General features: G+C 68.6%; 50 protein-coding genes, 1 pseudogene and 1 riboswitch (1 of these 52 running past the window's edge). Of the genes and pseudogenes, 25 read left to right on the top strand and 26 right to left on the bottom strand.

Annotation, left to right across the window (positions count from 1 at the left end; translation table 11 throughout):
* Positions 1 to 518 carry the 3' portion of a sigma-70 family RNA polymerase sigma factor gene (locus tag A4R44_RS05325; RefSeq protein ID WP_067576889.1) on the top strand. The gene continues 337 nt to the left of window position 1, outside the view, so 518 of the gene's 855 nt are visible here — the last part of the coding sequence; the start codon falls outside the window, past its left edge; the stop codon is at positions 516 to 518.
* Between the two features lie 3 nt (positions 519 to 521).
* On the opposite strand, the gene A4R44_RS05320 is transcribed toward A4R44_RS05325, so the two are convergent.
* Positions 522 to 836 (bottom strand): multidrug efflux SMR transporter, encoded by a 315-nt coding sequence (locus tag A4R44_RS05320; RefSeq protein ID WP_067576886.1) that lies wholly within the window; start codon positions 834 to 836, stop codon positions 522 to 524.
* Positions 837 to 869: 33 nt separating this feature from the next.
* Positions 870 to 932, bottom strand: a riboswitch (guanidine-III (ykkC-III) riboswitch).
* Positions 933 to 981: 49 nt separating this feature from the next.
* Positions 982 to 1,746 (bottom strand): class I SAM-dependent methyltransferase, encoded by a 765-nt coding sequence (locus A4R44_RS05315; protein WP_067576885.1) that lies wholly within the window; start codon positions 1,744 to 1,746, stop codon positions 982 to 984.
* Between the two features lie 82 nt (positions 1,747 to 1,828).
* Between A4R44_RS05315 and lysS the strand changes: the two genes are divergently transcribed.
* Positions 1,829 to 3,337, top strand: coding sequence for a lysine--tRNA ligase (gene lysS / locus A4R44_RS05310; RefSeq protein WP_067578031.1), 1,509 nt, complete (start codon positions 1,829 to 1,831; stop codon positions 3,335 to 3,337).
* Between the two features lie 162 nt (positions 3,338 to 3,499).
* A complete protein-coding gene (locus A4R44_RS05305; protein WP_009084272.1) occupies positions 3,500 to 3,853 on the top strand; it encodes an Lsr2 family protein in 354 nt (117 codons plus the stop codon).
* Positions 3,854 to 3,992: 139 nt separating this feature from the next.
* Here A4R44_RS05305 and A4R44_RS05300 read toward each other — a convergent pair whose 3' ends face one another.
* Complete coding sequence (locus A4R44_RS05300; protein ID WP_067576883.1) at positions 3,993 to 4,820, bottom strand: helix-turn-helix domain-containing protein; 828 nt, start codon at positions 4,818 to 4,820, stop codon at positions 3,993 to 3,995.
* Positions 4,821 to 4,887: 67 nt separating this feature from the next.
* Between A4R44_RS05300 and A4R44_RS05295 the strand changes: the two genes are divergently transcribed.
* Positions 4,888 to 5,457, top strand: a complete 570-nt coding sequence (locus A4R44_RS05295; protein WP_067578029.1) for a TIGR03086 family metal-binding protein — start codon at positions 4,888 to 4,890, stop codon at positions 5,455 to 5,457.
* An 18-nt stretch (positions 5,458 to 5,475) separates the two neighbouring features.
* Here A4R44_RS05295 and A4R44_RS05290 read toward each other — a convergent pair whose 3' ends face one another.
* Positions 5,476 to 6,291, bottom strand: coding sequence for a (2Fe-2S)-binding protein (locus tag A4R44_RS05290; RefSeq protein WP_067576881.1), 816 nt, complete (start codon positions 6,289 to 6,291; stop codon positions 5,476 to 5,478).
* A gap of 365 nt (positions 6,292 to 6,656) precedes the next feature.
* On the opposite strand from A4R44_RS05290, the gene A4R44_RS05285 reads away from it, so the two are divergent.
* The 3 genes from A4R44_RS05285 to A4R44_RS05270 all read left to right on the top strand — a co-directional run bounded on the left by A4R44_RS05285 (position 6,657) and on the right by A4R44_RS05270 (position 12,324).
* Positions 6,657 to 9,206, top strand: coding sequence for an ATP-dependent Clp protease ATP-binding subunit (locus A4R44_RS05285; protein ID WP_067576878.1), 2,550 nt, complete (start codon positions 6,657 to 6,659; stop codon positions 9,204 to 9,206).
* 159 nt (positions 9,207 to 9,365) lie between these two features.
* The gene (locus tag A4R44_RS05280) at positions 9,366 to 10,256 is read left to right on the top strand and encodes a hypothetical protein (RefSeq protein ID WP_232791506.1); all 891 of its coding nucleotides are present in this window, start codon (positions 9,366 to 9,368) and stop codon (positions 10,254 to 10,256) included.
* A gap of 721 nt (positions 10,257 to 10,977) precedes the next feature.
* Complete coding sequence (locus tag A4R44_RS05270) at positions 10,978 to 12,324, top strand: Hsp70 family protein (RefSeq protein ID WP_369805824.1); 1,347 nt, start codon at positions 10,978 to 10,980, stop codon at positions 12,322 to 12,324.
* 3 nt (positions 12,325 to 12,327) lie between these two features.
* Here A4R44_RS05270 and pcp read toward each other — a convergent pair whose 3' ends face one another.
* Positions 12,328 to 12,933: a pyroglutamyl-peptidase I gene (gene pcp / locus A4R44_RS05265; protein ID WP_067576872.1), complete on the bottom strand. Its 606-nt coding sequence runs from the start codon at positions 12,931 to 12,933 to the stop codon at positions 12,328 to 12,330.
* Entirely contained in the window at positions 12,930 to 14,378 is a 1,449-nt protein-coding gene (locus tag A4R44_RS05260; RefSeq protein WP_067576870.1) for a M1 family metallopeptidase, read from the bottom strand. Before A4R44_RS05260 ends, pcp begins: the two co-directional genes overlap by 4 nt.
* Positions 14,379 to 14,524: 146 nt before the next feature.
* Between A4R44_RS05260 and A4R44_RS05255 the strand changes: the two genes are divergently transcribed.
* Both A4R44_RS05255 and A4R44_RS05250 read left to right on the top strand, forming a co-directional pair.
* Positions 14,525 to 17,695 carry a BTAD domain-containing putative transcriptional regulator gene (locus A4R44_RS05255; protein ID WP_067576868.1) on the top strand — a complete coding sequence of 1,057 codons (3,171 nt, stop codon included), beginning with the start codon at positions 14,525 to 14,527 and terminating at the stop codon, positions 17,693 to 17,695.
* Positions 17,696 to 17,859: 164 nt separating this feature from the next.
* The gene (locus tag A4R44_RS05250; protein ID WP_067576866.1) at positions 17,860 to 18,879 is read left to right on the top strand and encodes an amidohydrolase family protein; all 1,020 of its coding nucleotides are present in this window, start codon (positions 17,860 to 17,862) and stop codon (positions 18,877 to 18,879) included.
* Here A4R44_RS05250 and A4R44_RS50015 read toward each other — a convergent pair.
* Positions 18,868 to 19,089 carry a hypothetical protein gene (locus A4R44_RS50015; RefSeq protein WP_232791505.1) on the bottom strand — a complete coding sequence of 74 codons (222 nt, stop codon included), beginning with the start codon at positions 19,087 to 19,089 and terminating at the stop codon, positions 18,868 to 18,870. The two genes, A4R44_RS05250 and A4R44_RS50015, sit on opposite strands and share 12 nt — an antisense overlap.
* Positions 19,090 to 19,349: 260 nt before the next feature.
* Between A4R44_RS50015 and A4R44_RS05240 the strand changes: the two genes are divergently transcribed.
* Positions 19,350 to 19,997: an AraC family transcriptional regulator gene (locus A4R44_RS05240; protein ID WP_067576864.1), complete on the top strand. Its 648-nt coding sequence runs from the start codon at positions 19,350 to 19,352 to the stop codon at positions 19,995 to 19,997.
* Positions 19,998 to 20,233: 236 nt separating this feature from the next.
* Here A4R44_RS05240 and A4R44_RS05235 read toward each other — a convergent pair whose 3' ends face one another.
* Both A4R44_RS05235 and A4R44_RS05230 read right to left on the bottom strand, forming a co-directional pair.
* The gene (locus tag A4R44_RS05235; protein WP_067576862.1) at positions 20,234 to 21,040 is read right to left on the bottom strand and encodes an ABC transporter permease; all 807 of its coding nucleotides are present in this window, start codon (positions 21,038 to 21,040) and stop codon (positions 20,234 to 20,236) included.
* Complete coding sequence (locus A4R44_RS05230; RefSeq protein WP_067576860.1) at positions 21,037 to 22,014, bottom strand: ATP-binding cassette domain-containing protein; 978 nt, start codon at positions 22,012 to 22,014, stop codon at positions 21,037 to 21,039. Before A4R44_RS05230 ends, A4R44_RS05235 begins: the two co-directional genes overlap by 4 nt.
* A 108-nt stretch (positions 22,015 to 22,122) precedes the next feature.
* Between A4R44_RS05230 and A4R44_RS05225 the strand changes: the two genes are divergently transcribed.
* Together A4R44_RS05225 and A4R44_RS05220 are read left to right on the top strand one after the other, a co-directional pair.
* Entirely contained in the window at positions 22,123 to 23,076 is a 954-nt protein-coding gene (locus A4R44_RS05225) for an endonuclease/exonuclease/phosphatase family protein (protein WP_067576858.1), read from the top strand.
* On the top strand, positions 23,073 to 23,507 hold the full coding sequence (locus A4R44_RS05220) for a GNAT family N-acetyltransferase (RefSeq protein WP_067576856.1): 435 nt from the start codon (positions 23,073 to 23,075) through the stop codon (positions 23,505 to 23,507). The genes A4R44_RS05225 and A4R44_RS05220 overlap by 4 nt, the downstream gene beginning before the upstream one ends.
* Here the strand turns inward: A4R44_RS05220 and A4R44_RS05215 are convergent.
* On the bottom strand, positions 23,494 to 24,297 hold the full coding sequence (locus A4R44_RS05215; RefSeq protein ID WP_067576854.1) for a Sir2 family NAD-dependent protein deacetylase: 804 nt from the start codon (positions 24,295 to 24,297) through the stop codon (positions 23,494 to 23,496). The genes A4R44_RS05220 and A4R44_RS05215 overlap by 14 nt on opposite strands.
* Positions 24,290 to 24,598 carry an antibiotic biosynthesis monooxygenase gene (locus tag A4R44_RS05210; RefSeq protein ID WP_067576852.1) on the bottom strand — a complete coding sequence of 103 codons (309 nt, stop codon included), beginning with the start codon at positions 24,596 to 24,598 and terminating at the stop codon, positions 24,290 to 24,292. Before A4R44_RS05210 ends, A4R44_RS05215 begins: the two co-directional genes overlap by 8 nt.
* Positions 24,599 to 24,813: 215 nt before the next feature.
* Between A4R44_RS05210 and A4R44_RS48805 the strand changes: the two genes are divergently transcribed.
* Positions 24,814 to 25,092, top strand: a complete 279-nt coding sequence (locus tag A4R44_RS48805) for a hypothetical protein (RefSeq protein ID WP_067576850.1) — start codon at positions 24,814 to 24,816, stop codon at positions 25,090 to 25,092.
* Positions 25,093 to 25,486: 394 nt separating this feature from the next.
* Here A4R44_RS48805 and A4R44_RS05200 read toward each other — a convergent pair whose 3' ends face one another.
* A complete protein-coding gene (locus A4R44_RS05200) occupies positions 25,487 to 26,908 on the bottom strand; it encodes a M1 family metallopeptidase (RefSeq protein WP_067576848.1) in 1,422 nt (473 codons plus the stop codon).
* 57 nt (positions 26,909 to 26,965) lie between these two features.
* Between A4R44_RS05200 and A4R44_RS05195 the strand changes: the two genes are divergently transcribed.
* Positions 26,966 to 27,715, top strand: a complete 750-nt coding sequence (locus A4R44_RS05195) for an alpha/beta fold hydrolase (RefSeq protein WP_198545176.1) — start codon at positions 26,966 to 26,968, stop codon at positions 27,713 to 27,715.
* A gap of 83 nt (positions 27,716 to 27,798) precedes the next feature.
* Here A4R44_RS05195 and A4R44_RS05190 read toward each other — a convergent pair whose 3' ends face one another.
* From A4R44_RS05190 to A4R44_RS05175, 4 genes are all read right to left on the bottom strand, one after another.
* On the bottom strand, positions 27,799 to 28,755 hold the full coding sequence (locus A4R44_RS05190) for a peptidoglycan recognition family protein (RefSeq protein WP_067576846.1): 957 nt from the start codon (positions 28,753 to 28,755) through the stop codon (positions 27,799 to 27,801).
* 90 nt (positions 28,756 to 28,845) lie between these two features.
* Positions 28,846 to 29,721: an A/G-specific adenine glycosylase gene (locus A4R44_RS05185; RefSeq protein WP_067576844.1), complete on the bottom strand. Its 876-nt coding sequence runs from the start codon at positions 29,719 to 29,721 to the stop codon at positions 28,846 to 28,848.
* A 23-nt stretch (positions 29,722 to 29,744) separates the two neighbouring features.
* Complete coding sequence (locus A4R44_RS05180) at positions 29,745 to 30,236, bottom strand: carbonic anhydrase (RefSeq protein WP_067576842.1); 492 nt, start codon at positions 30,234 to 30,236, stop codon at positions 29,745 to 29,747.
* Between the two features lie 119 nt (positions 30,237 to 30,355).
* A complete protein-coding gene (locus tag A4R44_RS05175) occupies positions 30,356 to 31,456 on the bottom strand; it encodes a LacI family DNA-binding transcriptional regulator (protein WP_067578025.1) in 1,101 nt (366 codons plus the stop codon).
* Positions 31,457 to 31,634: 178 nt separating this feature from the next.
* Between A4R44_RS05175 and A4R44_RS05170 the strand changes: the two genes are divergently transcribed.
* From A4R44_RS05170 to A4R44_RS52210, 4 genes are all read left to right on the top strand, one after another.
* The gene (locus A4R44_RS05170) at positions 31,635 to 32,549 is read left to right on the top strand and encodes a metal ABC transporter solute-binding protein, Zn/Mn family (protein WP_067576840.1); all 915 of its coding nucleotides are present in this window, start codon (positions 31,635 to 31,637) and stop codon (positions 32,547 to 32,549) included.
* Complete coding sequence (locus A4R44_RS05165; RefSeq protein WP_067576838.1) at positions 32,549 to 33,385, top strand: metal ABC transporter ATP-binding protein; 837 nt, start codon at positions 32,549 to 32,551, stop codon at positions 33,383 to 33,385. Before A4R44_RS05170 ends, A4R44_RS05165 begins: the two co-directional genes overlap by 1 nt.
* A 3-nt stretch (positions 33,386 to 33,388) precedes the next feature.
* A complete protein-coding gene (locus tag A4R44_RS05160; RefSeq protein WP_067576836.1) occupies positions 33,389 to 34,273 on the top strand; it encodes a metal ABC transporter permease in 885 nt (294 codons plus the stop codon).
* Between the two features lie 756 nt (positions 34,274 to 35,029).
* Positions 35,030 to 35,248: a winged helix-turn-helix transcriptional regulator gene (locus tag A4R44_RS52210; protein WP_198545175.1), complete on the top strand. Its 219-nt coding sequence runs from the start codon at positions 35,030 to 35,032 to the stop codon at positions 35,246 to 35,248.
* On the opposite strand, the gene A4R44_RS05155 is transcribed toward A4R44_RS52210, so the two are convergent.
* The 8 genes from A4R44_RS05155 to A4R44_RS05115 form a co-directional block, all read right to left on the bottom strand.
* Positions 35,202 to 36,518, bottom strand: coding sequence for a hypothetical protein (locus tag A4R44_RS05155; RefSeq protein ID WP_067576834.1), 1,317 nt, complete (start codon positions 36,516 to 36,518; stop codon positions 35,202 to 35,204). The two genes, A4R44_RS52210 and A4R44_RS05155, sit on opposite strands and share 47 nt — an antisense overlap.
* Before the next feature lie 53 nt (positions 36,519 to 36,571).
* Positions 36,572 to 37,795 (bottom strand): DUF445 domain-containing protein, encoded by a 1,224-nt coding sequence (locus A4R44_RS05150; protein ID WP_067576830.1) that lies wholly within the window; start codon positions 37,793 to 37,795, stop codon positions 36,572 to 36,574.
* A 47-nt stretch (positions 37,796 to 37,842) separates the two neighbouring features.
* On the bottom strand, positions 37,843 to 39,012 hold the full coding sequence (locus tag A4R44_RS05145) for a DUF445 family protein (protein WP_067578023.1): 1,170 nt from the start codon (positions 39,010 to 39,012) through the stop codon (positions 37,843 to 37,845).
* Between the two features lie 134 nt (positions 39,013 to 39,146).
* On the bottom strand, positions 39,147 to 40,376 hold the full coding sequence (locus A4R44_RS05140; protein WP_067576828.1) for a DUF445 family protein: 1,230 nt from the start codon (positions 40,374 to 40,376) through the stop codon (positions 39,147 to 39,149).
* Between the two features lie 2,370 nt (positions 40,377 to 42,746).
* Entirely contained in the window at positions 42,747 to 44,186 is a 1,440-nt protein-coding gene (locus A4R44_RS05130) for an FGGY-family carbohydrate kinase (RefSeq protein ID WP_067576824.1), read from the bottom strand.
* Complete coding sequence (locus A4R44_RS05125; protein ID WP_067576822.1) at positions 44,183 to 45,514, bottom strand: MFS transporter; 1,332 nt, start codon at positions 45,512 to 45,514, stop codon at positions 44,183 to 44,185. Before A4R44_RS05125 ends, A4R44_RS05130 begins: the two co-directional genes overlap by 4 nt.
* 76 nt (positions 45,515 to 45,590) lie before the next feature.
* Positions 45,591 to 46,385 (bottom strand): DeoR/GlpR family DNA-binding transcription regulator, encoded by a 795-nt coding sequence (locus tag A4R44_RS05120; RefSeq protein WP_067576820.1) that lies wholly within the window; start codon positions 46,383 to 46,385, stop codon positions 45,591 to 45,593.
* Positions 46,386 to 46,392: 7 nt separating this feature from the next.
* Positions 46,393 to 47,004, bottom strand: a complete 612-nt coding sequence (locus A4R44_RS05115; RefSeq protein ID WP_067576819.1) for a histidine phosphatase family protein — start codon at positions 47,002 to 47,004, stop codon at positions 46,393 to 46,395.
* Between the two features lie 101 nt (positions 47,005 to 47,105).
* Between A4R44_RS05115 and A4R44_RS05110 the strand changes: the two genes are divergently transcribed.
* The 7 genes and pseudogenes from A4R44_RS05110 to A4R44_RS05085 all read left to right on the top strand — a co-directional run bounded on the left by A4R44_RS05110 (position 47,106) and on the right by A4R44_RS05085 (position 53,130).
* Entirely contained in the window at positions 47,106 to 47,789 is a 684-nt protein-coding gene (locus A4R44_RS05110) for an HAD family phosphatase (RefSeq protein WP_067576817.1), read from the top strand.
* A 3-nt stretch (positions 47,790 to 47,792) separates the two neighbouring features.
* A pseudogene (locus A4R44_RS52205) lies at positions 47,793 to 48,714 on the top strand (dihydroxyacetone kinase subunit DhaK); the annotation flags it as partial.
* Positions 48,697 to 49,485, top strand: coding sequence for a DAK2 domain-containing protein (locus A4R44_RS52200; protein WP_369805852.1), 789 nt, complete (start codon positions 48,697 to 48,699; stop codon positions 49,483 to 49,485). The pseudogene A4R44_RS52205 and the gene A4R44_RS52200, both read left to right, overlap by 18 nt.
* Positions 49,485 to 49,940, top strand: coding sequence for a ribose-5-phosphate isomerase (locus A4R44_RS05100; protein WP_067576815.1), 456 nt, complete (start codon positions 49,485 to 49,487; stop codon positions 49,938 to 49,940). Before A4R44_RS52200 ends, A4R44_RS05100 begins: the two co-directional genes overlap by 1 nt.
* 53 nt (positions 49,941 to 49,993) lie before the next feature.
* Entirely contained in the window at positions 49,994 to 51,034 is a 1,041-nt protein-coding gene (locus tag A4R44_RS05095) for a 2-hydroxyacid dehydrogenase (protein ID WP_067576813.1), read from the top strand.
* Complete coding sequence (locus tag A4R44_RS05090; protein ID WP_067576811.1) at positions 51,031 to 52,479, top strand: FGGY-family carbohydrate kinase; 1,449 nt, start codon at positions 51,031 to 51,033, stop codon at positions 52,477 to 52,479. Before A4R44_RS05095 ends, A4R44_RS05090 begins: the two co-directional genes overlap by 4 nt.
* Positions 52,480 to 53,130 (top strand): class II aldolase/adducin family protein, encoded by a 651-nt coding sequence (locus A4R44_RS05085; RefSeq protein ID WP_067576810.1) that lies wholly within the window; start codon positions 52,480 to 52,482, stop codon positions 53,128 to 53,130.
* Between the two features lie 855 nt (positions 53,131 to 53,985).
* Here A4R44_RS05085 and A4R44_RS05080 read toward each other — a convergent pair.
* Both A4R44_RS05080 and A4R44_RS05075 read right to left on the bottom strand, forming a co-directional pair.
* Positions 53,986 to 54,351: a hypothetical protein gene (locus tag A4R44_RS05080; protein ID WP_067576808.1), complete on the bottom strand. Its 366-nt coding sequence runs from the start codon at positions 54,349 to 54,351 to the stop codon at positions 53,986 to 53,988.
* Between the two features lie 628 nt (positions 54,352 to 54,979).
* Complete coding sequence (locus tag A4R44_RS05075) at positions 54,980 to 56,413, bottom strand: MBOAT family protein (protein WP_067576806.1); 1,434 nt, start codon at positions 56,411 to 56,413, stop codon at positions 54,980 to 54,982.
* Between the last annotated feature and the right edge of the window lie 507 nt (positions 56,414 to 56,920).

Below are 56,920 nucleotides of genomic sequence, written 5' to 3'. Positions count from 1 at the left end.
TCGACGTCCTCGGCCCGGCCGAGCGGATCGCGTTCGTGCTGCACGACATGTTCGCCGTGCCCTTCGAGGACATCGCGCAGATCCTGGACCGCGGTCCGGCGGCGGTCCGGCAGCTGGCCAGCCGGGCCCGCCGCCGGGTGCGTGGCGGAGAAGCCGGGCCGGCGGACGCGAGCAAGCGGCGCGGGGTCGTCGAGGCGTATCTGGCCGCTGCTCGCGAGGGAGACTTCGCGGGACTGTTGAAGGTGCTCGACCCAGACGTCGTGCTGCACTCGGACACCGGCGCGGCACCAGTGGTGCTACGCGGTGTCCGAGCGGTCAGCAAGGGCGCGCTGCTCGCTTCGGAAGCCGCGCGCAGCACGCAGGTCGCGGTGGTCGACGGCGTTCCCGGCCTGGTGCTCGCCCCGCGCGGCCGGCTTGCCGTGGTCCTCAAGTTCGCTTTCGACGGCGACCGGATTACCGGGATCGACGTGATTTCCGCGCCGGAGCGGCTGCGCGGGCTGGAGATCGCGCTCGGATGAAGATCAGTGGAACAGTTTCAGCCCGACGACCCCGGCGACAATCAGCACGAGACAGGTGATCCGGCCGACGGTGAGCGGATCGTTCATCGCGACGATCCCGTACACCGCGGTCCCCACCGCGCCGATGCCGACCCACACCGCGTATCCGGTGCCGAGCGGAATTTCGCGCAATGAATACGCGAGACCGGACATGCTGAGCAGCAGCGCGCCGCCGAACAGCACGCTCGGCCAGAGTTTGCTGAAGCCTTTCGAGGCACCGAGCGCCGCGGCCCACACGGTTTCGAGAAATCCGGAAACAACGAGAACGAGCCAAGCCATGATCAAGAACCTTTCGCAGTGACGGATGCGTTCACTGCGCCGTCTTGTCGTCACCGGGTACGACGCGCTCGTCCGGGGCGGGAGCACCGCCACTTCCGAAATTAGCACTCCGGTGCCGCGGCGAGGTGGTGATTTCGGTCGCCACTCAGCCCCGCCGAGCCCGCAGAACCGTCGTGACCAGTGGATAGTCGAATTCGCCTGTTCCGGTCTCCGGAACAGATTCCAGGTACGCCCTGGCTTGCGCGAGCGTTCGCTCGCGGTCCTGCTCGGAAGCGACGAGCAGATGCGAATGCGTGGCCACGGTCGCCAGCAGCGAATCGATCGAGCGGCGGTGCGTGTGGGCGAACCGGTCCTGTTCGAACGGACCGAAGCCGTCCGCGCGCAGCGGTTGCTCCGAATCGGCGAACCCGCGGCTGATGCCGGTGCGGACCAGCCGGGCGAATTCGAGCACCCAGGGCACGGATTCGTCGTCGTGATTCCACAGTGCCACCACGGCCCCTCCCGGCCGCAGGACCCGGCGGATCTGCGCGAACGCCGGTGCCAAATCGAACCAGTGCAGGGCCTGTCCGACGAACACCGCGTCCACCGATTCGTCCGGCAGCGGGATGTCCTCGGCCTTGCCGGGCAGCGCGGGGACGTCCGGCAGCAGCCGGGACAGTTCGGCGAGCATGCCCGGATCGGGTTCCACCGCGGTCACCGAGCGGCCGAGGCTGGCCAGTCCCTCGGTGAGTTTTCCGGTGCCCGCCGCGAGGTCCAGCACGTCGCGTACCGGTCGGTTTGCTCCGGACATACCCCATTCGAGTGCTGCCAGCGGATAGTCCGGCCGGTGCCGGGCGTAGGCGCTCGCCTCGTCGCCGAACGAAGAAGCCCGCCGGGCGCGCAGTTCCGCATCAGTGCTGGGATCGCTCACGAGTAACCACCCTAATACCGTGCGTGCCCCGGTAGGGGAATCCGGTTGACGCGGTTCACCAGCGGCTTCGTACTCTATGGCCATGACCGAATTCCCCGCGTCCGACGCACTGCCCGATGACGACCTGCCCGAACAGATGCGGGTGCGCCGGGACAAGCGCGACCGGATAATCGCGGAGGGCGCCGATCCTTACCCGGTAGAGGTTCCGCGTACGCACACGCTCGCGCGGATCCGTGCCGAACATTCCGGTCTCGAAGCCGACACCAGCACCGGTCAGTCGGTCGGCGTCACCGGTCGCGTCATGTTTCTCCGCAATACGGGCAAACTGTGTTTCGCCACTCTTCGTGAGGGCGACGGCACAGAACTGCAGGCGATGCTGAGTCTCGCGCAGGTCGGGCCCGAGTCGCTCGCCGCGTGGAAGTCCGATGTCGATCTCGGCGACCACGTATTCGTGCACGGCGAGGTGATCACCTCGAAGCGAGGCGAGCTTTCCGTGCTGGCCGACAGCTGGCAGATCGCGGCGAAGTCGCTGCGTCCGCTGCCGGTGGCGTTCAAGGAGCTGGCCGAGGAAACGCGAATCCGGCAGCGTTATGTCGATCTGATTATGCGGCCGAAGGCGCGCGACGTGGTGCGCACCCGCTCCGGCGTGATGCGCTCGCTGCGCGAGTCGTTCCACCGGCGGGGATTCACCGAGGTCGAGACGCCGATGCTGCAGACGCTGCACGGCGGCGCCGCGGCCCGGCCGTTCGTCACGCATTCCAATGCCTTCGACCTCGATCTGTTCCTGCGCATCGCGCCGGAGCTGTACCTCAAGCGCTGCGTGGTCGGCGGGATCGAGAAGGTTTTCGAGATCAACCGGAACTTCCGCAACGAGGGCAGCGACTCCTCGCACTCGCCGGAGTTCGCGATGCTGGAGTACTACGAGGCGTACGCCACTTACGACACGAATGCCGTGATGACCCGCGAACTCATCCAGGAGGCCGCGGAGAACGTGCTCGGCACCCAGGTCGTCGCTCTTGCCGACGGAACCGAGTACGACCTTTCCGGCGAATGGACGACACTCGGCATGTACGAGTCGCTCTCGGACGCACTCGGCGAGGAAGTGACGCCGGATACTCCGGCCGAAGCACTGCACAAGATCGCCGCGGCGCGCGAGATCGAGGTGGATCCCAAGCTAGCGCACGGCAAACTCGTCGAGGAACTGTGGGAACATCTCGTCGGCGACGGACTGCACGCCCCCACATTTGTCCGGGATTTCCCGCTTGAGACGTCTCCGCTCACCCGGCAGCACCGCAGCCGTGCGGGCGTGGCCGAGAAGTGGGACCTGTACGTGCGCGGATTCGAACTCGCCACCGGATACTCCGAGCTGGTGGATCCGGTCGTGGAACGGCAGCGGCTCACCGAACAGGCGCGGCTCGCCGCTGCCGGGGATAGCGAGGCGATGCGTCTCGACGAGGATTTCCTCCGTGCGCTCGAGTACGGAATGCCGCCGAGCGGCGGGGTCGGAATGGGGATCGACCGGCTGCTCATGGCTCTGACCGGCCTCGGTATCCGGGAGACGATCCTCTTCCCGCTCGTCCGGCCTGAATAGCTCGCCGCCCCGCCGCACGGTCGGATTTTCTCAATGCGGATTTGCCTACGGCGGGGCAAGCGGGTATTAATATGGGTGTCAAAGACTTCTGTAGCTCGGGGCTTGCCCCGAAACCAGATCATGTAGCCAGATCATTCGGGTAAGCCCCGCAGGAGGAATCAGATGGCACAGAAGGTGCTGGTCTCTCTGGTCGACGACCTCGACGGCAGTGAGGCGGAAGAGACCGTTGAGTTCGGTTTGGACGGTGTGAGCTACCAGATCGACCTGTCGGGCGAAAACGCCGAGGAGCTGCGCGACGCGCTCGCGCAGTATGTCGAGCACGCTCGCCGTGCGGGCGGCCGCAAGCGCGCGCCGCTGCGTCCGGTCGCCGGCGGCAAGTCCCCGGCCCGCCCGGCCGCGGTCGACCGCGAGCAGAACCAGGCGATTCGCGCGTGGGCCCGCAAGAACGGTTTCCAGGTTTCCGACCGCGGGCGCATCCCGTCGGAGGTCGTCGAGGCTTACCACAAGAAGAACTGACCGGGCATTTCCGGAACTCGCGGTTGCGGTCCTCCGGTTAGCGAACCGGGAGAACGCACCGTCGCGGAGACCGAGTCTTCGCAGACCGCACGCCAAACGGCCGCCGGGAACATTCCCGGCGGCCGTTTGGCGTTCCGCATTAGTTTTCCGGCTTTGCGCCGTCCGGCGTGCCCGACATCAGCCGGCGAGCGGAACGGGCGTACTCCGCGGGAGGGGCTCCGGTCACTGCGGCGAAATCGCGGATGAAGTGAGGTTGGTCGCTATAGCCCAGCCGAGTCGCCAGATCTGCGTAATCCGGCGGGGTCGGTGCGGCGAGCAACCGCGCGGCTTCGTTGAGGCGGTAAATCCGGATCGCCCACTTCGGCGTTGTTCCGACGTGCTCGGCGAACAACCGCTGCACTGCCCGGATGGTCAGGCCGAGTGCCGCCGCCAGTTCCGCGACCCTGGTGATCCCTGGATCCGCGGCGATTGTTTCCACCGCGTCGGCGGCTGCCCGGGTCGCGCGCGGAATGGGACGGCGGCGTGCGATCAGCAAGTTGTCGATTGCAGTGATCATTTCCGCGTCGGTCCGCGCATTCCGGATGGATTCGTCCGCGATCGCGGCGGCCGGTCCGAAGACCTCGGTCACCTCAGCCGAGCGATCGGCGAGCGTGCGCACCGGGGCGTCGAGGAACGGGCGAAAGCATCCGGGCCGGATCCTGGCCCCGATCCCGTGCACGCGTCCGCTGAGCCGGTGCGTGAAAAGCCGGTGCGCCGGACCGTAAACCCCGCGCGCGCCGGGGAAGAACGTCACGTGCACCGACAGATTCGGCAGCACGTGCTGTTCGTGGGTTTCGGTCAGGTCCCAGCGCAGGACCCAGTGGTGTTCCACGAAATCGCGCAGTTCCGGGGCGGGCGGGTACCGGGTCAGCGTGAACTTGGTGCGAGCCGTCCGCTCGTTCAGGATGCCGCTCGGGATCCGCCGCATGACTGAGAACAGTAGTGTGTCGCGTATTTTCAAGACGGCCGCCGCGCTCCGTGGTTGGCTCGGGCGCATGTCGAACCACTCCGGGCTGCTCGCGCCGGCCGCCGCCGAACTGCGGCGCGTCGCGGCGGCCGCCCCGTCGCTGACCGCGCCCACCGCATGCGCCGAATACGACGTTCGCGGCCTTCTCAACCACCTTCTCTACTGGGGCCCGTGGCTTGCCGCCGCGATCCGGCACGAGCCTTACGAACCGCCCGCGCCGAGTGAGGCCGAAGCGTCCCTCGTCGGGGATGACTGGCCGAAGGCATTGGAAGCGATGACCGACGACGTGCTCGCCGCGCTCGCTCCGCCGGAGGCGTGGACCGGCACCATTACCTTCGGCAGCTCCCAGCTGCCCGCCGCGGTCGTCGGGGACCTGGTGCTCGGCGAACTCGTCGTGCACGCCTGGGATCTCGCGCGAGCCAGCGGCACTGAGCTGAACTGCGCCGACGAAGCCGCCGAGGCGGTACTCGCGTTCGTGGCCGGGATGGGCGAGGGAGCCCGCGCTCGCGGTGTTTTCGGCCCGGCGGTCGCGGTGCCGGAAACCGCGCCGGTGCTGCATCGGGCGCTGGGCGCGACGGGTAGGGATCCGTACGCCTGAAATTTCACTCGATGGTGATCATCGCGGGCAGGTGCGCGGACAGCTTTCGCATTCCGCTTCACCGGGTAGGAGATAGGAGAAGCAACAGCTCTCCCGGCGTCGCTCCCAAACCCGGTGGCCCTCGTCGTTGACCGCCATCCGCAAGGTGGATGCCGAGGTCAGCGGACGGTACTGCGCGTCGAGCACCAGTGCGGCATCCGCGACGCCAGCGCCCTCGGCCTCGGCTGTCCCGCCTTGTCGGCCAACCCGCCACAGAGCGCCGTCCAGCGCGTCTGTGGCGGCCGCCCAGAGCATGCGGCGGCCGAGTCGGGTGCCGGGGGCGTAAGCGCGGACGAAGCGGGCAGCGTGGCCGACGAACTGCGCGCGCAGCACTGCGGCCAGCGCGCGCTCGTCGCGTACCACGGTGGCCTCCGGGCGGACGCTGCCTGGGTCGGTGGGCAGGCAGTAGAAGGTGTCGCTGAGCACGGCCATGCCCTCGGGATGTGGTCGGTCGGGGCCGAGGCCGAACGCGAGCTGCTCGGGCTTCAGCGACGGCACCCGGCGCTCGTGATGCAGCAGCAGCGCGCCCACGTACGCGGGGACGTACAGGTACCAAGACATCACGTAGCTGGCCGCCGTGCGCGAGGGTGCCGCGCCGTGCTGGTCAAGGAGCCAGTCGGTCAGCCGGGACCGCCACTCGACGAACAGCTCGGGCCGTTCGAGGAGGTCAGCGCAGCGAAACCAGTCCTCGGGGGCGTCGCGGCGCAGCTCGTACCGGGCGCTGATGCGCAGCAGGGAGGACTTGAGACCGTCGTCGATCTCGCGGGCGTCGTCGCGCGAGCGCTGCGGGTTCATCGGTCCACCCCCGTTCTTCGTACATTAGGTGTGCCTAACCTTACATACGGTGCCGGATTGCGCCAATCGGGTGGCCAAGGGGTGGGACCACCCGGACGCGCGGGGTGTTCGCGCTGAGCGGACAGGGGTGCCGGGGCGGAATCCTGATCCGGTCCCGTACGTTCGAGAGGGAGTAAAGGTGCAGCGCAACCGGATGAAGAGCGGTGACCGACCGGGTCGCCGTCCGGGTGCGAACGGGCCGCCGGAAGCCGTAGTGGTACGCAAGCGCGATCGCTTGGCTACTAGAGTGGTCTCACGGTGCTGTCCGCCGCGGACGCGATCCGCGGAGGTTACGGGCCGCCGACGCAGCAGTCGAGGGAGTGCGCATGTTTGAGAGGTTCACCGACCGCGCGAGGCGGGTGGTCGTCCTGGCCCAAGAAGAGGCCCGGATGCTCAACCACAACTACATCGGCACCGAGCACATCCTCCTGGGTCTGATCCACGAGGGTGAGGGTGTCGCCGCCAAGGCGCTGGAGTCGCTGGGCATCGCCCTCGAGGGCGTGCGCCAGCAGGTCGAGGAGATCATCGGCCAGGGCCAGCAGGCGCCGAGCGGGCACATCCCGTTCACGCCGCGGGCGAAGAAGGTGCTGGAGCTGTCGCTGCGCGAGGCGCTGCAGCTCGGCCACAACTACATCGGCACGGAGCACATCCTGCTCGGCCTGATCCGCGAGGGCGAGGGCGTGGCCGCCCAGGTGCTCGTGAAGCTGGGCGCGGACCTCAACCGGGTCCGTCAGCAGGTGCTGCAGCTCCTGTCGGGCTACCAGACCGGCGAGAAGTCCGCCGAGAGCGGCTCCGGCCGCGGCGAGGGCACGCCGTCCTCCTCGCTGGTGCTCGACCAGTTCGGCCGCAACATGACCGTGCTCGCCCGCGAGGGCAAGCTCGACCCGGTCATCGGGCGCGGCAAGGAGATCGAGCGGGTCATGCAGGTGCTGTCCCGCCGGACCAAGAACAACCCGGTGCTCATCGGCGAGCCGGGCGTCGGCAAGACCGCCGTCGTCGAGGGGCTGGCGCAGAGCATCGTCAAGGGCGAGGTGCCCGAGACGCTCAAGGACAAGCAGCTCTACACCCTCGACCTCGGCTCGCTGGTCGCCGGTTCGCGCTACCGCGGCGACTTCGAAGAGCGCCTGAAGAAGGTGCTCAAGGAGATCAAGACCCGCGGCGACATCATCCTGTTCATCGACGAGCTGCACACGCTCGTCGGGGCGGGCGCGGCCGAGGGCGCGATCGACGCGGCGTCGATCCTGAAGCCGATGCTGGCCCGCGGCGAGCTGCAGACGATCGGCGCGACCACGCTCGAGGAGTACCGCAAGTACATCGAGAAGGACGCCGCGCTGGAACGTCGTTTCCAGCCGATCCAGGTGGGCGAGCCGTCGCTTGAGCACACGATCGAGATCCTGAAGGGCCTGCGCGACCGGTACGAGGCGCACCACCGCGTGTCGATCACCGATTCGGCGCTGGTCGCGGCCGCGACGCTGGCCGACCGCTACATCAACGACCGGTTCCTGCCGGACAAGGCGATCGACCTGATCGACGAGGCCGGGGCCCGGATGCGCATCCGCCGGATGACCGCGCCGCCGGACCTGCGCGAGTTCGACGAGAAGATCGCCGACGTGCGCCGGGACAAGGAGTCCGCGATCGACGCGCAGGACTTCGAGCGGGCCGCGCGCCTTCGCGACGAGGAGAAGCAGCTCCTCGGCCAGAAGGGCGAGCGGGAGAAGCAGTGGAAGGACGGCGACCTCGACGTCGTCGCCGAGGTGGACGACGAGCAGATCGCGGAGGTGCTGGCCAACTGGACCGGCATCCCGGTGTTCAAGCTCACCGAGGAGGAGACCACCCGGCTGCTGCGCATGGAGGACGAGCTCCACAAGCGCATCATCGGCCAGGAGGACGCGGTCAAGGCCGTGTCCCAGGCGATCCGCCGTACGCGTGCGGGTCTGAAGGACCCGAAGCGCCCGTCCGGTTCGTTCATCTTCGCCGGCCCGTCCGGTGTCGGTAAGACCGAGCTGTCGAAGGCGCTGGCGGCGTTCCTGTTCGGCGAGGACGACGCGCTCATCCAGATCGACATGGGCGAGTTCCACGACCGCTACACCGCTTCGCGGCTCTTCGGCGCCCCTCCGGGCTACGTCGGCTACGAAGAGGGCGGGCAGCTGACCGAGAAGGTGCGGCGCAAGCCGTTCTCGGTGGTGCTTTTCGACGAGATCGAGAAGGCGCACCAGGAGATCTACAACACGCTCCTGCAGGTGCTCGAAGACGGCCGGCTCACCGACGGCCAGGGCCGCACGGTCGACTTCAAGAACACCGTGCTGATCTTCACCTCGAACCTGGGCACCTCGGACATTTCGAAGTCCGTGAGCCTCGGCTTCTCCTCCGGAGCGGATTCGACGAACCGCTACGAGAAGATGAAGCAGAAGGTCAACGAGGAAATGAAGAAGCATTTCCGCCCGGAGTTCCTGAACCGGATCGACGACATCATCGTCTTCCACCAGCTCAACCAGGAACAGATCATCCAGATGGTGGATCTGATGATCGGCCGGGTCGAGACGCAGCTCAAGGCCAAGGACATGGAGATCGAGCTCACCGAAAAGGCGAAGGCGCTGCTGGCCAAGCGCGGCTTCGACCCGGTGCTCGGCGCCCGGCCGCTGCGTCGCACGATCCAGCGCGAGATCGAGGACCAGCTGTCGGAGAAGATCCTCTTCGGCGAGGTCGAAGCGGGTCAGATCATCGTGGTCGACGTCGACGGCTGGAGCGGCAACACCGAGGACCGCGACGACGAGGCGCACTTCACCTTCCGCGGGGAGAAGCGTCCGTCTTCGGTTCCGGACGCTCCGCCGGTGAGCATCGGCGCCGCCGAGAACGGCGAAGCCGAGAACGAGTGAGCTAAGAAAAGAAAAAGGGCGGCTCCCAGGTTTGGGGGCCGCCCTTTTCTCTATTGTCGGGTTATGGGGTCTTCGAGAATCTCGCGCCACGCCACGGCGAGCATCGCGCTTCCGCTGCTGAGCGACCGTCAGCTCATTGAGCGGCTGGAATCCGCCGACGTGGTGTCCGAGGGCATCGGCGGCACCGGTGCCCGACTGGACGTCGACGGGGTTCTGGTCTTCGCGAAGCGGGTGCCGCTCACCGCGCTGGAGCGGCAGCACCCGCATTCCACGGCCAATCTCTATGGCCTGCCTGCCTTTTGCCATTACGGCCTGGGTTCGCCGGAGGGCTCGGCGTGGCGGGAACTGGCGCTGCACATCATGGCGAACGGCTGGGTTCTCAGCGGTGCGTGCGAGAACTTCCCTCTGCTGCACCACTGGCGGATCCTGCCAGTCCCCTCGGGCCGGGTGCCAGACCGCCCGTTGGAAGAGGACGTCGAGTACTGGGGAGGTTCCGCTGCGGTCCGCAGGCGGCTCACGGAATTGCGGGACGCGTCGTCGAGCGTCGTTTTGTTCTGCGAGTATTTTCCGGCCAATGTGCACCGGTGGCTGCCTGGCAATCTGGATCAGGTTGAGCGCCTTGCGTCGCAGGTTGCCGACACGCTTTCGTTTCTTCGTGCGCAGGAAGTTCTGCACTTCGACAGCCACTTCGAGAACTTCCTGACCGACGGCGACCGGTTCGTGCTGACTGATTTCGGCCTGTCGTTCGCACGCCGGTTCGATCTGACTGCGGAGGAGCAAGCGTTCGCGGAGCTGAATGCGGGGCATGACCGGGCCTATGGGTCGATGTATCTGGTGAACTGGCTGGTGACCGAGGTGTGCGGGACCTGGGACCGCGAAAGCCGCCTGGCTGCGGTTCGTCGCGTGGCTGCCGGGGAGCTTGAGCTGCCCTCGCCGATCGCTGAGGTGGTGGCTCGCCATGCTGCGGTGGCGGTGGAGATGAACGATTTTTACGGGCGGCTTTTGGCGGACCGGGAGGCTCCTTTTCCGGCGGAGGTTTTCACCGGGTAGCGCGCGACCAGCTCAGGCCGCCCCAGTTCGCGGATCTCGCCGCCGAGTTCGGCGCCGCCGAGCGTGACCTGGCCGCCCGCTTCGGCGATCAGTTCCGCAGCGGCGTGTGCCTCTTGCTGCGCGGGGGGGGGCGCGAACAACGAGTCTCGCGCACCGGTGGTCGGCGTCATGGTCTCTTGACGTGCTCAAGTGCGCCTCAGCGGCACTTCTGTTGGCAACCAGGTTTCAGTTGTATCTGTCACCTGCGCCCGTGAGACGATGCGGCGGGGTTTTGGGGAGGGGAACTGCGTGGACGTCCTGTCGATCGACTTCGGTACTTCCAGCACGGTCGGCGTCTTGGCGGCCTTCGGGCGCGGGCCGCGGGCTATCGAGGTCGACGGGTCGGTCACCATGTCTTCCGCGGTGTACGCGGAGGAGGACGGGCGGCTCGTCGTCGGGCAGGACGCGGAGCGGCGGGCTCGGCTGGATCCCAGCCGGTTCGAGCCTAATCCCAAGCGGCGGATCGACGAGGGCGAGCTGTTGCTCGGCGATCGGGCGGTACCGGTCGTCGACGCCTTCGCTGCTGTGTTGCGGCGGATGGGCGAGGAGGCCGAGCGGCAGCTTTCCGGGGTTCCGGACGAGGTGCGGTTGTCGCATCCGGCCGGATGGGGTGCACAGCGGCAGCAGACGCTCCGGGCGGCGGCGGGCAAGGCCGGGTTCAGCCNTCAGCCAGGCGCGGTTGGTGCCGGAGCCGGTCGCGGCGGCGGCGCATTACGCGACCCTGCGCGAAACGGGCGCGCCCAGCGGGCCGATCGCGGTGTACGACCTCGGTGCGGGCACGGTTGACTGTGCGGTCGTCGGCGCGGGTACCGCGGTTCTGGCGGAGGACGGGTTGCCCGATCTCGGCAGCCTGGACATCGACCAAGCCCTGCTGGTCCATATTGGACGGTCGGTGTCGCACGCGGATCCGGCACAGTGGCAACGGCTTCTCCGCCCGCAGACGACCAGTGACCGGCGGTTGCGGCGGGTACTGCTCCAAGACGTCCGTGACGCCAAGGAAAGTCTTTCCCGGCACGCGCGCACTGAGGTGCCGATGCCGGATCCGTTCGGCGACGTTCTGCTCACCCGCGCCGAGCTGGAGGCGTTGGTCCGGCCGAATCTGTTGCGCAGTGCGGAAATGCTCGCCGCGACGATCTCGCGGGCCGGGCTTGCGCCGGATCGGCTCGGCGGCGTGTATCTGGTCGGCGGGCCCAGCCGGATGCCGTTGCTGGCCGCACTGGTCGGGTCGACGCTCGGCGTGGTCCCGACTACCGAGGACCAGCCGGAGACGGCGGTCGCGTTCGGCTTGCATCATGTGGACGTGCGTCCGGCAGCAGCAACGCCAATGCCAGCACCGGCATCCTGGCCACTTGTCCAGCAACAGCCCAGCCCAGCCCAGCAGCAACCTGGTCTGAACCAGCGACCGCCAGCACCAATGCCTCCGCCGGGCTGGCCGCAGCAGCCAGCGAAGAAGTCCCGCAAACCGTTCGTCATCGGCGCGATCGCCCTGACCGCGCTCGTCATTGCCGGAATCGTGACCGCCGTTCTCGCCACTCGCGGCGACGACAAACCCGCGGCGAATCAACCAGCCACCCCGCCGAACACTTGCGCCGGTTCACCCCCAGCGCTCCCCGGCGAAAACGGCCTCACGAAGTGCATCCGTCGCCTGGCCGGTCCGACCATCCAAACGCGTGCCACCTGCTCCGACGACCCGGAGTTGGCGAAGGCCCTGGGCGCGGTACGCAGCGCGCTGTGCCGCTTCCCGGACAAGACCACCGTCGCGTTCCACGAAGGACTCACCCTCGCCCAGGTCGAGCCCGGTGCGCGCAAGGACATGGCCGGCCGCGTCGAGACCGACACTTGGCGCACCCGCATCGGGCTGGCCGGCCGTTATGTCGCCGGGGCCGGGCCGAAGCTCGGGCTGCTGATCTACCAGGCCGACGGCATCCCCGTGGTCGGCACGGTGATGGACACCAGTCCGTCGCACACGAGCCGGCGGCCGCGGGATCTGGTGCAGTTCTTCGAGCAGACTGTCCAGCCTGGCGAATAGGGCTCAGTGCAGGGTGCCTGCCGAAGTGGCCACGTCCTCGTGCACGGTCAGCGCGGTGTCCGCCACGATGTCGAGCGCTCGCGCGATCGAGTCCAGCGGCATCCGCGCTTCCTCCGGCACATGCACGAAACCGCCGCGCAGTCCGGGGAACTCTGTCGCGATCAGGTGCATCAGGCCGTAGAAGACCTGATTGCACACGTACGTCCCGGCGGTGTACGACACGGCCGCGGGCAGACCCGCCGACTCGATCGCCGCGACCGCCGCTTTCACCGGCAGCGTGGTGAAGTACGCGGACGGCCCGCCCTCGACCACCGGCACGTCGACCGGCTGTGCACCGGCGTTGTCCGGGATCCGGGCGTCGATCAGGTTGATCGCCACTCGCTCCGGTGTGACGTGCTCGCGTCCGCCGGCCAGCCCGGCGCACACGACCACCGCCGGCCGGTGCGCCAGGATCGCGGCCCGCAGCGCCGGCAGCGACGCGTCGAACTCGCACGGCAGCTCTACCGCCACCGTGTCCGTCCGCCGCACCGCTGCCAGCGAAGCTGCCTGCCAAGAGGGGTTCGCCGCCGCTCCGTCGAAGGGCGCGAACCCCGTCAGCAGAACCGTCATCCGGCGGCCGGCTTCAGCTCGCCCGGGTAGAGGTACTCGTCGGACGGCTTGCCGTTGCCGTAGATCCACGCGTCGAAGAAGCCCTGCAAGTCCATGCCGGACACCTTCTCACAGTACTTCTGGAACTCCTGCATGTTCGCGTTTCCGTCGTGGTGCAGGGTGTTCCAGGTCTTGAGCACCTTGTCGAAGGCGCTCTGTCCCATGTACTTGCTGAGCGCGTGCAGCATGACCGGGCCCTTGGAGTACACGTAGGTGAACTCGTGGCCGGGGCCCATGTCGTACAGCTTGCCCGCCCAGAACGAATCGCTGGCCGACGCGACCTGGTTGAGATAGGTGGCGTCGAGGTCTTCGCCGTCCTTCGCCTGCGCCCACAGCCAGGTCGCGTAGGAGGCGAAGCATTCGTTGAGGCAGACGTCCTTCCAGTGGTCGACGGCCACGGTGTCGCCGTACCACTGGTGCGCGTTCTCGTGCACGATCGTGTCGATGTTGCCCGCGCGGCCGGAGTAGATCGGCCTGCTCATCGTCTCAAGCGAGAACCCGATCGGCTCGGTCAGGTAGATGCCGCCCGCGGCGTCCACCGGATACTTGCCGAACTTCGATTCGAGGAAGTCGAGGACCTCCGGCAGTCGCGCGTCGGCCTGCTTCGTGGCGTCGGTGGTGCCCGGCGCGTACGCGCTGACGATCGGGGTGCCGTCTGTGCGCTTGCGCTTGTTGAAGGTCCACTTGTCGATCGCGACCGTGGTCATGTACGACGCGGTCGGGGTGTCCTCGGCCCAGACGTGCGTGGTGCCCGTACGCGTCCGGTACTTGCCGACCTCGCGGCCGTTGGCGATCACGCCCCACTCGCTCGGGACGGTGATCGACAGCCGGAACTTCGCCTTGTTGCGCGGGGTGTCGTTGACCGGGTACCAGGTGGTGGCCGACTTCGGCTCGCCCGCCGCGAACGCGCCGCCGGACTTGGTGAACTGCCAGCCGTTCTTGCCGAGGTTCGGGTCGTCGATCGCGACCGGGACGCCGTGGTAGGTGACCTCCGTGGTGAACGGAAGGCCCTTCCACAGCGGTGACCTCGGCGTGATCACGAGTTCGTGGTCGCCGGTGCGGGTGAACTTCGCGGGCACGCCGTTGACCCGGACCGCGTCGACGGTGAGGCCCCGGAGGTCGAGATCGAACGAGCTGAGCGACTGGGTCGCCTTCGCGTGGACCGTCTGGACGCCGGCGAGCTGGTGGGTGCCGGGAGCGTAGTTGATCCTGAGGTCGTAGTCGGAGACTTCGTACCCGCCGTTGCCGTCTTGCGGGTAGTAGCTGTCTCCGGCACCGTCCGAACCGGGCGTTGGCTTGTCCCAGCCGCCCGGTCCGGCCGACGCGATCCCAGTGCCGAGCGTCAATGCGGTGAGGGTGGCTGCGACGGTCACTGCCGGACGACGCCAGCGGTGCAGTGCTCTCATGGGCGCTCCTGTGTCTGCGGGTGAATCCTCCGCAACGTAGCGCCGGGAAGGCGGGCAGTAACCGCTTTGGCGGCAGTTTGTCCCGAAAGTCCACACTTACGTCGGGCCCCGACACGAGCTGGACCTTGTCTGGAAAGCTGGACCTCATGCGCGTCGCGCTGCTTGGCCCGCTGCGAGCGGAGGGGGAGGACGGCACGCCGATCGATATCGGCGGAGCCCGCCTCCGCATGCTCCTTTCCCGGCTCGCGCTCGACGCCGGTCGTGCGGTCCCCGCCGAGGCGCTGATCGACGGTCTGTGGGGCGCTGAGCCCCCGGCTGACGCGGCCAACGCACTCCAGTCGCTCGTCTCGCGGCTGCGTCGCGTGCTGCGGCCCGCGGGAGCCGAGCTGGAGTCGGTCAACGGCGGTTACCGGCTCGCGGTGCCGCCGGAAGCGGTGGATCTGCACCGGTTCGAGCAGCTGTCCGCCGAGGGGCGTCGCGAACTTGCCGCTGGCCGGGACGGCACTGCCGCCGAATCGCTTGCTGCCGCGCTGGCGTTGTGGCGCGGATCGGCGCTCGCGGACGTGCTGGACGCGCCGTTCGCCGCCGCGCCCGCGACGCTGCTGGAGGAGCGGCGCACGGAGACCGCTGAGGACTGGTTCGAAGCCGAGCTGCGGCTGGGGCGGCATGCGGACGTGCTCGCGGAACTCACCGCGACCGCGCAGGCGCATCCGCTGCGGGAACGGTTGGCTGGCTTGCGAATCCGTGCGCTTTCCGCTGCCGGGAGGCAGGCCGACGCGCTCGCCGCGTACTCCGCGATCCGAACGACGCTGGCCGACGAATTGGGCGTTGACCCGTCGGCGGAGCTGCAGGAAGTGCATCTGCGTGCCCTGCGCGGCGAGTACACGCCGGTCGCGGCGGTGGTCGACCGGTTGCCGCAGCGGCTGACCAGCTTCATCGGCCGTACCGACGAGCTGAAGCTGCTAGCCGAGCTGCTCGAAGGATCCCGGCTGGTCACGCTCGTCGGCCCAGGCGGGGCTGGCAAGACGCGGCTCGCGACGGAAGCGGCTGCACGGCATCCGGCGCACTCGCGCGGCCTGGTGTGGTTCGTGCCGCTGGCCGGTGTGCGGGATGCCGAGGACGTGTTGGCCGCGCTGCTGAACGCGTTGGAGGTTCGCGACCTCCGGACGACGGAGACCGACGCGCGGCGTCGGCAGGTCGATCCGTTCGAGCACGCGGTGGAGGCACTCGGGGGCACGGAAGCGTTGCTGGTGCTGGACAACTGCGAACACCTCGTGGACACCGCCGCGGAGCTGGCCGAGAATTTGCTGCGCCGGCTGCCGGAGTTGCGCGTGCTCGCCACGAGCCGTGAGCCGTTGGCGATCACCGGGGAGGCGTTGTGCCCGCTCGGCCCGCTTCCGGTGCCGGACGAAGCCGCGCCGCCCTCGGACATCGGCACCCTCGATTCCGTCCGCTTGTTCCTGGACCGCGCGACGGCGGTACGGCCGGGGTTCCGGCTCGACGAGTCCACAGTGGACGCGGTACGGCAGATCTGCCAACGGCTCGACGGAATGCCGCTGGCGCTCGAACTGGCCGCCGCGCGGCTGCGGTCGATGACCGCCGAACAGATCGCCGAACGCCTCGACGACCGGTTCCGCTTGCTCACCTCCGGCAGCCGGACGGCGTTGCCGCGCCAGCGCACCCTGCGCGCGGTGGTGGAGTGGAGCTGGGATCTGCTCAGCGACGCGGAGGTCCGGCTCGCCCGCAGGCTCGCGGTGTTCGCGGCGAGTTTTTCCGAGGAGGCGGTGGAAAACGTCTGCGCGGACGAGGAACTGCCCGCGGAAGAGATCGTGTACGTCCTGGGTTCGCTGGTGGAGAAGTCCATTGTGGACGTAGTGGGTCTGCGCTACCGCCTGCTGGAGACCTTGCGCGCCTACGCGACCGAGCGGCTCGTCGAATCCGGCGAGCGGGAGCGGATGCGGACCGCGATGGTCGCCTATTACGCGGAACTGGCGTACCGCAACGAACCCTTGCTGCGCGGGCGGGGCCAGCTCCAGGCGATCGACGTCTACGAGCACGACAGCGACAACTTCACCTCCGCGCTGCGGGCGGCGATCGAGTCGGGATCCGCGGAATCGGCGGCCCGGCTGCTGTTCGGATTGTTCTGGTATCTCAACATCGTCGGCCAGAACGAGCGGGCCGCGCTGTTCGTCGACGAGGTGCTGGAACTGGGCGTCCAGCTGCCGCCGGACGTGGCGGCGAGCCTGCGGTTGAGCCAGGTGCTGATGCTGGCCATGTCCGGTCCGCACGAGGAGTCGGACGTCCCCGAACTGGTCGAAGAATGCATAAGGACCGGTGCGGCGGAACGGAATCCGTGGTTGTGGGTGGGGCTGCCGATAGTGGCTTATCTCAACGGCGAACGCGAACTGGCGAAGCGCGAGATCCGCCGGGCCGTCGAACGGGACGACGTCTGGAGCCGCGCCGCCGGGCGCTGGGCGGAGAGCTTCGTCCTCGGCGACATGGGCGACCTCGAGGGTGCGGACCGGGCGCGAGAGCTCGCGCACCAAGGCTTTGCCGAGGTCGGCGACCGCTGGGGCCTCGGCATGACGCATGGTTTCCGAGCCGCGGCGCTGTCGCAGTCCGGTGACCACGAGGCGGCGATCGCCGGATACACCGAGGGCCTGCGGCTGGTGATGGAGCTGCGCTCAAGGGACGACATCGTGCAGCAGTGGTGGCGGCTGGCGGTGGAGCGCTCGCGGGCTGGTGACCAAGAGGGTGCCTGGCGGGACATGGAAGCCGCGGAACGCTACGCGGCTTCCGGCGGCAACAACGGGTTGCGCCTCATCGTGTTGCTCGGCCGCGCTGAGTTGCTGATCCGCGAGCACAACGTCGCCGAGGCGCGCGAGGTGTTCCGGGAAATGAAGTCCGCGCGCGCGGACTGGCCGACGCCGGAAGGTTTCGAGGCGGAATGGCTCGGTGCCGTCGAAGCCGGGTTGCTGCTGGCCGAAGGCCGTCCAGACGATGCGGAACCCGCGGTGTTCGCGGTGATCGAACAGGCGGCCGGGCGGTTCGACATGCCGGATCTGGCGGGCGTGGTCGAGCTGCTGGCGCGGATCCGGTACCAGCAGGGACGGCTGGAGCCGTCCGCGCGGCTGCTGGCGCTGAGCGCGGTGGTGCGCGGCCGGTTCGATCTGGGGAGCCCGGAGGTCCGGGAGCTCATCGAGAACCTGACCGGGGAGCTGGGCGCGGAACGGTACGAGGCGCTCGTGGCCGAAACCTCGCAGCTGGACCGGGCGGAGGCGATCGAGGCCGTCCGGGCGGAACGTTCGGTTGAGTGAGGTTTTCTCAGCAGCGGTGGTGCGCGGCCTCGCTGCCGGACCGCGAATCCGCCGCACACCGCGCAACCTAGCTGGCTGTTATCGACGATAACTAAATCCTGCTTCCGCTGATGTTTCCGGTGATACGCTCCATTGGGTATCACCGGAAACACGGAGGAGCTGTCATGCGTATCGTCGCCCTGGAAGAACACGTGGTCCTGCCCGTCCTGCGCGCGGCGTGGGCGAAGGCGGGGCTCCAGCCGCACGGCTATCCCGACGACCACCCGGTCACCCGGCGCCTGCGCGATGTCGGCGACGGACGTCTCGCCGACATGGACGAACAGGGCATCGACGTCGCGGTGCTGTCCCTGCCGACCCCTGGCGTGCAGAACCTTCCGGCCGCTGACGCCGTGCCCGTCGCGCGCGAGGCCAATGACGCCCTCGCCGAGACAGTCGCCGCCAATCCGACGCGATTCCAGGCCTTCGCCACGCTCCCGACGTCCTCGCCCGAAGCCGCCGTCGAGGAACTGGAACGCGCGATCAGCCTGGGTTTCCGCGGCGCGATGCTGTACGGCCGCACCGGCGGCAAACTGGCCGACGCCCCGGAGTTCGACGACCTCTACGAAACCGCCGCACGACTTCGCGCCCCGCTGCACTTCCATCCCCAAGCCCCGGTGCGGGCGGTGCAGGACGCGTACTACTCGGGCTTGCCCAACGGCGTCGGCGCGGCACTGGCGACCGCCGGGCTCGGCTGGTACTACGACCTGGGCGTGCAATACCTGCGGATGATCTTCTCCGGCGTTTTCGACCGGCACCCCGGACTGCAGGTGATCGCCGGACACTGGGGCGAGGTGGTCTTGTTCTACCTGGACCACGTCGGCATCCTGCGAGAAATGGCCGGGCTTCGGCAGCCGCTGGCCGACTACTTCCGGCAGAACTTCTGGATCGCGGGCAGCGGGACGGTCAGCGAACGATATCTGCGCTGGACGGCGGAGGTCGTCGGGACCGAGCGGATGCTGTACTCGACCGACTATCCCTACACCTTCGGCACCCGGCCGGGCGGTTTTCCCTACCTGGACACAAGCGGTGGTGCCGCGCGGTCGTTTCTGGAGAACGCGCCCTTTACCGACGAAGAGAAGACCGCCATCGGATCGGGCAACTGGGAGCGGTTGACCGGCCATCTCACGGGAACCTCACCCGCGTGACCCCGGCTGCGGATCGCGGAGGTGATCGAGGGCCCGCTTGATCACCGCCATGCCGGCCGGCATCGTTTTGCTCATCGGCGCGGCCAGGTCGTCGGGGAGCACGTCGCGGGTCCACAACAGCCGGCACCGCTGTTCGCTGTCGGCCAGGACCTGCATGGAGGCGTTGTCGTGTTCGGGCCGGACGTCGCCGCCGACGACCGCGTAGACCACCCGGCGGGTGTCGTGGTCAACATCGACCCGCCGTTCCCGGCACCATCCGCCGGGGACCCGCGGCGAAGTCGCCGATCACCTCCCACACGTCGTCGGCGCTGGACTCGATCACTGTTTCTTCGCGGATGGACGCCATGTCTCCTGCTTCGTTTTTCGTGCGGTGCCGATGGGTGTACCGGCGCAGCAGTCTGTCCGGCACCGACCTGCGGGTCTTGAAGATTCTTGCCGGAACTGTCGGACCCGCCGCGTAGCCTCCGGGGGTGCTTTCCTCCGTCGACCTCGCCACTCGCCCGGAGCTCGCAGTCGGGGCGGTGGACTGCCGAGACGATCACCGCGGCTGGTCGGCTGAGCCGCCGCGCGAGGACGTGCGGCTCGTGCTCGTGCGCTGCGGCGGGTTCCGTCGCCGGGCCCGCGGTGTTTGCGCGGACCTCGACCACGTCGGTTACCTCGGGATGTCCGGCGAAGAGGAGCACTTCGCCCATCCCGCTGGCGGCGACCGGTGCACCTCGATCACCCTGACCCCCGCGCTCTGGCGCACCGTGGCCGGCGACGCACCGCTGTTGGACCGCTCATCGCGGCACGCTCGACCTCGCCCATCGCCGGCTGCTCGCGCCGCGGACCCCGAGTACGCGGCGACCGAAGCGCTGCTCGGCCTGGTAGCCGTGGTGGTCCGGCAGGTCGTGGCCACAGTCGCCCCGGACGGCGGACGGGCAGGCGACCGGGCATTGACAGCTCAAGCCCGCGCCGCGATCGGCGACGATCATCCAGCCGCGGCCGGCCTGATTCCGCTCGCTGCCCTGCTGGGCTTCTCTCCTTACCGGCTCAGCCGCGCCTTCACCCGCGAGCTGGGAGTGTCGCTGACCCGGTACCGCAACCGTGCGCGTGCTGGACCGACTGGAGGCAGGTGAACCCAGCTTGGCCATCCTTGCCGCCGACCTCCGGTTCGCCGATCAGGCCCACCTCTGCCGAACTGTGCGCGCACACCTCGGACACACCCCCGACCGCACTGCTCGCCCGCTCATCGGCATCGAATCCGGCAACAAGGCGGGAAACTCAAGCGACAACAAGGTGAGTGTCTGTGCCCAGCTGTGGAACCCGGACACAGACACTCACCACAGCGCCCACACCCCCGTGCCGGACGCCCTCAGACCCGCTTGCGGTAGGCCCACGTCGCGAGCGGGAAGAACACCACGACCGCACCGGCCATCCACGCCAGTGCGCCCAGCAGGGAGCCGCCGTACGCGACGCCACCGTTGAGCAGGCCGCGCATCACGTCGGACATCAGGCTCACCGGGCTGATGTCCGCCCATGCCTTGAGCCAGCCCGGCATCGTGGCAGTCGGGAGGAACACGTTGCTGCCGAACGTCAGCGGCATGATGAAGACGAACATCAGGCCCTGCGCCGCGCCAGGGGATTTCATCAGCATCCCGACGAACACCGAACCCCAGCAGAAGCACAGGCCGAACGCGATCGCCAGCAGGACCGCGAGGACGAACTCCCCGGGACCGGTCTGCACCCGGAAGCCCATCACGGTCGCCACGATCAGCAGCACCGTCAGGCACACCACGTACCGCACGAGGTCCGCCAGCACCGCGCCCACCAAGGGCGCGGAACGGGCGATCGGCATGGCTCGGAAGCGGTCGAAGACGCCCTTCGTGATGTCGGTGTTGAGCGCCGTGCCGACGGTCAGCGAGGCCTGCAGGATGTTCATCACGATCAGGCCCGGCACGAGCGCCTGCAGATAGTTCTCGATCGAACCGCTCAGCGCGTTGCCGAACAGGTAGGTGAACATCAGCAGGAAGATGATCGGCATCAGCGTGACGTCGGCCAGCTGTTCCGGATTCTTGCGGATCTTCAGGATTCCCCGCCAGGCAAGCGAAAACGCGTGCTTCGCGCCCTGGACCGGGCTGATGTGCCGGGGCGGGGCCGCCACGGCGGTTGCGGTGGTCACGACCGGCTCCCTTCGAGTTCGCGCTCCGGCTTCGGCTCTTCGGCGCCATGCCCGGTCAGCGCGAGGAACACCTCGTCGAGGCTGGGCAGCCGCAGCGCCAGTTCGTCGGAGGTGATGCCCGCCGTGTCGAGCCGGCGCACCAGCGTGGACAGCAGCACCGGGTCGGACACCGGTGCGGTCAGCAGTCCGGTCGCGTCGTCGCGGACCGGGCGGACGCCGGTGAGTTCGGCCAGGATGCGGTCGACCTCGTCGAGGTCGCGCAGCGACGTCGGCCGCACCTGCAGCGTCTGCCCGCCGACCCGTCGCTTCAGCTCGTCGGCACGGCCGTCGGCGACCACGTGGCCGTGGTCGAACACGGTGATCCGGTCGGCCAGCTGGTCGGCCTCCTCCAGGTACTGCGTGGTGAGCAGCACGGTCGCGCCTTCGGCGACGAGGCTGCGGACCACCGTCCACACCTCGTTGCGCGCGTGCGGGTCGAGTCCGGTGGTCGGCTCGTCCAGGTACAGCACGGCGGGGCGGCCGACGAGGCTCGCCGCCAGGTCGAGCCTGCGCCGCATGCCGCCGGAATACGTCCGGATCGGCCGCTTGGCCGCGTCGGTCAGCTCGAACCGCTCCAGCAGTTCCGCCGCCCGCGCCCGCGCGTCGGCCCGGGACAGGTTCAGCAGCTTCCCGATCAGCACCAGGTTCTCGGTGCCGCTCAGGTCCTCGTCCACCGACGCGTACTGCCCGGTGAGCCCGATCAGCCCGCGTACCCGGACCGGGTCGCGGACCACGTCGTAACCCCCGACCGTGGCGTGTCCCGCGTCCGGTCTCAGCAGGGTCGCCAGGATGCGGACCGCGGTTGTCTTGCCCGCGCCGTTCGGCCCGAGCACCCCGACCACCTTCCCGAACGGGACCTCAAGGTCCACCCCGTCCAGCGCCTTCGTCTCCCCGAAATGCTTGACCAGGCCCTCGGCCTGGATCGCGTGCGACATGATGCCTCCTCCTGTGTCGCTCCAGCACACAGTGGACGGAGGCGCTGGCAAGCCGCGCACACGGCGCTGACACGGACCTGTCAGTGCCTGCCCGGCATACTCGGGATCATGGTGATGGCGGCGCGGACGCGGACCCGGCTGGTCACGGGCCTGCTCGTGCTGGTCGGACTGCCGCTGCTGGCGGTGGCTGTGCTGCGCACGATCGGCTGGGACGGCAGCAGCTGGTACCTGACCGCGCTGCTGGCGCTGACCCCGTACGTCGTCATCTACGGCGTGCTGCTCGCCGGGCTCGCGCTGGTGCTGCGGCGCTGGTGGGTCGGCGGTGTCGCGCTCGCGCTGTCCGCGCTGCTGGCAGTCTACGTCGCGCCGCGGGTGACGTCCGACGACCAGCCCGTGGCGCACGGCAAGACGGTGCGCGTGCTGGCAGCGAACCTTTACCTGGGCCAGGCCGATCCGGCGGCACTCGTGCGGCTGGTCCGGGAGCAGCGGATCGACGTGCTGAACCTGGTGGAGATGACGCCCGCCGCGATGTCCGGGCTGGAGAAAGCCGGGCTGTTCCAGACGCTGCCGTACCGGGTCATGCACCCGGCGTCCGGGGTGGACGGTTCCGGCATCGTGTCGCGCTATCCGCTCACCGAAGAGGACTACACCGGCGATTCGGCCCAGAAACAGCCCGGTGCGGCGGCCGATCTCGGCGGTGGGACGACGGTGGAGATCGTGGCCGCGCATCCGCGTTCGCCGGACTCCGGGTACTACCAGTGGGAGCGGGAGACGCGGGACCTGTCGCGCGCGATCGGCGAGCACGGCCTGCGTGTCGTGGCAGGCGATTTCAACGCGACTCTCGACCATGCCGCACTGCGGACGGTGCTGTCCCGCGGATACGTCGACGCGGCGGAGGCGCGCGGCGACGGTCTCGTCCCGACCTGGTCGACGTCGGCGGTTCCGCTCGTGCCGCTGGACCACGTGCTGGTGGACCGCCGGGTCGCGATCCGGGACTATCAAGTGTTCGATGTGCCCGGAAGCGATCACCGGGCGGTTTACGCGGAGGTGCAACTGCCATGACGACCTTGCGGCCGAGCCGCGGGGAAGCCGAGTACCCGCGGCTGCTGGAGATCTGGCGCAGTGCCGTCGAGGCGACGCACCATTTCCTGGCACCGGCGGACGTCGAGTACTACGCCACGCGCGTCCCGGTCTACTTCCCGCAAGTGGACGTGACCGTGGCGGAGGTCGACGGAATCCTGGCGGGTTTCTCCGGGATCGCCGAGGGAAAGCTGGAAATGCTGTTCGTGCACGACGATTTCCGCGGTCGCGGGGTCGGGTCGGCGTTGCTGCGTGCGGCGCTGGACCGGTTCCCGGGGCTCACTCTGGACGTGAACGAGCAGAACCCGAGGGCGGTCGGTTTCTATCTGCACCACGGGTTCGAGGTGGTCGGCAGGCAGGAAACCGATTCGGACGGTCGTCCGTTCCCGTTGCTGGAACTCACCCGAGCTTGACCAGCGTCTCCAGTGCGCCAGCGGGGATCGAAACCCCGCGACCGTGGCGGATCTGCGGTTCGCGCGGGTTGATCCGGACCAGCGCACCCGTCGCCGCGCTGGCGAGTTCGGAATACCGCCGGACGGTCGGAACCGCTTGTCCGGCACCGATTTCGACCACCACCGCGGCGCGGTGCGCGCGCCGCCAAGTCGCCAGCTCGTCCAGCTGTTGCTGACTGCGGTCGGAAACCCAGTCGAAATCCCCGAACATCAGGATGTTGGGCCGGGCCAGGCTGCCGCACCGCGGACACGACGGCAGCGGCGGCCGGGCGCGCATGGTCGCCTCGTCCAGCTCGACCGCGATGTCCTCGGCCGACCAGATCTCCCGCGAGCACCCGGCCAGGCACTGCAGATGGTGGATCGACCCGTGTGCCTCGGCGACGTGCGGGAATCCCGCCGCCTGGAACTGTCCGTCCACATTGGACGTGAAGACCCGCACGCCGCCAGGTTTCGCGAGCCCGCATTCGAGCAGCAGCCCGAACCCGCGGTGCGGCACCGTCTTCCGGTACAGCTCGAGCCGGTGCCCGTAGAACCCCCAGGCCAGTTCCGGGTCCGAGGCGAAATGCTGCGGGTCGGCCAGCTCCTCGAACCTGAGCCCGAGCCCGGCGTACGGCGGATATGCCCGCCAAAACCCTTCCCCGCCACGGAAATCGGGCAGGCCAGAGTCGACGCCCATCCCGGCGCCGGCGCACACGAGCAGTGCGCCGGCGCCGCGGATCAGCTCGGCGGCGCGGGCGAGTTCGTCACTCACCCGGCTTCGATGCCTGCACGACCTCGAATTCCAGCAGGTTCGCACCGGTCGACACCGGGTTCTTGCGCTCGCCCGCGTGCGCCTCGCGCGCCGGACCGCCCGCCCAGGCCTGGTAGTGCTCCTCGGTTTCCCACTTCGTGTACACGAAGTAGCGCGTCTCGCCCGCGATCGGGCGGAGCAGCTCGAAGCCGAGGAACCCCTCCTGGTTGTCGACGGAGTGCAGCCGCGCGGCGAAGCGCTTCTCCAGCTCCGGGCCGGCGCCTTCGGGGACCTCGATTGCGTTGATCTTGACCACTGCCATGCCCCCAGCGTACTGACAGCTGGCCTGGTTTCGCGGTTCGTGCCACTCTGCTCACACGGGGGACGACGAGGTTTTTGGCACCGAATTGGCCCGCGACCTGCAGCTGTGTTTGATTGCGCCGCCGCGATCCCGCGTTTGGGCCCGGTAGGCACCGACTGGTTCGGCATTGCCGGCGGTCTGCGCGGGTACGAAGGGTCGCACCGGACGGTGCCCCGGTGCTGGTCGGCGTGCGCGGCTCGGTCCCGCAGTACGGACAGGTGAACCGCCGGACCGGCCTGAGTGAGCACCGCAACGACGAACCGCGGCCGGAGCTGGGCAAGGAAGATGTGGTGCTGCCGGAGGGCGTCCTCGAAGCGGTCGAACGGCACACTTGCGGCATCGCCGAACCGGCGCTGGCCGAGGCGGGTCAGCATCTGAAGCGCGGCCTGCTGCTGCACGGTCCGCCTGGAACCGGGAAAACGCGCACCGTGCGGTACCTGACGGGCTGTGTTTGATTACGCGGACGCGACCCCGCGTTCGGGTTACGTCGGGCAGGAACGGGGCTGGACCTGCGGATGTCACCTTCCTGCTTACCGCCAATCGGGCGAGCAGCTTGGAGAAAGCGCTGGCCGACCGGCCCGGCCCGGTCGACTTGGCGGTGGAGGTGCCGCTGCCGGACGCGAAGCGCTGCTCCGGCTGTACTCGCGTGAGCTGGAGCTGACGGCAGACCTGAGCCCGTGGTCGAGGTGACGGAAGGCGTCACGGCGTCGTTCATGAAGGAACTGCTTCGCCGGGCTGGCGCTTCGGCCCGACGAACCAGTGCGGGTGGGCGACCCCGGACTGGGCGCGGCCCTAACCGAGATGAACGACTCTCGCAGCAAGCAGCCTGACCAGGTCGTTGCTCGGCAGTCACGGCCGCAACGCGCCTGGGTAGAGATCGGTGTCCGACGGCAGTTTCGACCCGTGGAACCAGTCGTCGAGGAATCCGCTCAGATCGCGTCCGGCGACCTTCGACACGAGTTTCTCGAAGTCCGCCCACGTGGCGTTGCTGTTGCGATGCTGGCCCACCCATTCGTGCAGCACCTTCTCGAACCCCGGCTCGCCCAGCTCCCGGCGCAGCGCGTGCACCGCGAGGATGCCTTTGTCGTACGCGCCTTCGAACAGGTGCTCCGGCCCCATGTCGACGAGCTTCTGGCCCCAGAAATCCGTGCTGCTCTTGGTGATCTCGACGGCCGCGCGGTAGCGGTCGTCCAGGTTCTGGCCCTCGCGTTCGCCCCACATCCACTGCGCGTACGACGCGAAGCATTCGTTCAGGCAGATGTCCGCCCACGAGTTGAGCGACACCGAATCGCCGAACCACTGGTGCGCGTTCTCGTGCACCAAAGTCAGGATTTCCGCCCATTTCGCATAAGTGGGACGGGTTTGCGTTTCCAGGGAGAAGTGGATGTCCTCGTCGAGGTAGATCCCGCCGGCCGCGCTCTGCGGGTATGTGCCGAACTTGCTCTCCAGGAACGAAATCACCTCCGGCAGCCGGTCGCCGGTGGCCTCGCGGGCTTCGGCACCGGGCGCGTAGCCGGAAACGATCGGCGTGCCGTCCGGGAGCGTGGACCGCTGGACGGTGAACTTGTCGATCGCGATCGTGGTCAGATAGCTGGCCACCGGATTCGGATCCGCCCACGTCGTGGTGGTTGTGCCGTCCTTGGCGCCGGTGGCTTGCTCCCGGCCGTTGGACAGGACCGTCCAGCCGGTGGGCACGTGCGCGGTCAGCGTGAAGGTCGCTTTGTCGCGCGGGGTTTCGTTGACCGGATACCAGAACGACGCCGAATGCGGCTCGCCGACCAGGTACGCGCCGCCGTCCTCGGAGCGGGCCCAGCCATTCTCCGACCCGCCGTCGTGCGGGGTTTTCGCCGGAATACCCGAATAGCGCACGCGTGTCCGGAACGTCGAACCCGACCGCAGCGGTTCGGCGGGAGCCACGACCAGTTTGTTCTTCTCCCGGCTGTACTTCGCCGGTTTCCCGTCGATCTCCACCGAGGCGACGTCCAGCCCGCGCAGGTCGAAGTCGAAGCGGCTGAGGTCTTGGGTGGCTTTCGCGGAGACCGTGGTGTCGCCGTCGAGGCGGCCGCTCGGCGGGTCGTAGCTGACGTCGACGTGGTAGTCGAGGGCGTCGTAGCCGCCGTTGCCGTCTTCCGGGAAATACGGGTCGCCCGCGCTGCTCGCGCCTGGTGCCGGATGCATGGGCGGCAGCGGTGCGACGGGTTCGGCAGGGCTGCACGCGGACAGCGCAAGCACGCCGGCGAGGGCGAGGACGGCGGGCTGGCGGCTGCGCATTCCTTCACCCTAGGGGCAGATTTGTGATGATGTAGCCGGGAAAACCCGGGAGGATTAATGCGACCAGGCCTGATCGACTTCGGCGGCGACGAACGCTCTGGCGTGTCGATCTTGCTGTTGCACGGGCTGATGGGCCGCGCTCGCACGTGGTGGACGGTCGCGCAATGGCTCAAGCGATACGGCCGGGTGCGCGCTCTCGACGCCCGTGGGCACGGCCGTGCGCCGCACACGGGCCCGTGGACCACCGAGCAGTTCGCCGAGGACGTCGCGGACGTGCTGGCCGAGGTCGGTCCGTCCGTGCTGATCGGGCATTCGATGGGCGGACTGCACGCGTGGGCGACTGCGGCGAAACACCCGGAGCTGGTGCGTGCGGTGGTCAGCGAGGATTTCGCGCCGGACCAGCGCGGACGCACCGTCGAGACCTGGCGCGGCTACTTCGAGAGCTGGCCGGTGCCGTTCGAATCGCTGGCGCACGTGCGCGAGTTCTTCGGCGCAGCGGGCGACTACTTCACCGAATGCGTCGAGGAACGCGAGGACGGCTATCACCTGGTCGCCGACCTGGAGAACCTGTACGAGATCGCCGCCGAATGGGGCCGCCGCGACTATTGGTCCATTGTGGACGGTATCCGCTGTCCGCTGTTGCTGGTCGAGGGCGAGCACACCGCGATGCCCGCTGGTCAACAAGCCGAGGTCGCGGCGCGGGTGCCCGGTGCGCGGCATGTGGTCGTCGCGGGGGCGGCGCATCTGCCGCACGCCGAGGCTCCGGAGACCTATCGCGGCGCGGTGGAGGCGTTCCTGTCCTCGTGAGTGTTTATGCCGGTTAGAACCGGCATAAACACTCACGAGAACCCGACCCGTGCGCCACCCTCACCAGCGCACGTGCCTGCCCTTCACTCCTTGCTCAGCTCGCTCCGCCAGGCCGCCGCTGACCGCCCGCGCGGCACGATCAGCGGCCAGACGTCGGAGCCGAGGTAACCGGATTCGTCGCTGGCCCGGGCCGCGGTGCAACTGTCGCGGGAAAGCCCGTGCTCGGCGGCCAGCGCGGACACGGCGGCCGCGGTCGCCGTGCCGAACACGCCGTCGGTGGGCACGCCGAACCCGGCGGCACGCAGGAAGCGTTGCGCGGTCATCACCTGCGGCCCGGTGTCACCCGGTTTGAGCAGCGGCCACTCCGGTGCTTCGAGCCTGGCGACGGACAGGCCGAGCTGCTGGCCGACCGCCGTGCGCAGCTCCGGAAGCCGGTCGTAGAGCACCTGGCCGCAGCACTCGGTCGAGTTGAAATCGCGGTGGCCCTTGATGAACTCGGGGGTGATGCCGTATTGGTGCGCGATGTAGGCGATCAGCTGCACGAGCGAGTTCCAGAGCGCCACCGGCACGTCGACCGTGCTGTAGAGGCCCTCATTCTCGATGCCGAGGCATTCGCTGTTGTGGTTGCCGACGTTCGCGCCCTGCACGTGCTGCTTCCCGCCGCGCAGGATTTCGAGACTGCGGTGGCGCCCCTCGGTGACGAAGCCGCCGCGGCTGTTGGTGAACTGCTGGCCGGTGTCGATCCAGCCGCGGGTGTCCATGTGGAAGTTCTGGATGTCCCGCGAGATCTGCAGCGCGTGCGCCAGCGAGTAGTCGGTGTTGTTGCCGGGATCGACGGTGTGGTGCACGACGATGTACGTCGGCTTGTGGTTCTCCACCACGATCGCGCCCGACGCGGGCCGGGCGTTCCACTCGGCCGTCGAGTGAATGGTCGGCGTGGTCGCGGCCGCCGCGGACCGCGCCGAGGAGAAGCCCAGAGCGCCCACGGCAGTGGCGGTGAGGCCGCCCTTCAGGACGGTACGACGTGTTGCTTCCCCCATGCGGAACTCCTCAGCCTGCAAGTGCGACGGGGGAAAGCTAACCCGGTGCCCGGGAGGGGACAACTTTTTGCCGACTTTCGTCGTAGTGCGTCAGTGTTCCCCGGGAAGCGCGAACAGCCCGTCGCGGGTTTGCTCCAGCAGGCCGTCCACGAGCAGCGAATCCAGGCACCGGTCGCGCTGCCCGGATTCGTGCCACACCAGGTCCAGCCGCGCCTTTTCGACCGGCCCCTCGGCACCGCGCAGGACGTCCAGCAGCAGCCCGCGCACCTGCCGGTCGGTGCCGGCGAACTTCTGCACCGGCTTGGCCGGACCCGCGTATTCGGGACGGCCGTTGTGCTGCCACTTGCATTCGTCGTAAATCGGGCAGTCCGCGCACTTCGGCGACCGGGCGGTGCAGATCAGCGCGCCCAGCTCCATCAGCGCCGCGGACAGCTTCGCCGCAGGCGCATCCTCGGCGGGAAGCATCGCCTCGACGTCCGCCATGTCGCGGGTATTCGACGCCGGGCCCGCATCACCCGCGCCATGAACGGCGCGCGCGACCACCCGACGGACGTTCGTGTCCACCACCGGCGCGCGCTTGCCGTACGCGAACGCGGCCACCGCGCGCGCCGTGTACGCGCCGATGCCGGGCAACGCGAGCAGCGTGTCCACATCGGACGGCACGACGTCGCCGTGCTCCTGCGCAATGACGGTGGCGGCGGCGTGCAGCCGAAGCGCGCGACGCGGGTAGCCGAGCTTGCCCCACGCGCGCACGACCTCGCCGGTGGTCTCCGCGGCCAGCGCGGAGGGCACCGGCCAGCGGGCCATCCACTCCAGCCAGATCGGCTGGACGCGCGAGACCGGCGTCTGCTGGAGCATGATTTCGCTGACCAGCACGCCCCAGGCCGAGCAGTCCGGCTCCCGCCACGGCAGGTCCCGGCCGACGTCGGCGAACCAATCGATCAGAACATCGGTATCTAGGCCCACCCCGCCATTGAATACGACGGCGCTTACTTGACCTCGGTCAGGCTCCCGGCCTTCACGTCGTAGACGAATCCGCGCACGTTGTCGTTGTGCAGGAGGAAGTCGCTGCGCCGGGCGCGCTCCATCGAGGTGCGCACGCTGTCCTCGACCTTGCGGAACGCCTCGACCGCCCAGGTCGGCCGCAGTCCGGTCGCGGACTCCAGCTCGTCCTTGAACTCGTCCTCGGTGACCGTGGAGAGGCCGCAGTCGGTGTGCTGGACGATCAGCACCTCGCGGGTGCCGAGCTTGCGCTGGCTGAGCGCGAGCGAACGGATCATGTCGTCGGTGACCACACCGCCCGCGTTGCGCAGCACGTGCGCCTCGCCCTGCAGCAGGCCGAAGATCTCGAACACCCGGATCCGGGCATCCATGCAGGTCAGGATCGACACCTGCAACGACGGCTTGGGGGAGGACCGGTCGCCGGGAACGATGTTCCCGATTTCCTGATTACGCTTGAGCAGCACGTCGATGGAGGTCATGGGGCACCTTTCGGCCTGCGCTTTCCCGCGGGACGCGGGCGGTTCCGTCCCATGGAACCGGGCCGGGGCCGCGGGCACAATGCGGTGGGCGGGAAATCACGGCAAAGGCTGGGGGTGGCTCAGCCGCCGAACCAGGGCTCCTCGACCGTCCGCGGCGGTGCCGACGTCCTGCCGATCCGCAGCTCAGTCGGCAGCGTGATCACCTTCGGCCCGACCCGCTCAGGTGCGCTGAGCAGCAGCCGCCCGGCCACCTTGCCCTTCTCCAGCACCGGCTGATGCACCGTCGTGAGTCCCGAACGCTCAGCCTCGGCGATGCCGTCGAACCCGGTCACCGTCAGATCGAGCGGCACCCGCAGCCCGCGTCGCGCGGCCTCGGCCAGCGCACCGAGCGCGAGAATGTCCGATGTGCAGACCAAGGCGGTGACCTGCGGATACGCGTCCAGCAGCTGACGTGCGGCAGAGGCGCCGTCGTCCACCGTGTGGTCGAAGCGCTCGACCACGGGAACGGTCGCCCAGTCGACGCCTGCCGAGGAGAACGCCGTCGCCAGCGCCTCCAACCGGGTGCGCTGCACGTGGAAGTGCGCGCCGCTCTGGCGTTCGGAAGTCACGAAGTCGTCGTTGCGCTCGCGGCCGAGCCGCATGCAGAGGACGCCGACCTGCCGGTGACCGAGCGCCACCAGATGGTCGGCGAGCTGGGTGACGGCGGCCGCGTCGTCCGGGCCGACGCGGTCCACGCCCTCGATCCGGGGCTGGTCGATGATCACCGTCGGCACCGGCCGTTCGAGGACGGCCGCGAGATGCGGGTCGTCGTCCGGCACGGAGTACACGACGAACCCGTCCACGCCCGCGCGGTGCACCGCGGCGAGGTCCTCGCGACCGGGGCTGGCCGGCACGAGATGCAGGCCGACGCCCGCGTCCTCGCAGGCCAGCGCGAGTCCTTCGAGCACGCCGACGGCGGCCGGGTCGCGGAAGGCGTAGGAAAGGTTCTCGGTCAGCAGCAGCCCGACCGCGCCCGCCTTGCGGGTGCGCAGCGAGCGCGCGACCGGGTCCGGTCCGGGGTAGCCGAGTCGCCGCGCGGTTTCGAGCACCCTGCGGCGCAGTTCGGGGGACAGCTGATCCGGGCGGTTGTAGGCGTTGGACACGGTGGTCCTGGACACCCCGAGTTCCGCCGCGAGCGACGCCAATGTCGCCTGCCTCCGGGTGCGAATAGGACGGCCCATCCGCAAACCGTAACGGTTCAGATCGTTTTCCAGAAGCGACACCCCTGTGGTGAGCGTCTCGATCCGTTCGGTGATGAAGAGCGCGCTCGGCCACCCGGTGGAGTGAGGCTCGCCGTTCGGATGGGGTAAAGTGAATCTGACAACGGTTTCCATTAGCAGTTCGACCCAGGAGTGCCCGATGACTTCCCGCCGTACCACGAGCGTCCTCGCCGCCGCGTCGGCTTTGGCTGTGTTCGCGCTCGGCGCGTGCTCCAGCACGTCGTCCTCGTCCGGTTCCGGCGCGGGAGGGGGAACGGGCGACCAGGTGAAGGTCGTCGCCTCCACCGACGTCTGGGGCAGCGTCGTGTCCGCCGTCGGAGGCGACAAAGTGCAGGTCACGTCGATCATTCACGATCCTTCCGCTGACCCGCACTCGTACGAATCGACCGCCGACGACGCGCTCGCCGCCAAGAAGGCGCAGCTGACGCTGGCCAACGGCGGCGGGTACGACGAGTTCTTCACCAAGCTGTCGGGCGAGGCGGCTTCGGCGAAGAAGCTGGTCGCCTACGACATCGCCAAGCCGGGCGAGGAGAACGAGCACGTCTGGTACGACCTGCCGGGCGTCGAGAAGGTCGCCGACCAGGTCGCGGCCGCGCTCGGCGAGATCCAGCCCGCGTCGAAGCAGAAGTTCGACGAAAACGCCAAGGCCTTCAAGGGCCAGGTCGACGGCCTGATCAAGAAGGCCTCCGCGCTGGGCGCCGCGCACCCGGACACGAAGGTCGTCGTCACCGAACCGGTCGCGCACTACCTGCTCAAGACCGCGAACATCGGCGACGCCACCCCGAAGGCCTTCTCCGACGCGATCGAGAACGAGACCGACGTGCCCGCCGCGGCGGTCTCCGAGTTCACCAAGCTGATCAAGGAGAAGCAGGTGAAGGCGCTGGTCAACAACGTGCAGACGGTCACCCCGCTGACCAAGCAGGCAGTCGCCGACGCGAAGGCGTCCGGGGTCGCGGTGGTCGATGTATCCGAGACGCTCCCGGCGAACGTCACGGGCTACATTGACTGGATGACCAAGGATGTGGACTCGCTGTCGGGGGCTCTGAACAGCTGATGTCCGTCCAGCTTCCGGAAGCCGGCCCCGCGGTCCGCGTGCGCGGGGCCGGGCTCGCCTTCGGCGACCGTACCCTCTGGTCCGGTTTGGACCTGGACGTCGAGCCGGGCGAATTCCTGGCCGTCCTCGGCCCGAACGGTTCCGGCAAGAGCAGCTTCCTCAAGGCGCTGCTGGGCATGCAGTCGCTGTCGGCGGGCACGGTGGAAATCGCGGGCGGGCGGCCGGGAGGGGCGAACCGCAAGGTCGGCTACATCCCGCAGCAGCGCGCGATCGACGATTCGCTCGCGCTGCGCGGCGTCGACCTGGTCGGCCTCGGCTTGGACGGGCACCGCTGGGGTCCGGGACTGGTCGGTATGCGCGCGCGGAAGCGCCGGGTCGCCGAAGTGATCGAATCAGTCGGCGGGACGCGCTACGCGAAACAGCCGGTCGGTCGGCTTTCCGGCGGCGAGCAGCAACGATTGCGAGTGGCACAGGCGCTGGTCGGCGACCCGACGGTGTTGCTGTGCGACGAACCGCTGCTGTCGCTGGACCTGGCGCACCAGCGCGCGGTCAGCGAGTTGATCGACGCTCGCCGGCGCGAGGCCGGGTCCGCGGTGCTGTTCGTGACGCACGAGATCAACCCGGTCCTGCAGTTCGTCGACCGCGTGCTGTACCTGGTGAACGGCCAGTTCCGGATCGGCAAGCCGGACGAGGTGATGACCTCGGAGACGCTGTCGGATCTGTACGGAACGAAGATCGAGGTGCTGCGCGTCGGCGGGCAGATCCACATCGCCGGTGCGCAGAGTGCGCTGTGCGAGGACGAACCGCATCACCACGAGCAGGAAGCAGTGGGCTGAGCCTTGGACGGCATGTTCGACTTCGCCAAGACGGGGGAGCTGATCGCGGAACTGGACAGCGTCCGCATCGCCCTGATCGCGGCCGCGGTGCTCGGTTTGCTGGCCGGCGTGCTCGGCCCGCTGATCGTGATGCGCCGCATGTCTTTCGCGGTGCACGGCACGTCCGAACTGGCCTTCACCGGCGCGGCAGGCGCACTGCTGCTGGGTGTCGGAGTGGAATACGGCGCACTGGCCGGTGCCGTCGCTGCCGCGCTGCTGCTGGGAATCCTGGGCATCCGCGACGCCGACCGCGATTCGGTGATCGGTGTGATCCTGTCCTTCGGACTGGGCATGGGCGTCCTGCTGCTGTCGTTCTACAAAGGACGGTCAGCGAATAAGTTCGGCATCCTGACCGGTCAGATCATCACCGTGGACAGCACGAACCTGACCGCCTTGGTCATCTCCGCCGCGGCGGTGCTGGCGGTGCTGGCGATGATCTACCGCCCGCTCCTGTTCGCCAGTGTCGACCGGTCAGTGGCCGAGGCACGCGGGGTCCCGGTCAAGACGCTGACGGTGCTGTTCTCCCTGCTGGTCGGGGTTGCGACGGCGCTGAGCGTGCAGGTGGTCGGGTCGCTCCTGGTGGTCGCTTTGATGGTGACCCCCGCCGCGGCTGCCGCCCGGGTGACCGCTAGCCCATTGCGCGCCACGGTGTTGTCGGTGGTGTTCGCAGAGGTTTCCGCCTTGGGCGGCATCGTGCTTTCGCTGGCCCCGGGGTTGCCGGTGAGCGCGTTCGTGACGTCGATTTCGTTCTTGATCTATCTGGTGTGCCGGGTGATCGCGTGGGCGCGCGACCGTCGGCGCGGGGTGCGGACGAGCCCGGTGGAAGCGGCCCCGGTTCCGGTCGGCTAGTGGTACACGGCCACCTGCTGGCGAGACCGAGTTGGTGCCTCGACCAGGTCAAGGACTGCTGTCGCGAGGTCCGCATAGGACAATGGGACGTTCGCCGATCGAGCACCTCGCCCGCAAGCCGGTACTTGCCGGTCGCCGGGTGCTTCGAGCGACAACCCGGGCGGCGGCGTGATGACCAGCCAGTCCACCGCCGCGGCTTGTTCCTGCCAGGCCCTTCATCCGTGCTTCGGCGAAGGGACGCAAGAAAGCGGGGAATGCCGCGGTGTCCTCGTAGAGTCGTGTGCTGCTGGTGCGCAGAGTCGCGGCGAGCCCGATTTCGATCACCCTCGACCCCCGCGCAGCCTGAAGTCGTCGAACGATTCGGGCGGGGCAGTAAACGGCGTCACGGCATTCACGACCGTGCCCCCCTCTCTCCGGGCAGACAGTTTTTTGTGCCTGCCGGGGTCGCGAACCACTCCGACCACTGGGCGTCCTCGACACAGCGCGTCAGCGACTACCGCAAGCCCGCCAGCACTGAAAACCACGAGCGGACCGTTTCGCTGTTCGGCACCGTGGGCTGGACGATATCTACGGAAACTGGTACTTCAACGAAACTGGACCCGGCGTGCCCGATGGCTGCCTTCCCCTTCCACGTAGGCGGCAGGTGGACCGGGAATGGCGTCGTCGCGTTGCTTGACGGCCCGCGGCGCTTCAGCGACCTCCGGCAAAACCCGGGGATCAGCAGCGCCAAAGTCCTGACCGAAACCCCGCGCGACCATGACCCGCGACGGTCTCCTGACCCGCACCGACCACCAGGCCAACCCGCCTCACGTCATCTACGAGCCGACCGGCCTCGGCCGCAGTCTCCTGCCGGTCATCGACGCCAAGCGCGAATGGAGCGATCAGCACCTAGCCGGGCTCCTGGCGCACCGCCAAGCCCACCCGTCCGCTACCGGATCGGATGCTGCGCCAACGCGCTCTTCACCGCCGCGATAAAGCCCTCGTCAGTAAAGGGCACCAACCCGCCGGCCACATTCCGTTCCACGGCTTGCAGCACCACCACGTGCGAGTTCACGAACTGGTCCACCGCCTGCGACTGCGGCGTCTTGTCCGTCGAATACGCCAAATACGTGAGATTCGTGAACGCCGCCTCCAGATACCGCGACGACGCGAGGCTGAACGAGTCTCCGTAGACCAACGTCGGCTGGTCGATCGTGCCGACGATCGGCGGCGCCGAGCGGTGCACCGGCTGATCGATGCTGCCGATGAATTCCCCCGCGCGGTCGGTGACGCCGTCCGGGCGCAGGTTGTAGCGGGTGTTCGTCTTGACGCCGGTTTGCCCGAGCAGCAGCGGCAGGTCCGCGACCGCGTCGTACTGGCCGTCCGGGGCGCTCAGCCAGCTGTTCGTCGTGCCCGGCTTGATCGTGTCGGCGAGTGCGCGGGTCAGGACGAGGCCGCCTTCGTCGCGCCAGTGCGTGTCGTTGGGGGCGTAGATCGGGTGGCCGACCCTGGTCGCTTCGGCGGCGAGTTGCGGGCGAAGGTCGAGCGAATGCCCTTCGGTGGTGATCTTGTACCAGTCGTTCGGCGAGGCGGCCTGCGAACATTCCTTGCCTGGGTAGCTCTCGGGCAGGAACTGCGGCACCATCGTCGTCTTGTCCGGTGTCACCACGAAGACGAACTTCCGGCCGGACGCCTCGACCGCCGCGCGCAGTTCGTCGATCCGCTTCATCGTGGTGTCGATGTCCTGGGCCGGCGTGCACTTCGCTTCGGAGTCGTAGCCGTAGTACAGCCAGCCGTCGGCACCCTGGACCACCTTGCGGTATCCGGCCTGGCTGGAACCCGGGGTGCTCGGCAGCGTCGGGCCGGTGTTCGGCGCGCCCGGTTGCTGCAGCGGCGGGGCCGGGATCGGGCCGTTGTTCGACGCGGACCCCTGGTCGAGCGGTGCGGCCTCGCCGAAGACGCCCTCGCTGATCCCGTTCGCCGCGTTGATCGCGCCCGCCCGGAACGACAGCTGGTCCGTCGCCCAGTGGGGCAGGTTGGTGAAGAACCCGAACCCTTCGCCGAGGCTGGGGAATCCGGCGAGCTTGTGGTTTTCGATCTCGCTCGGCCGGACCCCGACGACCCACAGCAGGGTCGGCGTCACGAAGAACAACAGGGCGCTGACCAGCGCGGTCAGCTGCCGTTTGCCGTGCCGCGGGCGATGCAGCGCGTGCTCGCGGGGCAGATAGGCCTCGTGGACTGCGGGCAGCTGCGGTGGCTCGGACACGGCACTGAGGTTAGTCAGTTCGAGTGAGCCCGGCGCGAACAACCGCCGAAAAGTCAGCCGAGCATGAGGAGGACTTGCAACTCGCCGACCAGGAACCCGATCACGCCGCCGACCGCGATCAGCTTCCACTCGTCCTGCCGGAACGCCGGCCGCAGCAGGCCCTCGAACTCCAGCGGCGTCAGCGCGAGCATCCGCTGCTCCACCATTTTCGCCACGTCCATCGCCTCGGTCAGGTAGCCCTCGGCGTAGCGCGCGGTCAACGGCAGCTCAGCCAGCGCCCGCTGTGCCGCGGCGTGCTTCATCTCCTGCAGCCGCTGCGCCCCGACGGCGAGCGCGACCACCGGTTTCGCGGCGCTGACCTGCGCGTCCACCGCGTGCCCGACAGCGCGTTCGACCATCGCCACGAGCCGGTCCGACTTCGGGCCGCGCAGCAGGGCGTCGAGCAGATTCGGGACGGTCAGCACCTCGTTGGCCACCAGCTCGCCGTATTGCCGGGCGACCTCGGCGCGCCGCCGCTGGAACTTGCCTTGCAGGATGACCCGGCCCAGCCGCACCGGCTCGCGCGGCAGGAAGATCATCTTGATCGCCAGCCAGTCGGTGAACAGCCCGATCGCGCCGCCGAAGATCGGCAGCACCAGCGGCTGCCGGGTCAGCGCCCACACCAGCGCCTGGACGAGACCGAGCACGAAGCCGAAGACGATCCCGGCGCGCGCGATGAACGTCATCTCCGGCCGGGACGTTTCGCGGATCAACCGGACCAGCAGCGCGCGGTCGCGGGTGAGCCGTTCGACGGTCATGTGCCGGACGTCGAGCACCTCGTCCAGGTTGTCGCGGACCTCGTCAAGGAACTCCCGCACCAGCTGCGGCGCGCTGGCCTGCACCTGTTTGATCAGCAGTTCCTGGGCGAGCGTGGGCATGACCTCCCACAGTCGCGGATGATGCTGTTCGAGCACGTCGCGGGCGATCCCGTCGACCGCGCGCAGCAGCGGTTGTTCGAGTTCGCGGGTGATGATCACCGGGTCGACGCGCGCGAAGACCTCTTTGATGTCGAGCAGGTTCGCGGTGAGCAGTTCGGTCGCGATCGCGGCCATCCGGCCGCCGTGCTTCGGCACCACGCCCTGCCAGCCGAGCAACGGCCGGATGCCGATGAATTCAAGCGGGCGGAACATCATCTCGATCGCGACGCGCTTGGTGACATAGCCGATCAGCGCGGCGACGAACGGCATCGAGACGTACACCGGCCAGTGCCGCGCGAAGTCGTCCAGCACCGCGTTCACCGGGTCTCCCTCCCCGTTCCGGAAGGAAACCGTATCGCGTGCGCGTCCTAACCGAGCAGCAGCAACGCCTGCAGCTCGCCGACGAGCCCGCCGATCACCGCGCCGACCGCGATCAGCTTCCATTCGTCCTGCCGGAAGGCGGGCCGCAGCAGCTGCTCGAATTCGAGCGGGCTGAGCCTGCGCATCCGGTCCACGATCGTGTTGCGGACGTCGAGCGCGTTGATCGCGTACGTCTCCGCGTGCCGGATGGTGTCCGGCACCCGCTCGGCGGCTTTCGCGGCGGCGACCTGCTTCATTTCCTGGAACCGCTTCGTGCCCACCGCGATCGCGACGAACGGCTTGACGACGCTCGCCTGCGCGTCGATCGTCTTCTGCACCTCGCGGCTGATCAGCGAGAACAGCCGGTCCGATTTCGGCCCGCGCAGCACGGCTTCCAGCAGATTCGGCACGGTGATGATCTCTCGCGCGATCATGTCGCCGTAGTCGGCGGCCACCTCGTCGCGGCGCTTCTGGAACACGCCCTGCCAGTTGTAGAAGCCGAAGAACCGTTTCGGCTCGCGCGGCAGGAAGATCATTTTGAGTGCGAGCCAGTCGGTCAGCCAGCCGATCCCGAGCCCGAACAGCGGCAGCACGATCGGCGACTTCGTCAGCGCCCAGACCAGCAGCTGCACACAGCCGAGAACGAACCCGAACCAGATGCCCGAGCGCGCGATGAACCGCATTTCCGGCCGGGAGATGTCGCGGATCAGCCGGTTGAGCAAAGCCTTGTCGCGCACCAGGTTCGTGACGACCATGTGCTTGAGGTCGAGCACGTCCTCGATGTTCTGGGAAATCTCGCGCATGATCTTCGTGATCGCCCGCGGCGCCTCGGCCTGCACGCGTTTCAGCAGCAGTTGCTGCGCGCCGGACGGCAGCATTTCCCACAGCCGCGGCTGGTAGGTCTCCATCACCTCGCGGGTGACGTCCTCGACCACGCGCAGCAGCGGCTGTTCGATCTCCTTCGCGACCTGCTCCGGGTCGAGCCGGGCGAAGATCTCCCGCGGGTCGACGAGGTTGGTGGTGAGCATTTCGGTCGCGGTCGTCGCCATCCGCTCGGCGTTCGCGGGCAGCACGCCCTGCCAGCCGAGGAAGGGCCGGATGCCGNCGAGCGGCTGGAACATCATCTCGATGGCGACGCGCTTGGTGACGTAGCCGATCAGCGCCGCGATGAACGGCATGGAGACGTACACCGGCCAGTGCTCGGCGAAAGTGTGCACGCGCGTCCCCTCCGTGTCGCTCACCGGAACGGTAACCCGCGTCCTCATCCGCATCCTCCCCGCCGCCACCCTCAACGGACGGCAGAGCCGCAGGATTATCCCAAGAGGAGCAGGACCTGCAGTTCGCCGACGAGCCCGCCGATCACCGCGCCGACCGCGATCAGCTTCCATTCGTCCTGTTTGAACGCCGGCCGGAGAATGCCCTCGAACTCCAGCGGCGTCAGTTGCTGCATCTTGTCGACGATGGTGTTGCGGACGTCGAGCGCGTCGGTCGCGTAACTCTCGACGTGCTTGACGGTCTCCGGCAGATACGCGATGGCCTTCTCCGCGGCGGCCTGTTTCATCTGCTGGTACTCACGCCCGCCGACAGCCAGCGCGACCAGCGGTTTCGCCAGACCGGCCTGCGCGTCGACGGTCCGCTGGACCTCCCGCGTGACGAGCGCGAACAGCTTGTCCGCACGCGGTCCGGTGAGGACGGCTTCCAGCACGTTCCCCGCGGTGAGGACTTCCTCCGCGATCAACGCGCCGTAGTCCGCGGCGACCTGCGCGCGGCGTTTCTGGAACATGCCCTGCCAGGTGAAGAACAGGAACCGGCGCGGCTGCCGAGGGTAGAAGATCATTTTGAGCGCGAGCCAGTCCGTGACGAACCCCGTGACGAAACCGAAGATCGGCATGATCACCGGTTGTTTCGTGAGCGCCCACGCGATGAGCTGGACGAGCCCGATGACGAATCCGAAGCCGATCCCGCTGCGCGCGATGAACCGGAACTCGGGCGCGGCGACCTCCCGGATCAGCCGGCAGGTGAGCGATTTGTCCCGGACCATGGCGCTGATCAGCATGTCGTTGACGTCGAGGACTTCGTCCACGTTCGACGCCACTTCCCGCATCAGCCGCTTCACGACCACGGGCGCCTGCGCGCGGACGCGGTCCACCAGCAGTTGCTGCGCACGAGCGGGCAGCATTTCCCACAACCGCGGTTGGTAAGTCTCGAACACTTCGCGGGTGACCTCGTCGACCGCTTTCAGCAGCGGTTCTTCCAGCTGCGCGACCATTTCCTCCGGATCGAGCCGCGCGAAGACCTCTCGCGGGTCGAGGAGATTCTTGGTCAGCAGGTCGACCGCGGTGGTGGCCATCCGCCGGGAGTTGGCAGGGATGACGCCCTGCCAGCCGAGGAAGGGCCGGATGCCGCGGAATTCGAGCGGCCGGAACATCATCTCGATCGCGACGCGTTTGGTCAGGTAGCCGATGAGCGCCGCGATGAACGGCATGGTCGCGTACACGTGCCAGTGCGCGGCCAGGTCGGCGGCGATGGCGGAAAGGTCCATGCGTCTGCCCCGTTCGCCCGCGCGGTAGGTCGAGGAGACAGGATGCCATGCGTGACGTCGGGTTTCGCGTTTCGTAATACAGCCGTTTGGCGGTACGTGCCGCAGGTGCCCCGATCACTAAGGTGACCCGATGGTCGCGCCCGAGAAGCCGCAGCACCCCGCCTTTGCTGTTACCCGGAAGGGATACGACCCGCACCAGGTCGACACCCGCATCGCCCAGCTGACCAGCGAACTCACGACGACCTCCCACGGCCGCGACGAGGCGGTGGCCACCGCTGGCGAGCTCACCAAGGCCCTGACGACAGCCCAGTCGGAGCTGTCCGAGGCGAAGGCGGCGCTGGTCCGCGTCACCTCAAGCCCGGCCGGCGCCGGCGCGATCTCCGAACGCGTGCGGATGATGGTGCAGCTGGCCGAGGAGGAAATCGCCGACCTGCGCCGTTCCGCGGAAGCGGACGCGACCTCGACCCGCGCCGAAGCGGACCGCTACGCCCACGAAACCCAACGGGCAGCGGACAAAGCGGCCAAAGAAGCGGAAGCGGAACGCCAGCGTTTGCTCGCGGAGACCCACGCCGATTTGGCCGCGCGCTCAGAGGCCCTGGACGCCCGCGTCGCGGCTGCGGAGAAGGACCTTGCTGCGCGGCAAGCGGATCTGGAGTCCCGGATTGCTGCCGCCGAAGCGGACATCGCCACCCGTACCGCCGCTGCGGATGAGGAGATCGCGACCCGCCTGGCGGACTTGGAAGCGCGGCTCAAGGCGGGCAACGAGGACATCGCCACCCGCACGGCGGCCGCCGACGCGGACATTTCCACCCGCACCGCGGCGGCCAATGAGGACATCGCCACCCGGACAGCTGCGGCTGACTCGGAGATCGCTGCCCGCCTAGCCGCGGCTGAAGAGGACATCGCCACGCGCACCGCGGCCGCCGACGCCGATATCGCCACCCGTACTACGGCGGCCAATGAGGACATCACCTCCCGCACCGCCGCCGCCGACGCCGATATCGCATCCCGCACCGCCGCGGCTGACGCCGAGATCGCGTCCCGCACCGAAGCCGCCGACCGCGCCCGCGCCGAGGCAGACCAGGCTTCCGCAGCGGCCCGTGCCGAAGCCGACCAGGTCGCCCTGACCGCTCGTACCCAGGCCGACGAGGCAGCCGCCGAAGCCCGCGCCAAGGCAGACGCCGAATCCCAGCACGCCCGCCTGGCCGCCGACGCCGAAGCTCGCCGCATCCGCGACGAGAAGGACGCCGAAGCCCTCCGCGCCCGCACCGAAGCCGCCGAAGCCGCCGCCCAGGCCCGAGCCGAGGCCGACGCCGCGGCCGAAGCCGCCCGCCAGGCCGCCGACGAGGAATCCGCCCGCGTCCGAGCCGAAACCGACGCCGCCGCCGAAGCAGCAGCCGCTCAAGCCCGAGCCGAGGCCGACCGTCGAGCGTCGGAGGAGATCGCCATCAAGAAGGCACAGGCNCACAGGCAGAGACTGCCCTCGCCGACGCTCTCCACAAGCAAACCGAAGCCACCGAATCGCGTACCCTGGCCCTGGACCTGCGCACCAAGGTCGCCGATCGGATCGCCGCGACCAACGAGGCCGTCCAGGAGGCGTTGCGCTTCCTCGGCTCGCAGGAAGAGGACGCCGCTTCGCCGACTTCCGCCCGTCCGCAAGCCTCCGCCCCGTCGCCGGCTGATGCTCCTTCCGGGACTGCCGCTCCTTCGCAGACCTCGACGTCTTCGTCGGCCGACGCACGTTCCCAGCCCTCAACTGCCTCGCCGGCCGACGCCCCTCCGGCAACGGGCTCGTCCGCCCCCGCCTTGCCTCAGCCGACGCCGCGCCCGGACACCCAGTCACCCGCAGGATCGCAGCAAACGGCCAAATCCTCCGAACCACCGACTCCTCGCAGCAACGGCAACGGTCGCGGCCCCGGCCGCCCGCGTGCGGGTCGCTCGTGACTGTTTGTCCCTGGGCGGTGGCGGTTGGCGGCTGTCCTGGTCGTCGGCGTGCGGGTCGCTCGTGACTGTTTGTCCCTGCTTGGTGGCGGTTGGCGGCTGTCCTGGTCGTCGGCGTGCGCGTCGCTCCTAACCAGCTAGCCCCGCTGTCCCCGCAAGCCTTGACCCAGCCAGGCCGCGAGTGACCTGAGGAAGTCACCTTCGGCCTGCAAGGCTGCTGCTGGCTTGCAGGCGGCTTGGCTAGTTCGCTGGTGACGTACGGGTTTCCGGCTTGCGGGACTCGCTGGTGGCCAGCCTGATCGGATTCCGCACGACTCCGGGCGCGCGGGGCTCCGTTGGCCTGCACCGCTGTCCCGCAGTTCGCGCATGGCCACCACGGTTCCGCCCCATCCAGGCCTGGCCCGAGCAACATCAAGATCCCCAGTCGCATCACCCCGCCGCCACGGTGAACAGCTCGTCGTCAATCCAGCCGCGAGCTCGCAACTCGCGGCAAAACCGTTGGTACGAAGCCAACATCGCCGCTGACTCGCCCGACGAGGGCTCAACCAACGACCCCACCGGCATTCCCTTGCACGCCGCACGCAGACCACCCGACGTGCACCCCGCCGCCGCGAGGAGTGCCGCGCCGTATCCCGTTTCCGCCTGTGCTGCGACTTGTAACCCGAGCCCGTTCACCGTCGCCCGGATCTGCGTCCACAAAGGACTCTTGCTGCCACCGCCCGCCGCCAGGAGCGGTTCACGGATCGGAACCCCCAGACGCCGCAAATGGTCCAGGGCGAGTCGCTCCAGGAAGGCGACTCCTTCCAGCCGAGCCCGATGCAGCTCGACCTCGTCGACTGGGCTGCCAAGGACGAAGCCCTCTGCGTCGCCGTGGGCGAACGGAAAACGTTCTCCCTTGCGCCGCAACGGGAACGCCACTACCTCGGCCGGACCGCGAGCAGCGGCGGCGGCGTCCAGTTCGGCCAGCCGCAGACTGTCCGAAACGGACTCGCCACCGGTGTTCGCCGCGCCGCCCGGCAACCACCAACCGTCTGGATGCCGATGGCTGTACATGACTCCAGTGGGATCCGGCACCAGCGTTTCCGTGACGCCCTTCAGGACATACGTGGTCCCGAGAATCCCTACGAACCGCCCCGGTTCGACCGCACCCGCGGCCAGCTGTCCCGCGCATCCGTCCGTCATGCCCGCCACCACGAGACATCCGGCAGGCAATCCGGCGACTGGCACCGAAATCTCGCCGAGCACGCTCGTCGGCGCGACCACCGGCGGCAGCATCCCGTCCGGCACGCCCAATCCGGCGAATACCTCGGTCGGCCATTCCTCAGCCAGCGGGTCGTACCCGCTTTTGAGCGCGTGCGACCAATCCGCCGCGACCGGATGTCCGGTCAGTTTCGCCGCGATCATCTCCGGCGTGTGCCGGACGGCGACCGCCTCGGTGTGCTCGGCCAGCCAGGCGATCCGGCCGAGTGCCGCGGTCGGCGAGACGCCCGAGCCCAGTTTCCGCCATCGTCTGGCCCCGAGTTCGACGGCTTTAGCGTTGTAATCCGCTCCGCGCCGGTCGTCGTACATCAACGCGGGCGTCACCGGTTCGCCTGCGGCATCGACTCCGACGATCGTTCCGGACGTAGCCGCGATCGCCACCGCCGAGACTTCCGTGCCGCGTCCAGGCAGCGCGGCAGTGACCCCGTTCAGCACCGAACCGACCGCGGGCCACCATGCCGACGGATCCTGTTCGCTGCGGCCACCGCCCGCGCGCACCGGCGCCGGCAGCGACGCCGATGCGGTGGCAAGGACCGAGCCGCCGCGCACCGCGAAGGCGCGAACCCCCGCGGTGGCGACGTCGATGCCGACCGAGACCTGCTCGTTCACGCCGTGCTGACCCTCTCTTCGACATCTTGCAAACTGCCGTCGTTCGCGAGTGCTTTCTCGGTTTCCTCAGGCAGCTTCAGGAAGCGCACCAGCACCGCGGCCACCAGGTACAGCGCGGCGAAGATGATGACGACTCCGGCGGCACCGGCCGGCCCGAGGAACAGCGACACGATCGCCGGTCCGACGAACGCCGCCGCGCCCGCGCCGAGGTTCAGCAGAGCCATCGCGCCGCCCTTGTGCTCCGGGGCCAGTGACGGCAGCAGCGCGGAGATCGGCACGAACCCGGCGAGCGTCGCACCGTAGAGCGCGCCGACGATCAGCGCGAGCCAGTAGTACTGCGAGCCCATCGCGACTGGCACGAAGTACAGCAGCAGGATCGAGATCGCGCAGCCGATCGCGCCGAACCAGAAAATCGTGGTGCGCCAGCCGATCCGGTCGCTCAGTACGCCGAAGATCAGGTTGAAGAAGATGTTCGTCCCGTAGATCACCGACACGAGCAGGAGCCAGCGGCTTTCCCCGAACCCGATCTGGGAGATGAAGATCGTCGGGAAGAACACGAGCATGCCGAATTCCGGCGCGGTGTTGATGACCCGCACGATCATGCCGACGCCGACCCGCGGCTTCTTCCATGCGATCGAGACGCTGGAAACCAGGCTCTGCACCGGTTTCACGTCCGGTGGCGCGAGCCTGCGGTACCCCGTGCGCTGCCGGACGCCGAACACCGCCACGAGCCCGCCGATGCCGAGCAGCACGACCGCGACCCACAGCGTGCCGTAGTGGCCGAACAGGGGATTGGTGAAGCTCGCGACGAGCGCGCCGAGCGTGGGCAGGCCGCCGGTAAAGGCGAAGTAGAACCAGCCGACCGCCGCGCCGAGCCGGGCGACCGGGGCCACCGCGGTGATCCACACCAGGAACCCGAACGCGAACATCGGGTAGCCGAATCCGCGGATGCCGTAGCAGATCAGCATCGCCGTGTAGTTCCCGCCGGCGAGGCCGATCGTCAGGAACAGCGCGTCGAACACCAGCCAGATGACCAGGCCGATGACCATCACCCGGCGCGGGCCCCACAGTTCGGACAGCGCACCCGACAGCCAGGACGCCAGCATCACCGCGACGCCGTACACGGTGATCACGTACGACGCCTTGATTTCCGTGCCCGCGCCGTTGTCCGCCATGTACGGCGCGATGAAACCGGACTCCACTCCGTCGCCGATCATGAACAGGAGCAGTCCGACATACCCGAGGAACAGGGGCGCGGGCAGCCCCCATTTCGTGAGCAAGCGCCCGAAGCCCGACCTGGGCAACTCCGCTGTTGCCGACTCGTTCATACACGCCTCCATGACGTCGAGATCCAACGTATCATGGACTGTGTGAACTTCGCACGCAAGAGCGTTATTAAGTCGATCAGTTCTCGGGATCTTCGGCGACCTGCACTTCGACCCGGCTGCGCATCTCGTCGACATAGTGCGGATCGGCGCCCTCGTCCACGATCAGCAGGTCGTAGTCGTCCAGCGCCGCGAGCCGATGCAGCGCCGTGCGCTTCATCTTGCTGTGGTCCATCAGCAGCACCTTGTGCCGTGCCGCGGCCAGCATGGCCCGTTTGATCATCACGATCTCGGGTTCCTGGTGGAAGCTCATCGACGTGCTCATCGCCGAGGTGGACACGAACGCGATGTCCACCGAGAGCCGCTCGATCGACTCGATGCTCTGCATGCCGAGGAACGAATCGTGGGTGGGCGAGTAGTCGCCGCCGATGCAGATCAGCCGCAGTTCGTGCACGTTCTTGAGCACGTCGATCGCGGCGAGGTAGTTCGTGGCCACAGTCAGCGGCGTCACCTCGACCAGGAGCCTGGCCAGCGCGAGGGCGCTGGTGGAATCGTCGAGCAGCACCGACATGCCCGGCTCGACCTGCTCCACCGCGTGCATCGCGATCACCCGTTTGGCGTCGACGTGCGCGTTCATCCGGTATTCGGCGTTGCTCTCGAACACCGTCGACGGCATCGCCGAGACCCCGCCGCGGTACTTCCGGACCAGGCCGCGCCGGGACAGTTCGTCGATGTCCCGGTGCACTGTCATCATGCTGACGCCGAGCAGGTCGACGAGCTCGCCGATGGTCGCCGAACCCTGCCGGAACACGTGCTCGGTCAGCTTCTGCTGACGATTCTCGCGGGGGTGTGCGGCAGGCTTTTCGCTCGACATGCCGTGATTATCGCGGTTCCACTGGAAGGTTGAAGCGCACCAGGGCAGTTCGGTCACCACTCACCTCCAGTTCGGTGACGGCCGCGTTGTCCAGGCGGGGGAACACGCCGCGGTAGCGGCACAGCGGGATGCCGAGCAGCTGACAGAGCGTGAGCCGCAGCAGCGTGTTGTGCGCGACGACCAGCGCGGTTCCGCTGGTCGCGGCGGCAATCGCGCGGAGCGCGCGAGCCCCGCGTTCAGCCGCCCCGGCCGGATCGTCGGCGTCGGGAAAGGCGCCGGCGATCGGATCGGCGAGGAAACGTTCGACCGCGTCGGGATCGGTCTCGCGCACCTCGTCGTGGGTGCGGCCCTCAGCGATGCCGAAATAGGTCTCCCGCAGGTCAGTGACGATTTCCGGGACCAGATCCAGCGCCTCGGCCGCCGGTTCGATCGTGCGCCGGGCACGTTGTTGCGGCGAGCAGAACAGCGCGTCCGGTTTCACCCGGCGGGCGTACGCGGCCAGCGCGTCCGCCTGGCGGATCCCCTCTTTGGTCAGCGCTACCTCGCTGGTGCCCGCGTAGCGGTTCTCCGCGTGCCATTCGGTCTGCCCGTGCCTGGCCAGCAGCAGCCGTGCGCCCACTCGTGCCCTCCTTGTGTGAACACCCTTGCGAACTTCTCATTGTCGCTGTTAACTTAACATTGCTCGTGTGAAACGGGCTCGTCTCTGAAGGGATCTGGTGGATGACTCTCGACGCGGTGGTGTTCGACCTCGACGGTGTCCTGGTGGAAAGTGAACACCTCTGGGAGGAGAACTGGGTCGCTTTCGCCGCTCGGCACCAGGTCGAGTGGACTGCGGAGGACACGGCCTCGGTGCAGGGCATGAGCGCGCCCGAATGGGCAGGCTATCTCGCTCGCCGGTGCGGGGTGCCGGACCGGGCGGACGAGGTGGAACGCGCGGTGGTCGACGGCATGATCGCCTCGATCGACGCGGGCGAAGCGCCGTTGCTTCCGGGCGCGGGCGCGATGGTGCGTGAGGTCAGCGAGCGGGTCCCGGTCGCGCTCGCGTCGTCGGCGGCCCGCCGGGTGATCGACGCGGTGCTCGAAAAGCACCAGCTCGCCGGCGAGTTCACCGCGACGGTGTCCAGTGCCGAGGTCGCGCGGGGCAAGCCGAACCCGGACGTCTATCTGGAGGCGGCGGCCCGGCTCGGCAAATCGGGCAGCGAATGCCTCGGGGTCGAGGACTCTAGCAACGGCATCCGGGCGGCGGCCGCGGCCGGGCTCACCGTGATCGCCCTGCCCAACCCGACATACCCGCCGAAGCCGGACGCGCTGGAGCTGGCCAGCGCGGTGGCCGAGAGCAATGACGACGTCCGGCTGAAGCTCCTGGCCTACTTGGCCGGCGAGCCGGTGGCCGCGAGGGACTGAACCATGACCACCTTGGGTTCCCCGGACACGTTCAAGCGGCAGTGGCTGGACGGGTTCGTCACCGCGTACGGCCGCACGGTCCAGAAGGTGCCGGATGCCTACGGGGTCGTCCGCCGCGAGGCTCCGGCGAGTTCGAAGGTCGCGGTCGTGATCGGCGGTGGATGCGGTCACTACCCGGCGTTCGCGGGTCTCGTCGGCCCTGGCCTGGCCGACGGCGCGGTCGTCGGAGACGTGTTCACGAGCCCGAGTGCCGAGCAGGTCTACCGCACGGCTCGGGCGGCGGACAACGGTGCTGGTGTGCTCTTCGGCTTCGGCAATTACCAGGGCGACGTGCTCCACTTCGGACTCGCCGCGCGCAGGCTGGCGGCGGAGGGCATCCCGAGCCGCACCATCCTGGTCACCGACGACATCGCGAGCGGCCCGGCGACCGAACCGGAACGACNAACGACGTCGCGGCGTGGCAGGCGATTTCCTGGTCTTCAAGATCGCCGGTGCGGCGGCGGAGCGAGGCTACCGCCTCGACGCGGTGTACGAGGTCGCGGCGAAGGCGAACGCTCGCACACGGACGTTCGGCGTCGCGTTCGGCGGTTGCACGCTGCCCGGGGCGGACGCGCCGCTGTTCACGGTCGCGGACCAGGAAATGGAGCTGGGCCTCGGAATCCACGGTGAACCGGGCGTGCGCACGGTGGGTCGGCTGTCCGCGGCGGAGCTGGCGGACGAACTGGTTGACGGTCTCCTGCCGGAGCTGCCGGACGGGGACGGCCGCGTGGTCGTGCTGGTGAACGGGCTCGGCCGCACCAAATACGAGGAAATGTTCGTCACTTACACCCGCGTGCACGAACGGCTCGCCCAGGCCGGGCTCAGCCCGGTGCATTCCGAGGTCGGCGAGTTCGTCACCTCGCTCGACATGGCCGGGGTTTCGCTGTCGATCCTGGTGCTGGACGACGAATTGGCCGAGCTGTACACCGCGCCGTGCGACACCCCGGGCTACCGCACCAGCGGCGCCGAGCTGGGCACGGTCGACCTTGAGTCCACAGTGGACGAACTGCTGACCGCGGAGGCTCCGGGGACCAGCGTGGTCGACCGGGTTCTCACTGCGGCTTTGCGCAGCATCGAAGAAAACGAAGCGGAGCTGGGCAGGCTTGACGCGGTGGCCGCGGACGGAGACCACGGGCTCGGCATGACCCGCGGGATGCGCGCCGCCGTCGCTGCCGCGCGGCGCGAACCGGACACGGTTTCCGGTGCGCTGCTGGCCGCCGGTACGGCGTTCGCCGATGCGGCTGGCGGTGCCTCGGGTGCGTTGTACGGCGTGCTGCTGGCGGAGACCGGTGCCGGTCTGACCGGTGCCGAAGCCGGGGACATCACCACGGCGATGCTCGCCGACGCCGTCGACGGTGCGGTTCGCGCGTTCTGTGAGCTGGGCAAGGCCGAACTGGGCGAGAAGACAATGCTCGACGCGATCGAGCCGTTCCGGGCCACGCTGCGGGAGCAGGCGGGTTCGGAAGTAGTGCAAGCCTGGCGGAAAGCCGCTGGAGCCGCGGTCGTAGGCGCGCGGGAGACCGCGCACTTGCGTCCGGCGAAGGGACGCGCGGCGCGGCTCGCGCAACGGAGCGAGGGTCATTCGGACCCGGGTGCGGTGTCGTTCTCGCTGCTGGTCACGGCTGTCGGCGAGGAGCTGGAAAGGAGCGCGGACTGATGCGCATCGTGGTGGCGGCGGACAACGCCGGGGTCGAACTGAAGAATCAGTTGCGCGACCTGCTGCAGGCCGACGAACGAGTCACCGAGGTGACCGACCTCGGCGTGCCGGACGCGGCGGACGATCGGGCGTACCCGTTGCTGGGACTTGCCGCCGCGGAAGCCATCGCTCGCGGTGAGGCAGACCGCGGCGTCCTGGTGTGCGGCACCGGCATCGGCATGGCGATCTCGGCGAACAAGGTGCCTGGCGTGCGGGCGACGGTGGCGCACGATTCGTACTCCGCCGAGCGGTCGATCAAATCGAACGACTGCCAGGTGATCACCTTCGGAGCGCGGGCGATCGGCCCTGAAGTGGCGAAGAAGATCGTGGCCGAATGGGTCGGGTACCGCTTCGATCCGGCGTCGGCCAGCGCGACCAAGGTCGCGCACATCACCGAATACGAGAACGCCCACTGACCAAGGCGTCCGTCGTGACGCACAATCGGCACAGAGCGAGTGAGGGAGCAGAGTTGCACATTCTCGCTGCGGGAGACCACTTCGTCAGCCCCGGCCTGCTGGCCGGAGCCGTCCGCGCGGAACTCGGCGGCGGCCATGAGGTCGCCGAGCTGACGCTGCCGTGGCCGGTCGAGCCGTTCGGGCCGGTCGGCAACGTGCTGGAAGCCAGCGGTACCGAAGACCAGGTGATCGAGGCACTCGCCGGTGCCGAGGCTGTTGTCACGCAGATGGCCCCGTTCACCAAGAAGGTCTTCGCTGCCGCGCCGGCGCTCAAGCTCGTGTCGGTGTGCCGCGGCGGGCCGGTGAATGTCGACCTCGCCGCCGCCACCGAGGCTGGAGTCGCCGTCACGTACGCGCCGGGACGCAACGCGGGCGCGGCGGCCGAGTTCGCGGTCGGCATGATCCTCGCCGCGATGCGGCGGATCTCGACCTCCTCGGCCGAACTGCTCGCCGGCACCTGGCGCGGTGACTACTACGCCTACGACCAGGCCGGACTGGAGCTGGGCGGCACCACGGTCGGGCTCGTCGGGTACGGCGCGATCGGGTCCCGGGTCACCAAGGTGCTCGTCGCCTTCGGGGCGAACGTCCTGGTGGCTGACCCCTACGCGGACCGGGCCGCGGTAGCGGCCGATGGCGCACAGCTTGTCGAGCTTGACGAGCTGCTCCGGCAGAGCCGCGTCGTGAGTCTCCACGCGCGGCTCACCGAGGAGACCCGGCACCTCATCAACGCGAGCAAACTCGACCTGCTGCCGGAGGGCGCGGTCCTCGTGAACACCGCTCGCGGTGGCCTGCTCGACTACGCGCCGCTTCCCGACGCCCTGCGGTCCGGTCGGCTCGGTGCGCTCGCCCTCGACGTTTACGACGTCGAACCGCCGCCAGCGGACTGGGCGCTGCGCGACGCGCCCAACGTGATCGCGACTCCGCATCTCGCCGGCGCGAGCAGGCAGACCGCCGAGCGAGCGGCCGCGATCGTCGCCGCGGAAGTCGGCCGGTACGCCCGCGGCGAGCAGCTGGCCAACCTCGCGAATCCCGAGGTGCTGGAGCGACGGCCGTGATTGTCGGGGTCGACATCGGGACGTCGCTCACCAAGGCCGTGGTGTTCGACGAGGACGGCAGCTCCATTGCGAGCGCGTGCACGCCGTCCGAAGTGCACCACCTGCCCGGCGGACGGGTCGAGCAGGATCTCGACCAGGTCGTCGGCACTGTCGCGACGGTGGTGCGCGAGGTCGCGGCCGCGCTGCCCGAGCCGGTGTCCGCGTTGGCGTTGACCGGACAGGGCGACGGGCTCTGGCTCCGCGACGAAGCGGGCACCGCGGTGCACCCGGCCATCTCGTGGCTCGACGGCCGGGCGAACACGGTGCTCGCGAAATGGCAGGTCGACGGCGTGGCGGCGGAAGTCTTCCGCCGTACCGGTTCCGGCATGTTCCCCGGCTGCACCGCGGCCGTAATGTCCTATTTGGACACTCATGAACCCGAGGTGCTCGACCGTGCCGCGGTGGCCGGATACTGCGTCGATGCGGTGTTGCAACGGCTCACCGGCGAGATCACGGTCGATGTTTCGGACGCGTCGCTGCCGTTCCTGAACCCGGCCACGCGCAGCTACGACGACGGTGCGATCGAGGCCTGCGGGCTGGGGCACCGCCGGTCGCTGTTCGCAAAACCAGCTCCGGCGAAGTCCGTGTTCCGGCTCGATCGGCGCGGTGCCGAATTGCTCGGATTGCCGGTCGGATTGCCCGTCACCGCAGGACCGTTCGACCTGCCGGCCAGTGCCATCGGCGCTGGCGTACGGAAACCGGGCGACGGCATCCTCACCGCCGGGACCACGCTCGCCTGCCAGGTGCTTACCGCCGACCCGGTGTTCGATCCAGAAGCGGAACCCGCGGGCATGTTCCTGTGCACGCCCGACGAGCACGAGTACCTGCACGCGATGCCCGCGATGGTCGGCACGGCAGGGATCGATTGGGCCTGCGAGTTGCTGGGCATCAGCGTCGAGGAAATCGACCCGCTGCTCGCGAGCAGCAGGCCGGGCGCGCGCGGGGAGCGCGCATTGCCGTTCCTGTCAGTATCGGGCGAACGCGCGCCGTTCGTCGACGCCGGAGCGCGCGCACAGTTCTCCGGGCTGAGCCTGGAAACCGGCCGGGCAGACCTGGTCCGGGCGCTGTGCGAGTCGATCGCTTACGCCGCACGGCATTGCTTTGACGCAGCCGGTCTGTCGGGACAGCTCTACGCCTGCGGCGGAGGAGTCCGTTCGCCCGAATGGCTACAGATTTTCGCCGATGTGCTCGGCCGTCCGGTCGTGATCCCGAGCGATCCCGGCGTCGGCGCGCGCGGTGCCGTGCTCACCGCCGCGGACGCGCTGGGAACGCCCTACGATCGGGATCGCTGGGCAGCGAACTCGCGAATGGTCGAGGCCCGGCCCGAGAATGTGGCTGACTACGAGCGCGGTTACGCCGACTACCAGGCTTCCCTGTCTGCCGCGCGCGGATTGTGGAGGCTGTGAATGATCCTGGAGAACGAGCGTGCCGCAGTATGCGAGTACGCCCGCCGCCTGACCGCGGACGGTTTGGTCGTCGGCACGTCAGGCAACGTGTCGGCGCGGGCTGGCGACTTGGTCGCGGTAACCCCGACCGGTGTTGACTACGCAGCCCTCACTCCCGCCGACATCCCCGTGGTGGACCTCGGCGGCAAGACCGCCGACGGCGCGTTGAAGCCGACGAGTGAACTCCCGATGCACCTGGCCGTGTACACCAGGGCCAGTGACCCCGAATCCGCCCCGGTGAACGCGGTCGTGCACACGCATTCGGTGCACGCCACCGCAGTGTCCACTTTGGTCACCGAAGTCCCGCCGATCCACTACATGCTCGCGGCAATCGGTCCCACGGCCCGAGTAGCCCCGTACGCGACCTACGGCACCACCGAGCTTGCCGACGCGATGCTGCAAGCCCTGGACGATCGCCGAGGCTGCCTCCTGGCCAACCACGGCACGATCACCTATGGCGACTCGTTGGCGAGTGCGTTCAGCCGGGCTCAGCAATTGGAATGGGTCTGCCAGGTGTGGCTGCTGGCCCGCTCCGCCGGTCCTCCGGCTCTGTTGCCGCCAGCGGAAATCGAGCTGGTAGTGGAGAAGCTGAAGGGATACGGCCAGCGATGACCTGATCAGGGAGGGTGGCGGCCCGCCTTGCTGGCCGCCCTGGCCTGGCGGATACCCGCGCTGTGGCGGGTATCTAGGCTGCGGTGGGGACTCTTGAGGCGGGTAGCCGTTCTGCGGCGCGGGATTCACCGTCCCGGATTGCGCCGGGTGCCCAGGCTGGGTCGAGGACCAGGGTTGCGGTGGATGCCCGGGAGCGCCCGGCTGCGGTGGATGCCCGGGCTGCGCGGGAAGGCCCGGCTGCGGTGGATGCCCGGGCTGCGCGGGAAGGCCCGGCTGCGGCGGATACCCGGGCCGCGCGGAAACACCGGGCTGCGGCGAAAACCCGGACTGTCCCAGGTATGCCGCGCCAGGCTGTGTCGCACACCCGCTTGCGGAACTTGCCCGGCGTATCCCGGCGGCGTGAATGGCGCGCCAGGGGCTGCCCAGGTCGCTGGACCGTAGCCCGCTTCGACAGGTTGTGCGCTCGGAAGAGGCTTGGCGAGCGGGGCAGCAGCATCACGATCGTCAGCAGCCCCGCGATGATCGTGGCAATCCCCGCCGGAGTTGCACGACGGCAAGCACGTGCCGCGAAAGCAAACGCGACAACGAAGCAATCGCCACTACCGCTTGCACAACCGCAGGCACCACGAGGAAGCGGGCCGGGCGGAGACCGCGTGTCGCGAGCGGTGCTGCGCCGGACAGCACTGCCGTACTTGGCACGGTCGGCAGCGCATGCACGTAACTCGGTCGCGGCCTCGGTTCGCGGCACGGTGATCTCGCTGAGCCGGACCACTCCCGCGAGCACCGGCGCATGGACCCGCGGTTGTCCGGCAGATCCGGGCATGCCGGGATAACAGGGCCAGGCCCTTCGGGGGCTTATGGCAGCGGGACGAGCGCTCCCACGCCCCCTCGCGCGAACTGGGTCGCCAGGCGTTGCGGCAACGGATTCGGGTACAAAATAATCGATGCGAACGGCGACGGCGTGTACCCGGCCCCGCCGTTGCTCTGCAGGTGCACGCTGACGTGGACGTTGCGGTCAGCGGGAATCTCGAACGACACCGCACCCCAGGAAACGACGTACTGCCGACCGTCGATTCCCGCGAACGGGATGTATGCGCCAGCGTGGAAAACATACGTGGAAATGTCGATCGTGAGCAATCGCCGAGGACCGTCGTGCGGGTCGACGTACGGGATGACATTCGGGGTGGAAGCCAGATCTGGTGGCTCGGTCGGGTCAGTCATCGGTCCGGGCCTTCCGTCAGGGCGATGAGCGAAGCTTACCCTCGACGGATCGGTCGTCGGGTGCCGAAGACCGGAGAGTCGTGCGCATCCGGCCGATGCGGCACAAGATCCGTTCGCGGTTCTTCGCGGCCTTCAGCCAGGCCGGAAGCCTGGCGAGCATAGTCATGCGGGGTTGCTGAACAGGAAGTTGCTGCTCCCGAAGTCGAGCAACGACGTAGGCTTCGAGGTGGTCCAGGTGTCGTTTGTTGTAGGCCCACAGCACATGCTCGTCGAAGTCGGCTTGCAGCCACAACGGGCGCCGCAGGAAAGGGTCACACGCGGTCCCCGGCGGAGGTGGCCCGAGTTGAACGCGGTTTCGCGCATCCTGCGCGTGGCCGCAACGACCGCACACTAGCCGCCTCGGGGCGAACAGGATTTCCTCCGTCGGCGGCGTGCCTGGTACGACGCCGACTTTCGCGCAGCGCTCGCAACGAGGGCAACGAACCAGCACCTATCAGCGGTGAAATCCCATGCCCACAGCTGCTGGTCGCGAAACCGCTCTCCGCCGTCGCGGCTGGCCGCCAATCCCATCCGGGAATCCTGACGTTCTCCTGTCCGAGACGTCAACCAGAATGAAGCTGTTCCGCGATCAGAACTGGTAGTACAAGAACGGGCTGAACGTCCCCGTAGCCACCAGGATCGCCGCATAAACCAATCCCACTGTCATGACCCCGATGCGCAGCGCGGTCGCTCTGCGGCTCCGCGACGACTCCAGCAGCGGGCCGGTCACCGGATGTGCTGGGAGGACGAACACGATCAGCGCCAGCAGCAGGATCACCAGCCGCTGGTTCGTCAACGCGCTTTCCACGACGTCGCCGAGGCCGCCGAAATCCGGGATCAGCATGTGGCCGATCATCGACAACGCGTGGCCAAGATCAGCGGAACGGAAGAAGACCCAGCCGAACACCACGAGGATCAGGGTCAGCACTCGGCGGGCGATGCGGGCGATTGGGCCGGCAGGAGCGTCGCCGAGGTGGAAGCGGCGTTCGATGACCAGAAGTGCGCCGTGGTAGCAGCCCCAGATCAGGAACGTCCATTGCGCGCCGTGCCAGAAACCCGTCAGCACGAAGACGATCGACAGGTTCCGGTATGTCTTTCCGGCGCCTGAACGGTTGCCGCCCAGCGGGATGTAGACGTAGTCGCGGAACCAGCGGGACAGCGACATGTGCCAGCGGCGCCAGAACTCCGTGATCGTCACCGACGAGTACGGGCGGGCGAAGTTCTCCGGCAGCCGGAAGCCGAGCATGCGGCCGAGGCCGATCGCCATGTCCGAGTAGCCGGAGAAGTCGAAGAACAACTGCAGGGTGTAGCCGATCGCGCCGAGCCAGGCCGTCGTGAACGTCATCTGGTTGGCCGGGGTCGAGAAGCAGGCTTCGACCATCGGGCTGAGCGAGTCGGCGATGATCGACTTCTTGCACAGGCCCAGCGCGAACCTCGGGAAGCCCGCGGCGATGTCGTCCAGCCGGTGCGACCGCCGCTGCGGCAACTGGTCGGCGATCTCCCGGTAGCGCACGATGGGACCCGCCACCAGCTGCGGGAACATCGCGATGTACGCGGCGAACGACACCGGGTTGCGCAGCGCGTGCCGCTCGCCGCGGTAGATGTCCACCACGTACGAGATGTGGTGGAAGGTGTAGAAGGAAATGCCGATCGGCACCACGATGTTCGCGACGCCAAGGTCGCCGCCGAACCAGTGCGCGACGGCGGCGATCTGCTGCGTCGCGAAACCGGCGTACTTCCAGATGACGAGCACGAGGACGTCGAGCGTGATGACGCCGATCAGGATCCGCTTCCGGCGCGTGCCGCGGACGTCCCACGGACTCGGCTCCAGCGCCGGTCCGGCCAGAAAGTTCACCGCCATGCAGAGCAGCAGCAGGAACAGGTATGGACCGGCACCGATCGTGTAGAACAGCAGGCTCGCGACCGCGACGATGCTGTTGCGCCAGCTGCGCGGGCACACCAGGACCGCGATCAGCACCGCGGGCATGAAGTACCACAAGAACAGCGGCGAAACGAACGACATCGGTGACGGACCCCCTCGGTTCCGGAGGAGACCTTAGCCCGAGCGGGTGGCTTCGCGGGGCGATGCCCGACGGATCACAGCACGAATCACCGAGGGTGACGGATTTGGGAGGATTTCGCCCTTCGCGACGGGGAAGCGGGGCGGGCGGTGAAGCTGTGCCGCCGCCGGGAGCCGAGGAAATCTCGTGGATGCGGGGTGCCGCTGAGAGTGCGGGCTGGGCGTGCGATGGGGCTGTTGCGAGGGAGGACGGCAGCCTCGGCGAGGGGAGTCGTGGCTGAGGGGGAAAGGCGTTGACCGTGCGATGCGGCGGAGGCTCGGGGCGGCGGAGCGGGAGGCCGGGCAAGTACGGCGGTGGCTGAGGTAGCTCGGTGGGAGAGCAGTGGCTGGGCAAGCGAGGCAACGCGAGGGCCGCGGAAGGGCCGCGGCCGGGCGAATGCGGCTGCGGGTTGCGCGGGCGTGTGCGGCGAGGGGAGGGGTTGTGGTTGAGCGGGGAGAGCGGTGGCCGGG

Origin of the sequence: Amycolatopsis sp. M39 (assembly GCF_001651785.1) — a bacterium.
Taxonomy (GTDB): Bacteria; Actinomycetota; Actinomycetes; order Mycobacteriales; family Pseudonocardiaceae; genus Amycolatopsis; species Amycolatopsis rubida.
The sequence above is the reverse complement of the archived record's forward strand: the minus strand, read 5'-3'. Positions and strand labels throughout refer to the sequence as shown.

What these genes read in the sequence shown, in the direction of transcription:
- A4R44_RS05320 (WP_067576886.1), bottom strand. Translation starts at nt 836, where the DNA reads ATGGCTTGGCTCGTTCTCGTTGTTTCCGGATTTCTCGAAACCGTGTGG.
- lysS (WP_067578031.1), top strand. Translation starts at nt 1,829, where the DNA reads ATGACCGAATTCCCCGCGTCCGACGCACTGCCCGATGACGACCTGCCC.
- A4R44_RS05305 (WP_009084272.1), top strand. Translation starts at nt 3,500, where the DNA reads ATGGCACAGAAGGTGCTGGTCTCTCTGGTCGACGACCTCGACGGCAGT.
- A4R44_RS05300 (WP_067576883.1), bottom strand. Translation starts at nt 4,820, where the DNA reads ATGCGGCGGATCCCGAGCGGCATCCTGAACGAGCGGACGGCTCGCACC.
- A4R44_RS05295 (WP_067578029.1), top strand. Translation starts at nt 4,888, where the DNA reads ATGTCGAACCACTCCGGGCTGCTCGCGCCGGCCGCCGCCGAACTGCGG.
- A4R44_RS05290 (WP_067576881.1), bottom strand. Translation starts at nt 6,291, where the DNA reads ATGAACCCGCAGCGCTCGCGCGACGACGCCCGCGAGATCGACGACGGT.
- A4R44_RS05285 (WP_067576878.1), top strand. Translation starts at nt 6,657, where the DNA reads ATGTTTGAGAGGTTCACCGACCGCGCGAGGCGGGTGGTCGTCCTGGCC.
- pcp (WP_067576872.1), bottom strand. Translation starts at nt 12,933, where the DNA reads ATGACGGTTCTGCTGACGGGGTTCGCGCCCTTCGACGGAGCGGCGGCG.
- A4R44_RS05260 (WP_067576870.1), bottom strand. Translation starts at nt 14,378, where the DNA reads ATGAGAGCACTGCACCGCTGGCGTCGTCCGGCAGTGACCGTCGCAGCC.
- A4R44_RS05255 (WP_067576868.1), top strand. Translation starts at nt 14,525, where the DNA reads ATGCGCGTCGCGCTGCTTGGCCCGCTGCGAGCGGAGGGGGAGGACGGC.
- A4R44_RS05250 (WP_067576866.1), top strand. Translation starts at nt 17,860, where the DNA reads ATGCGTATCGTCGCCCTGGAAGAACACGTGGTCCTGCCCGTCCTGCGC.
- A4R44_RS05230 (WP_067576860.1), bottom strand. Translation starts at nt 22,014, where the DNA reads ATGTCGCACGCGATCCAGGCCGAGGGCCTGGTCAAGCATTTCGGGGAG.
- A4R44_RS05225 (WP_067576858.1), top strand. Translation starts at nt 22,123, where the DNA reads ATGGTGATGGCGGCGCGGACGCGGACCCGGCTGGTCACGGGCCTGCTC.
- A4R44_RS05220 (WP_067576856.1), top strand. Translation starts at nt 23,073, where the DNA reads ATGACGACCTTGCGGCCGAGCCGCGGGGAAGCCGAGTACCCGCGGCTG.
- A4R44_RS05210 (WP_067576852.1), bottom strand. Translation starts at nt 24,598, where the DNA reads ATGGCAGTGGTCAAGATCAACGCAATCGAGGTCCCCGAAGGCGCCGGC.
- A4R44_RS05200 (WP_067576848.1), bottom strand. Translation starts at nt 26,908, where the DNA reads ATGCGCAGCCGCCAGCCCGCCGTCCTCGCCCTCGCCGGCGTGCTTGCG.
- A4R44_RS05195 (WP_198545176.1), top strand. Translation starts at nt 26,966, where the DNA reads ATGCGACCAGGCCTGATCGACTTCGGCGGCGACGAACGCTCTGGCGTG.
- A4R44_RS05190 (WP_067576846.1), bottom strand. Translation starts at nt 28,755, where the DNA reads ATGGGGGAAGCAACACGTCGTACCGTCCTGAAGGGCGGCCTCACCGCC.
- A4R44_RS05180 (WP_067576842.1), bottom strand. Translation starts at nt 30,236, where the DNA reads ATGACCTCCATCGACGTGCTGCTCAAGCGTAATCAGGAAATCGGGAAC.
- A4R44_RS05175 (WP_067578025.1), bottom strand. Translation starts at nt 31,456, where the DNA reads ATGGGCCGTCCTATTCGCACCCGGAGGCAGGCGACATTGGCGTCGCTC.
- A4R44_RS05170 (WP_067576840.1), top strand. Translation starts at nt 31,635, where the DNA reads ATGACTTCCCGCCGTACCACGAGCGTCCTCGCCGCCGCGTCGGCTTTG.
- A4R44_RS05165 (WP_067576838.1), top strand. Translation starts at nt 32,549, where the DNA reads ATGTCCGTCCAGCTTCCGGAAGCCGGCCCCGCGGTCCGCGTGCGCGGG.
- A4R44_RS52210 (WP_198545175.1), top strand. Translation starts at nt 35,030, where the DNA reads ATGACCCGCGACGGTCTCCTGACCCGCACCGACCACCAGGCCAACCCG.
- A4R44_RS05140 (WP_067576828.1), bottom strand. Translation starts at nt 40,376, where the DNA reads ATGGACCTTTCCGCCATCGCCGCCGACCTGGCCGCGCACTGGCACGTG.
- A4R44_RS05125 (WP_067576822.1), bottom strand. Translation starts at nt 45,514, where the DNA reads ATGAACGAGTCGGCAACAGCGGAGTTGCCCAGGTCGGGCTTCGGGCGC.
- A4R44_RS05120 (WP_067576820.1), bottom strand. Translation starts at nt 46,385, where the DNA reads ATGTCGAGCGAAAAGCCTGCCGCACACCCCCGCGAGAATCGTCAGCAG.
- A4R44_RS05110 (WP_067576817.1), top strand. Translation starts at nt 47,106, where the DNA reads ATGACTCTCGACGCGGTGGTGTTCGACCTCGACGGTGTCCTGGTGGAA.
- A4R44_RS52200 (WP_369805852.1), top strand. Translation starts at nt 48,697, where the DNA reads ATGGCCGGGGTTTCGCTGTCGATCCTGGTGCTGGACGACGAATTGGCC.
- A4R44_RS05100 (WP_067576815.1), top strand. Translation starts at nt 49,485, where the DNA reads ATGCGCATCGTGGTGGCGGCGGACAACGCCGGGGTCGAACTGAAGAAT.
- A4R44_RS05085 (WP_067576810.1), top strand. Translation starts at nt 52,480, where the DNA reads ATGATCCTGGAGAACGAGCGTGCCGCAGTATGCGAGTACGCCCGCCGC.
- A4R44_RS05080 (WP_067576808.1), bottom strand. Translation starts at nt 54,351, where the DNA reads ATGACTGACCCGACCGAGCCACCAGATCTGGCTTCCACCCCGAATGTC.
- A4R44_RS05075 (WP_067576806.1), bottom strand. Translation starts at nt 56,413, where the DNA reads ATGTCGTTCGTTTCGCCGCTGTTCTTGTGGTACTTCATGCCCGCGGTG.